This is a genomic window from Bradyrhizobium sp. SZCCHNR1098, from assembly GCF_032489375.1.
In the GTDB taxonomy this organism is placed as follows: domain Bacteria; phylum Pseudomonadota; class Alphaproteobacteria; order Rhizobiales; family Xanthobacteraceae; genus Bradyrhizobium.
Genome location: NZ_JAUEXY010000016.1, coordinates 57,672 through 114,246, shown reverse-complemented (window position 1 = coordinate 114,246; position 56,575 = coordinate 57,672). Strand labels below are relative to the sequence as shown.

55 protein-coding genes (1 of these 55 running past the window's edge) are annotated in these 56,575 nt (G+C 64.6%); 28 read left to right on the top strand and 27 right to left on the bottom strand.

Going from position 1 to position 56,575, the window contains the following annotated elements; genetic code table 11:
* Nucleotides 1–950 precede the first annotated feature (950 nt).
* Nucleotides 951–3,119, top strand: coding sequence for a malate synthase G (locus tag QX135_RS28385; protein ID WP_316234397.1), 2,169 nt, complete (start codon nt 951–953; stop codon nt 3,117–3,119).
* Nucleotides 3,120–3,191: 72 nt separating this feature from the next.
* On the opposite strand, the gene QX135_RS28380 is transcribed toward QX135_RS28385, so the two are convergent.
* A complete protein-coding gene (locus tag QX135_RS28380; RefSeq protein WP_315734551.1) occupies nt 3,192–3,347 on the bottom strand; it encodes a Thivi_2564 family membrane protein in 156 nt (51 codons plus the stop codon).
* A 174-nt stretch (nt 3,348–3,521) separates the two neighbouring features.
* Between QX135_RS28380 and QX135_RS28375 the strand changes: the two genes are divergently transcribed.
* Complete coding sequence (locus tag QX135_RS28375) at nt 3,522–5,615, top strand: HAMP domain-containing methyl-accepting chemotaxis protein (RefSeq protein WP_316234396.1); 2,094 nt, start codon at nt 3,522–3,524, stop codon at nt 5,613–5,615.
* Between the two features lie 13 nt (nt 5,616–5,628).
* On the opposite strand, the gene QX135_RS28370 is transcribed toward QX135_RS28375, so the two are convergent.
* Nucleotides 5,629–6,285, bottom strand: coding sequence for a DUF2865 domain-containing protein (locus tag QX135_RS28370; RefSeq protein WP_316234395.1), 657 nt, complete (start codon nt 6,283–6,285; stop codon nt 5,629–5,631).
* Between the two features lie 15 nt (nt 6,286–6,300).
* Nucleotides 6,301–7,047, bottom strand: coding sequence for a L,D-transpeptidase (locus tag QX135_RS28365; RefSeq protein ID WP_316163337.1), 747 nt, complete (start codon nt 7,045–7,047; stop codon nt 6,301–6,303).
* A gap of 212 nt (nt 7,048–7,259) precedes the next feature.
* Here QX135_RS28365 and QX135_RS28360 point away from each other — a divergent pair, with 212 nt between their 5' ends.
* The 3 genes from QX135_RS28360 (at nt 7,260) to QX135_RS28350 (ending at nt 9,377) form a co-directional block, all read left to right on the top strand.
* Entirely contained in the window at nt 7,260–8,378 is a 1,119-nt protein-coding gene (locus QX135_RS28360; protein ID WP_316234394.1) for an AI-2E family transporter, read from the top strand.
* An 80-nt stretch (nt 8,379–8,458) separates the two neighbouring features.
* Nucleotides 8,459–8,830, top strand: a complete 372-nt coding sequence (locus tag QX135_RS28355) for a DUF883 family protein (RefSeq protein WP_316234393.1) — start codon at nt 8,459–8,461, stop codon at nt 8,828–8,830.
* A 103-nt stretch (nt 8,831–8,933) separates the two neighbouring features.
* Nucleotides 8,934–9,377, top strand: coding sequence for a hypothetical protein (locus tag QX135_RS28350; protein WP_315753398.1), 444 nt, complete (start codon nt 8,934–8,936; stop codon nt 9,375–9,377).
* A 73-nt stretch (nt 9,378–9,450) separates the two neighbouring features.
* Here QX135_RS28350 and QX135_RS28345 read toward each other — a convergent pair whose 3' ends face one another.
* Entirely contained in the window at nt 9,451–9,888 is a 438-nt protein-coding gene (locus QX135_RS28345) for a hypothetical protein (protein WP_316234392.1), read from the bottom strand.
* A 420-nt stretch (nt 9,889–10,308) separates the two neighbouring features.
* Between QX135_RS28345 and QX135_RS28340 the strand changes: the two genes are divergently transcribed.
* Complete coding sequence (locus tag QX135_RS28340) at nt 10,309–10,749, top strand: energy transducer TonB (protein WP_316234391.1); 441 nt, start codon at nt 10,309–10,311, stop codon at nt 10,747–10,749.
* An 86-nt stretch (nt 10,750–10,835) separates the two neighbouring features.
* Here the strand turns inward: QX135_RS28340 and QX135_RS28335 are convergent, their stop codons facing one another.
* Complete coding sequence (locus QX135_RS28335) at nt 10,836–11,639, bottom strand: response regulator (RefSeq protein WP_315713838.1); 804 nt, start codon at nt 11,637–11,639, stop codon at nt 10,836–10,838.
* Nucleotides 11,640–11,835: 196 nt separating this feature from the next.
* On the opposite strand from QX135_RS28335, the gene QX135_RS28330 reads away from it, so the two are divergent.
* A complete protein-coding gene (locus QX135_RS28330; RefSeq protein ID WP_315734569.1) occupies nt 11,836–12,072 on the top strand; it encodes a NepR family anti-sigma factor in 237 nt (78 codons plus the stop codon).
* Nucleotides 12,073–12,621 (top strand): sigma-70 family RNA polymerase sigma factor, encoded by a 549-nt coding sequence (locus tag QX135_RS28325; RefSeq protein WP_006612137.1) that lies wholly within the window; start codon nt 12,073–12,075, stop codon nt 12,619–12,621.
* Between the two features lie 142 nt (nt 12,622–12,763).
* Here QX135_RS28325 and QX135_RS28320 read toward each other — a convergent pair whose 3' ends face one another.
* From QX135_RS28320 to urtA, 15 genes are all read right to left on the bottom strand, one after another.
* Complete coding sequence (locus tag QX135_RS28320; protein ID WP_315734572.1) at nt 12,764–14,419, bottom strand: HWE histidine kinase domain-containing protein; 1,656 nt, start codon at nt 14,417–14,419, stop codon at nt 12,764–12,766.
* Between the two features lie 296 nt (nt 14,420–14,715).
* Nucleotides 14,716–15,339 carry an urease accessory protein UreG gene (gene ureG / locus QX135_RS28315; protein ID WP_316234390.1) on the bottom strand — a complete coding sequence of 208 codons (624 nt, stop codon included), beginning with the start codon at nt 15,337–15,339 and terminating at the stop codon, nt 14,716–14,718.
* Between the two features lie 69 nt (nt 15,340–15,408).
* Nucleotides 15,409–16,137: an urease accessory protein UreF gene (locus QX135_RS28310; protein ID WP_409997685.1), complete on the bottom strand. Its 729-nt coding sequence runs from the start codon at nt 16,135–16,137 to the stop codon at nt 15,409–15,411.
* The gene (locus QX135_RS28305) at nt 16,118–16,735 is read right to left on the bottom strand and encodes an urease accessory protein UreE (RefSeq protein WP_315783670.1); all 618 of its coding nucleotides are present in this window, start codon (nt 16,733–16,735) and stop codon (nt 16,118–16,120) included. Before QX135_RS28305 ends, QX135_RS28310 begins: the two co-directional genes overlap by 20 nt.
* Before the next feature lie 42 nt (nt 16,736–16,777).
* On the bottom strand, nt 16,778–17,077 hold the full coding sequence (locus tag QX135_RS28300; protein WP_315734580.1) for a putative quinol monooxygenase: 300 nt from the start codon (nt 17,075–17,077) through the stop codon (nt 16,778–16,780).
* A gap of 47 nt (nt 17,078–17,124) precedes the next feature.
* Nucleotides 17,125–18,840 (bottom strand): urease subunit alpha, encoded by a 1,716-nt coding sequence (gene ureC, locus QX135_RS28295; RefSeq protein ID WP_315775470.1) that lies wholly within the window; start codon nt 18,838–18,840, stop codon nt 17,125–17,127.
* Nucleotides 18,841–18,894: 54 nt separating this feature from the next.
* Nucleotides 18,895–19,434 carry an HD domain-containing protein gene (locus QX135_RS28290; RefSeq protein WP_316181643.1) on the bottom strand — a complete coding sequence of 180 codons (540 nt, stop codon included), beginning with the start codon at nt 19,432–19,434 and terminating at the stop codon, nt 18,895–18,897.
* Between the two features lie 3 nt (nt 19,435–19,437).
* Nucleotides 19,438–19,743 carry an urease subunit beta gene (locus tag QX135_RS28285; RefSeq protein ID WP_315783675.1) on the bottom strand — a complete coding sequence of 102 codons (306 nt, stop codon included), beginning with the start codon at nt 19,741–19,743 and terminating at the stop codon, nt 19,438–19,440.
* Nucleotides 19,744–19,874: 131 nt separating this feature from the next.
* Complete coding sequence (locus QX135_RS28280; protein ID WP_316181644.1) at nt 19,875–20,177, bottom strand: urease subunit gamma; 303 nt, start codon at nt 20,175–20,177, stop codon at nt 19,875–19,877.
* A 48-nt stretch (nt 20,178–20,225) separates the two neighbouring features.
* Complete coding sequence (locus QX135_RS28275; protein ID WP_316181645.1) at nt 20,226–21,062, bottom strand: urease accessory protein UreD; 837 nt, start codon at nt 21,060–21,062, stop codon at nt 20,226–20,228.
* A 60-nt stretch (nt 21,063–21,122) separates the two neighbouring features.
* The gene (urtE, locus tag QX135_RS28270) at nt 21,123–21,818 is read right to left on the bottom strand and encodes an urea ABC transporter ATP-binding subunit UrtE (protein ID WP_315734594.1); all 696 of its coding nucleotides are present in this window, start codon (nt 21,816–21,818) and stop codon (nt 21,123–21,125) included.
* Between the two features lie 111 nt (nt 21,819–21,929).
* The gene (gene urtD / locus QX135_RS28265) at nt 21,930–22,691 is read right to left on the bottom strand and encodes an urea ABC transporter ATP-binding protein UrtD (RefSeq protein ID WP_315783679.1); all 762 of its coding nucleotides are present in this window, start codon (nt 22,689–22,691) and stop codon (nt 21,930–21,932) included.
* A gap of 4 nt (nt 22,692–22,695) precedes the next feature.
* Complete coding sequence (urtC, locus tag QX135_RS28260; RefSeq protein ID WP_315783681.1) at nt 22,696–23,859, bottom strand: urea ABC transporter permease subunit UrtC; 1,164 nt, start codon at nt 23,857–23,859, stop codon at nt 22,696–22,698.
* Nucleotides 23,856–25,418 carry an urea ABC transporter permease subunit UrtB gene (gene urtB, locus QX135_RS28255; protein ID WP_410052905.1) on the bottom strand — a complete coding sequence of 521 codons (1,563 nt, stop codon included), beginning with the start codon at nt 25,416–25,418 and terminating at the stop codon, nt 23,856–23,858. Before urtB ends, urtC begins: the two co-directional genes overlap by 4 nt.
* A gap of 132 nt (nt 25,419–25,550) precedes the next feature.
* A complete protein-coding gene (gene urtA, locus QX135_RS28250; RefSeq protein ID WP_316163328.1) occupies nt 25,551–26,873 on the bottom strand; it encodes an urea ABC transporter substrate-binding protein in 1,323 nt (440 codons plus the stop codon).
* Nucleotides 26,874–27,382: 509 nt separating this feature from the next.
* On the opposite strand from urtA, the gene QX135_RS28245 reads away from it, so the two are divergent.
* The 3 genes from QX135_RS28245 (at nt 27,383) to QX135_RS28235 (ending at nt 29,621) form a co-directional block, all read left to right on the top strand.
* Nucleotides 27,383–28,792: a DEAD/DEAH box helicase gene (locus QX135_RS28245; RefSeq protein ID WP_315734604.1), complete on the top strand. Its 1,410-nt coding sequence runs from the start codon at nt 27,383–27,385 to the stop codon at nt 28,790–28,792.
* Nucleotides 28,793–28,816: 24 nt separating this feature from the next.
* The gene (infA, locus tag QX135_RS28240; RefSeq protein WP_315734606.1) at nt 28,817–29,107 is read left to right on the top strand and encodes a translation initiation factor IF-1; all 291 of its coding nucleotides are present in this window, start codon (nt 28,817–28,819) and stop codon (nt 29,105–29,107) included.
* Between the two features lie 301 nt (nt 29,108–29,408).
* The gene (locus QX135_RS28235; RefSeq protein ID WP_006612155.1) at nt 29,409–29,621 is read left to right on the top strand and encodes a cold-shock protein; all 213 of its coding nucleotides are present in this window, start codon (nt 29,409–29,411) and stop codon (nt 29,619–29,621) included.
* 204 nt (nt 29,622–29,825) lie between these two features.
* On the opposite strand, the gene QX135_RS28230 is transcribed toward QX135_RS28235, so the two are convergent.
* From QX135_RS28230 to QX135_RS28215, 4 genes are all read right to left on the bottom strand, one after another.
* Nucleotides 29,826–30,386, bottom strand: a complete 561-nt coding sequence (locus QX135_RS28230; protein WP_315734609.1) for a TadE/TadG family type IV pilus assembly protein — start codon at nt 30,384–30,386, stop codon at nt 29,826–29,828.
* 83 nt (nt 30,387–30,469) lie between these two features.
* Entirely contained in the window at nt 30,470–31,015 is a 546-nt protein-coding gene (locus QX135_RS28225) for a TadE/TadG family type IV pilus assembly protein (RefSeq protein WP_315734610.1), read from the bottom strand.
* Nucleotides 31,016–31,339: 324 nt separating this feature from the next.
* Nucleotides 31,340–31,840: a pilus assembly protein N-terminal domain-containing protein gene (locus QX135_RS28220; RefSeq protein ID WP_315734613.1), complete on the bottom strand. Its 501-nt coding sequence runs from the start codon at nt 31,838–31,840 to the stop codon at nt 31,340–31,342.
* 135 nt (nt 31,841–31,975) lie between these two features.
* Nucleotides 31,976–32,803, bottom strand: coding sequence for a sterol desaturase family protein (locus QX135_RS28215; RefSeq protein WP_315783689.1), 828 nt, complete (start codon nt 32,801–32,803; stop codon nt 31,976–31,978).
* A gap of 452 nt (nt 32,804–33,255) precedes the next feature.
* Here QX135_RS28215 and QX135_RS28210 point away from each other — a divergent pair, with 452 nt between their 5' ends.
* From QX135_RS28210 to QX135_RS28165, 10 genes are all read left to right on the top strand, one after another.
* Nucleotides 33,256–33,420 (top strand): Flp family type IVb pilin, encoded by a 165-nt coding sequence (locus QX135_RS28210; protein ID WP_231317342.1) that lies wholly within the window; start codon nt 33,256–33,258, stop codon nt 33,418–33,420.
* Nucleotides 33,421–33,746: 326 nt separating this feature from the next.
* The gene (locus QX135_RS28205) at nt 33,747–34,271 is read left to right on the top strand and encodes a prepilin peptidase (protein WP_315734617.1); all 525 of its coding nucleotides are present in this window, start codon (nt 33,747–33,749) and stop codon (nt 34,269–34,271) included.
* A gap of 126 nt (nt 34,272–34,397) precedes the next feature.
* Nucleotides 34,398–35,198 carry a Flp pilus assembly protein CpaB gene (gene cpaB, locus QX135_RS28200; RefSeq protein WP_315734619.1) on the top strand — a complete coding sequence of 267 codons (801 nt, stop codon included), beginning with the start codon at nt 34,398–34,400 and terminating at the stop codon, nt 35,196–35,198.
* 17 nt (nt 35,199–35,215) lie between these two features.
* Nucleotides 35,216–36,691 (top strand): type II and III secretion system protein family protein, encoded by a 1,476-nt coding sequence (locus QX135_RS28195; protein ID WP_315735683.1) that lies wholly within the window; start codon nt 35,216–35,218, stop codon nt 36,689–36,691.
* 22 nt (nt 36,692–36,713) lie between these two features.
* Nucleotides 36,714–37,454 (top strand): CpaD family pilus assembly protein, encoded by a 741-nt coding sequence (locus tag QX135_RS28190; protein ID WP_315734622.1) that lies wholly within the window; start codon nt 36,714–36,716, stop codon nt 37,452–37,454.
* Entirely contained in the window at nt 37,451–38,719 is a 1,269-nt protein-coding gene (locus QX135_RS28185) for a CpaE family protein (protein WP_315734624.1), read from the top strand. The genes QX135_RS28190 and QX135_RS28185 overlap by 4 nt, the downstream gene beginning before the upstream one ends.
* 21 nt (nt 38,720–38,740) lie before the next feature.
* Complete coding sequence (locus QX135_RS28180; protein WP_315734626.1) at nt 38,741–40,204, top strand: CpaF family protein; 1,464 nt, start codon at nt 38,741–38,743, stop codon at nt 40,202–40,204.
* An 11-nt stretch (nt 40,205–40,215) separates the two neighbouring features.
* The gene (locus QX135_RS28175) at nt 40,216–41,190 is read left to right on the top strand and encodes a type II secretion system F family protein (RefSeq protein WP_315734628.1); all 975 of its coding nucleotides are present in this window, start codon (nt 40,216–40,218) and stop codon (nt 41,188–41,190) included.
* 8 nt (nt 41,191–41,198) lie between these two features.
* A complete protein-coding gene (locus QX135_RS28170; protein ID WP_315775479.1) occupies nt 41,199–42,173 on the top strand; it encodes a type II secretion system F family protein in 975 nt (324 codons plus the stop codon).
* Between the two features lie 84 nt (nt 42,174–42,257).
* Nucleotides 42,258–43,499, top strand: coding sequence for a Zn-dependent hydrolase (locus tag QX135_RS28165; RefSeq protein WP_316234389.1), 1,242 nt, complete (start codon nt 42,258–42,260; stop codon nt 43,497–43,499).
* 9 nt (nt 43,500–43,508) lie between these two features.
* On the opposite strand, the gene QX135_RS28160 is transcribed toward QX135_RS28165, so the two are convergent.
* A complete protein-coding gene (locus QX135_RS28160; RefSeq protein ID WP_315783693.1) occupies nt 43,509–44,318 on the bottom strand; it encodes a tetratricopeptide repeat protein in 810 nt (269 codons plus the stop codon).
* A gap of 193 nt (nt 44,319–44,511) precedes the next feature.
* Between QX135_RS28160 and QX135_RS28155 the strand changes: the two genes are divergently transcribed.
* The 7 genes from QX135_RS28155 to QX135_RS28125 all read left to right on the top strand — a co-directional run bounded on the left by QX135_RS28155 (nt 44,512) and on the right by QX135_RS28125 (nt 54,512).
* Nucleotides 44,512–45,894: a leucyl aminopeptidase family protein gene (locus QX135_RS28155; RefSeq protein ID WP_315775482.1), complete on the top strand. Its 1,383-nt coding sequence runs from the start codon at nt 44,512–44,514 to the stop codon at nt 45,892–45,894.
* Nucleotides 45,887–46,726, top strand: coding sequence for an NlpC/P60 family protein (locus tag QX135_RS28150; protein WP_316234388.1), 840 nt, complete (start codon nt 45,887–45,889; stop codon nt 46,724–46,726). The genes QX135_RS28155 and QX135_RS28150 overlap by 8 nt, the downstream gene beginning before the upstream one ends.
* 1,175 nt (nt 46,727–47,901) lie before the next feature.
* Nucleotides 47,902–49,086 (top strand): hypothetical protein, encoded by a 1,185-nt coding sequence (locus QX135_RS28145; RefSeq protein WP_315734640.1) that lies wholly within the window; start codon nt 47,902–47,904, stop codon nt 49,084–49,086.
* Entirely contained in the window at nt 49,083–51,614 is a 2,532-nt protein-coding gene (locus tag QX135_RS28140) for a hypothetical protein (protein WP_316234387.1), read from the top strand. Before QX135_RS28145 ends, QX135_RS28140 begins: the two co-directional genes overlap by 4 nt.
* 87 nt (nt 51,615–51,701) lie before the next feature.
* Complete coding sequence (locus QX135_RS28135) at nt 51,702–52,508, top strand: DsbA family protein (RefSeq protein WP_316181663.1); 807 nt, start codon at nt 51,702–51,704, stop codon at nt 52,506–52,508.
* Between the two features lie 691 nt (nt 52,509–53,199).
* Nucleotides 53,200–53,700 (top strand): flagellar protein FlaR, encoded by a 501-nt coding sequence (locus tag QX135_RS28130; protein WP_316181666.1) that lies wholly within the window; start codon nt 53,200–53,202, stop codon nt 53,698–53,700.
* A 281-nt stretch (nt 53,701–53,981) separates the two neighbouring features.
* Nucleotides 53,982–54,512 (top strand): shikimate kinase, encoded by a 531-nt coding sequence (locus tag QX135_RS28125; protein WP_316181668.1) that lies wholly within the window; start codon nt 53,982–53,984, stop codon nt 54,510–54,512.
* Nucleotides 54,513–54,719: 207 nt separating this feature from the next.
* Here QX135_RS28125 and QX135_RS28120 read toward each other — a convergent pair whose 3' ends face one another.
* Nucleotides 54,720–56,357, bottom strand: coding sequence for an ABC transporter ATP-binding protein (locus tag QX135_RS28120; protein ID WP_316181670.1), 1,638 nt, complete (start codon nt 56,355–56,357; stop codon nt 54,720–54,722).
* A gap of 5 nt (nt 56,358–56,362) precedes the next feature.
* Nucleotides 56,363–56,575, bottom strand: partial view of an ABC transporter permease gene (locus QX135_RS28115; protein ID WP_316181672.1) — the end only. The gene runs 966 nt beyond the window's last position; only the last 213 of its 1,179 coding nucleotides appear in the window; its start codon lies beyond the right edge, outside the window; it ends in the stop codon at nt 56,363–56,365.

The window sequence follows — 56,575 nt, the reverse complement described above, 5'->3', positions numbered from 1 at the left end:
CTTATCTTTGCGCATCCCGTCCCACACGAGGGACAGTTCGCGACCGTCACGGACGTCGGGTGCGGGATGCGGTGGGCGCTTTGGGCTGCGGCGTGAGCAATCATGTCGACGGACAGTCCCGAGGCGCACGGCCAAGCCGTGGGGTCCTGGCATCCCGATGCTGATGCCACGCGCGTGACAGCGCCAACGCGCTGCGCAGGCAACGGTGACCAGAAAGCCCGGCGCACCGGGGAGACCACGAAGCAACCGTAGAGCCATCGCGCAGGGAAGGCCGGATGTCCGGCTCGTACCTGTGGTGACTGCCGCCTGCATTTTTTTCTGCAGGCGGGCCATGGGTGCAGCCTGCACCCGGCCTTCCCCGCGCCTCTCGTGATCGAGGGGCGGCACGTCAGCAAAGCTCGGACGCGATCACGCGCCGCGAGGACGAAGTCGCATGAGCCATCACCTCCACGAGCGATCACCTTCGTTGAGTTGTCCGCAGCCGTTTGGTGTACGTCGGAACGCCATTTGCGGCACGCTTTGCGTTGTCACCCTCCCCTGGAGGGGGAGGGTCGGCGCGCGTCGCGGCAGCGATGCGCGGCGGGGTGGGGTGATGCCACGCGCACCGGCGCTCGTGGAGAGATCACCCCACCCCGCCTCGCATCTCGCTTCGCTCGTCGCGAGTGGACCCTCCCCCTCCAGGGGAGGGTCGCAGCGTGCCCGATCCGAGAGCTCCGCACGGTTGTGGGCTCGCGGCCGAACTCTGAGGCGGTCCTGCGAAATGACTCGGCATCACTCCGCCCGGAACCAGCCCGCCTGTCCGCTGCCCCCCGACCAACTGCGATACCCCTCCCCCCTTTCGTGGCCCCCGCTTTGGCGCTAAATGCACTGCACACGCCGCCTTCGAGGCGGCCATTTCAGCAAGCCAAGACACGCGCAACGTCGCCCTTATTCGAGAGAAACGTCTCATCATGACCCGTATCGACGCCCATGGACTGAAGATCGCCCCCGTTTTGTTCGACTTCATCGCCAAGGAGGCCACGCCGAAGACCGGGATCGATCCGGACGCGTTCTGGGCCGGCCTCAGCGCGATCCTGCGCGATCTCGCCCCGAAGAACCGCGAGCTGCTCGCTCTCCGCAATGCCCTGCAGGACAAGATCGACGCCTGGCACCTCGCCAACAAGGGCAAGGCCTTCGACCTCGGCGCCTACACCGCGTTCCTGAAGGAGATCGGCTACCTGCTGCCGGAGCCCGCGACCCACAAGGTCGAGACCGCCAATGTGGACGAGGAGATCGGCAAGATCTGCGGCCCGCAGCTGGTGGTGCCGCTGACCAATGCCCGCTACGCGCTCAACGCGGCGAATGCGCGCTGGGGTTCGCTGTATGACGCGTTCTACGGCACCGACGCCATCCCGCACGATCCGAGCGAGTCCGGCAAGGGCTACAACAAGGCCCGCGGCGACAAGGTGATCGCCAAGGCCAAGGCCTTCCTTGACGCCGCCGTACCGCTCGCCACCGGCAGCCACACCGACGTGACCGCCTACAGCGTGATCGCCGGCCAGCTCTCCGCCAAGCTGAAGAGCGGCAACGCCACCGCGCTCAAGAACGCCGACCAGTTCGCCGGCTACCAGGGCTCGGCCGACGCCCCCTCCGTGATCCTGCTCGCCAACAACGGCCTGCACGTCGAGGTCGTGATCGACCGCAGCCATGTCATCGGCAAGGACGATCCGGCAGGCGTCTCCGACATGATCCTGGAGGCCGCGGTCTCGACCATCCTCGACATGGAGGACTCGGTCGCCGCCGTCGACGCCGAGGACAAGGTGCTGGTCTACCGCAACACGCTCGGCCTGATGAACGGCACGCTGTCGGCCGATTTCGAGAAGGGCGGCAAGACGCTCACCCGCGCGCTGAACAGCGACCGCAGCTACACCACGCCGTCCGGCGGGACGCTCACCTTGCACGGCCGCAGCCTGCTGCTGATCCGCAATTGCGGGCACCACATGTTCACCGACGCCGTGCTCGACTCCGAGGGCAAGGAGGTGCCGGAGGGCATTCTCGACGCCGCCGTCACCGGCCTGCTCGCGATGCACGACCTCAAGGGTCTCTCCAAGGTCAGGAACAGCCGCACCGGCTCGATCTACATCGTCAAGCCGAAGATGCACGGCCCGGACGAGGTGGCGCTCACGGTCGACTTGTTCGCGCGCGTCGAGAAGCTGCTCGGCCTGCCCGAGAACAGCATGAAGGTCGGCATCATGGACGAGGAGCGCCGCACCACGGTCAACCTCAAGGCCTGCATCCAGCAGGCGTCCAAGCGCATCGTCTTCATCAACACCGGCTTCCTCGACCGCACCGGCGACGAGATCCACACCTCGATGGAAGCGGGTCCGATGATCCGCAAGAACGAGATGAAGGCGCAGCCCTGGATCAAGGCCTATGAGGACTGGAACGTCGATATGGGCCTGATCGACGGCCTGCCCGGCCATGCCCAGATCGGCAAGGGCATGTGGGCGGCGCCGGACAAGATGGCGAACATGCTGGCGCAGAAGGTCGGCCACCCGCAGGCGGGCGCCACCACCGCCTGGGTGCCGTCGCCGACGGCAGCGACGCTGCACGCCTTGCACTATCACCAGGTCAACGTGCACGCCCGCCAGGACGAGCTCGCCAAGGGCGGACCGCGCGCCAAGCTCGGCGACATCCTCACCATTCCGGTGTCGCAGTCGAACTGGGCACCGGACGACGTGCGCCAGGAGATCGACAACAACTGCCAGGGCATCCTCGGCTATGTCGTACGCTGGATCGACCAGGGCGTCGGCTGCTCCAAGGTGCCTGATATCCACGACGTCGGCCTGATGGAGGACCGCGCCACCTTGCGGATCTCCAGCCAGCATCTCGCCAACTGGCTTCACCATGGGGTCGTCACCAAGGAGCAGGTGATGGATTCGCTGAAGCGCATGGCCGTCGTGGTCGACAAGCAGAACGCCGGCGACGCGCTGTATCAGCCGATGGCGCCGTCGTTCGACGGCGTCGCCTTCAAGGCAGCCTGCGACCTCGTGTTCGAGGGCCGCACGCAGCCGAACGGCTACACCGAGTACATCCTCACCGCCCGGCGCCGCGAGGCCAAGCAGAACGAGAAGGCTTAGGCCCGACGTCACAAAGCCCCGGCGATCCGCCGGGGCTTTTTTTGATCAGCGAGAGGTAACATGATCCTCAGATCATATGACCGCGATGTAGCGAAGCAGCGAGATCACGCCGAGCACGATCACGACGACGCGGCAGATCTGCTTGGCGCGGCCGTCGATCGGCAACAGATTGATCAAATACAGAATGAGGATGACGACGAGGAAGGTGACGAGAGCACTGATGAGCATGGGAGTCCCCTGGGAGATGAAGAATGCGCTGGCGCTGTGGAGCTAACCCGCTCGGCGGCTTGCAGTTCCCGGGTCGGAACTTTGGCCACTCCGTTTTCTCCGTAGTTCCACGGACCCACCTTGCATTCAGTTCTTTACCGGTTTGCGGTCGAATGCCGGGAACCGGAGATCAAAATGCTGAATCGCCTGACCATTTCTTCATTGCTGAAGACGGTCATCGCCACCGCCGCCCTCGCCGTCATCGCCCTCTTCTCGCTGAACGCCTGGAATTCCTGGAGCAGGCTGCAATCTGCCCAGCGGATCGCACGCGTTGCCGAAGTCTCGGGCGTCTTGTTCAAGGCCATGAACAGCATGCGCAGCGATCGTTCGACCACGATCCGCGTGCTGAATGCCGATCAGGCCATGGACGGCGACACCGAGAAATTCCTGCGCTCCGCCCGTGGCATCTACGTCCCTGCGCTGGACCGCAGTCTCGATCTGCTGCAAGGCATCGACTTCCAACAGAACCAGAGCCTGGTTGCCGACCTCGACCGGCTCAACAAGACGCTGACCGCGGAGCACAGCGAGTTCTGGACCGAGATCGTCAAGCCGAAGGCGGCCCGCCGCGCCGGCCTGCCCAAGGAGTATGGCGAGACGTTCGACGCGCTGCTGGTCCTGCTCGACAAGATCACGGTCAATATCGCCGCCAGCGTCAATCATCAGAGTGCGACCGTCGATCAGCTATTGATGATCAAGCAGATGGCCTGGCTGATGCGCAACACGGCTGGTGAAGCATCGCTCGTCGTCAGCAATGCGCTGACGGCCGGCAAGGTGTCGCCCGAAGCGGTGCTGGCCTACACCAAGCAGGTCGGCGGCGTCGATGCCGCGTGGAAGGCGGTCCAGCTCGCCACCTCCGGCATGAGCTTGCCGCCGGCGCTCTCCGCAGCGATGTCGGGCACGGAGCAGGCCTATTTCACGCCGGAGTATGCCGGCCTGCGCGAACGTCTGCTGGCAGCGGTGCAAAAGGGCGAGAAGCCCGAGCTGACGCCATATCAGTGGAGTCCGTTCTCCGTGAACAAGATGACGAGCGCGGTCGCCCTGGCCGAGGCGGCGCTCGACGCGGCCAAGGACCATTCCAGCGCGCAGCAGAGCACGGCGATGGAGTCTCTGATGCTCCAGCTGACGCTGCTGCTCCTGGCCGTCGCACTGGGCGGCGCAGCGATCGCCGCCGTGAGCGGCCGGGTGATCCGGCCGCTGCACCGGATGCGCGATGCCATGCTCGCGGTCGCGGGCGGCGATCTCGGCGTCGACACCGGCTACACCCAGCGGCAGGACGAGATCGGCGCGCTTGCCAACGCGCTCGAGACGTTCAAGCAGCAGGCCAAGGACAAGCTCGCGATCGAGGCCCAGGAGCGCGAGCGCAACGCCGCGACAGTTGCGCGCCAGCGCGCGATCGAGTCCTACGTCGCGGAGTTCGAAAGTCTGGTGCGCGGGTCGCTGGAGCAGCTCGGCCAGGCCTCCACCGACATGCAGGCCACGTCGGCCGGCCTCACCAACGTGTCGCGGCAAACCAACACCCGCGCCGAGGTCGCCGCGAGGGCTTCGAACGACGCCTCGATGAGCGTGCAGACGGTCGCCTCCGCGGCGGAGGAGCTGAATGCGTCGATCGCGGACATCTCCAAGCAGGCTTCCCATGCCGCCGGCATCGCCAGCCGCGCGGTCGAACAGGCCCGCATGACCGACGACACGGTGCAGGGGCTGGCGCAATCGGCGAACCGGATCGGCGAGGTTGTCGGGCTGATCAACAGCATCGCCTCGCAGACCAATCTGCTGGCGCTGAATGCCACCATCGAGGCGGCGCGCGCCGGCGAGGCCGGCAAGGGCTTCGCCGTCGTCGCCTCCGAGGTGAAGACGCTCGCGAGCCAGACCGCGAAGGCGACCGACGAGATTTCCGAGCAGATCGCCGACATTCAACGTGTCGCCAATGACGCGATCGACGCCATCAAGCGGATCGGCGGCATCATCGGCGAGGTCAACGAGGTGGCGACCGCGATCGCCGCTGCCGTGCAGGAGCAAGGCGCGGCGACACAGGAGATCTCGCGCAGCACCCAGTTCGCTGCAGATGGCACCAAGAACGTCTCCGACAACATCACCGGCGTGAAGTCGGACGCAGACGCGGCTGCGGCCGCCGCCGACAACGTGCGCAATGCCTCGGAGACGCTGGAGAGCCAGAGCAGAAATCTTGGTCATCAGGTCACGGACTTCCTCGGCAAGATCCGCGCGGCCTGACGGTCTCGCAGGATCAGTCGGACGCCATCACCGGCGCGCGCTCATACTTCGCGCGCAGCGCCGCGGGCGCCGGCGAGAAGTTCAGCTCGGCGCGCTTGCCGCTGCTGGTCCGGTTGGTGACCTTGAGGCCGTCGTCGCTGGCAACGACATCGCCCTTGCGCAAGGTCGGATCGTTGTCGATCGACACCTTGGCGAGGCCGAAATGGTCCTTGCCGTTGCAGGTGCAGCCGTCGACGATTTCGGTGCGATACTTGAATGCGTTGGGCAGCGCCGAATACGGCTTGCCGCCATCCGTCTCGGCGCCGTCGATCGAGCTGCCATAGACGATCTCGGTCTTGGCCGCCGGGCAAAAGCTGTTGCAGGCGGCCTCCTTGCTCTGGTCACCGGTGGCGCCGAGCGGGAAATAGCGGCCATCACAGGTGCGCACGCACCACGCGGTGCTGCCGCCACCGGAATAGACCGGCTGGCTGCGCGGCGCTGGACGCTGCACCGGCGGCGCCTCGTCGGCGAACGGCATCCGGATATAGGGCGCTTGGCGCTGCGGCGCATTGAAGCCGCCGAACAGCGCGGAGATAAAATCCTGCGCTCCCGCCGTGGTCGGCGCTGCCAACGCGCCCGCGGTTGCCATGGTTGCCACTGCGATGGCAGCGAGGGCACGTCGGCCGTTCATGACACAACTCCCCGCTTAATTGACGGCCGCAACCGGCAGCGACATCGCCTGCCGCCCCGACGGCAGCGACGTCACGCGCGGCGCACGGCCGGCATTGGTGCGCGCCTGCAGCGAGGCGGCTTTCGGCAGCACGACGACCTTCGTCCCAACCTGCACCCGGCTGAACAGGTCGGAGACGTCCTCATTGGTCAGGCGGATGCAGCCCGACGACACGAATTTGCCGATTGTCGTGGGATCGTTGGTGCCGTGGATGCGATACTCGCTGGAGCCGAGATACATGGCCCGCGCGCCGAGCGGATTGCCCGGGCCACCGGCCATGAAGCGCGGCAGATAGGGCTGGCGCGCGATCATCTGCGCCGGCGGATGCCAGTCCGGCCACTCCGCCTTGCGTGTCACGGTCTGCACGCCGGCCCAGGTGAAGCCTTCGCGCCCGACGCCGACGCCGTAGCGCAATGCACGGCCGCCGCCGAGCACGTAGTACAGATAGGTGTTGCTCGTATCGATGATGATCGTCCCCGGCGCTTCCCGCGTATCGAGGTTGACGATCGTGCGGCGCAGACGGTCCGGCAGCCGGCTGTCCTCATCCTGCACCGCAGATGCCGTCGCCTCGTCCGGCGGAAATGCCTGCTGCTCGACCGACGCATATCCGAGAATCTGGGCGTGAGATGCAGTTGCACCTGCGAGCAAGAGGACCGCGACGCCGGCGATCAGCGAAGCCGTCCGCCGCGAATTGCGGCGATGGCCGGAAGCGAGCTGTGTCATGGAATGCCCCTGTCATGCGAGCATCGCGGTGCGATGCGTGATTACCTTCCAAACGCCGAACGTCGCGTCGTAGTTCCGGCTTCGGTGTGGTCGCCCTGCGTCAGTCAAGCATGTAGGCTCTCACGTTTGCGCGACGGAACCGGATGCCCCCCCGGCTGTTAGATGACAAGTCACGCGAGCTGTGCGCGAACGACTCGATCGGGAGATTCATGGTGCGTGTACTTCCCACCGAGCGGCTGCTCGCCAGCGGGAACGACGATTCAGCCCCGAATGAAAGTCGCCAAGAATTACCTCCCGTGATCAGACGGGTTGACGTCGTCGCCATCGCTCTCATCATCCTCACGGCCGTCTGCGTCACGGGTGTCCTCTATGTCGCCCGGGGATTTTTTCTCCCGATCGTGATGGCGTTCGTGGTCGGCACCATGCTGTCGCCGGCCGCCAACTTTCTCGAACGCTTCCACGTGCCGCGCGGTGTGGGCGCCGTGCTGATCGTGCTCGCGGTTGCGGCAGGGCTCGCCTTCATCATCGGCCTGATCTCGGCGCCGGTGCTGGACTGGACCAATCGCCTTCCCGAGCTTGCCGCCACGCTCAAGTCGAAGCTGCACGTCTTCGATCGGCCGCTGGCGCTGTGGCACGAAATGCAGGCGGCCATCGGCGGCGGAAGCGCACCGGCCTCGGCCAGCCTGGAGCTGCCCAAATTCGATTGGGTTCAGCCGACGATCGAATTCCTGTCGCCGACCTTCACCGAATTCCTACTGTTCTTCGCCACGCTCGTGCTGTTCATCGCAAGCTGGCGCGATCTACGGCGGGCGCTGATCATGACCTTTGGTGATCACGAGGTCCGGCTGCGGACGCTCCGCATCCTCAACGAGCTCGAGCTGCACCTCGGCAACTACCTCCTGACGGTGACGCTCATCAACACCGGTGTCGGCATTGCAGCCGGCCTCGCCTGCGCCATCGCCGGCATGCCCAATCCCGCCGGCCTTGGGGCGCTTGCGGCGACGCTGAACTTCATCCCCATCATCGGGCCCATCGCGATGTTCGCGGTGCTCGTCCTGGTCGGCGCAATCGCATTCCCGACCTTGAGCGCCGGCATGGTCGCGCCCGCCATCTTCGCCGCGATCACCTTCCTGGAAGGCCACTTCGTCACGCCGACCATCATCGGCAGGCGCCTTGCGCTCAACGCACTCGCGGTGTTCATCGCGCTGGCATTCTGGACCTGGCTGTGGGGCCCGATGGGAGCCTTCCTCGCCTCGCCGCTCCTGATCGTCGCCCTCATCGTGAAGGAGCACCTGCTGCCGGACGATTCGCCGCAACTGCCGGCAGACTAATTCGGTTTCCACCGTCGGAACTTCGGCCGAGACCCCGCGTTTGTCGAGCAGACGCAATCACCTTGCTCCGGGAGCTTGCCATGCCACCGACTGACGGTGAGACCGCCCTGAAGGATCTCGTCGACAAAGCGAACTACGAACGCCTGCAGAAGGATGTCCACGCCGTGAAAAACGATATCGCAGCTCTCACCGAACAGATCACCGATGCGCTCAATGCCTTCGCGGGGCAGGCCAGCAAGCAGGCCCGCAGCGGCTATCGCCAGGCACGCGACAACGTGGAGCAGACGTTCGACGACATGTCCGGGCGGGGCACCGCAATGTTTGGTGCAGCCCAGGATGCCGCAAACTCACTCGAGGAGCGCCTCGAGGACGTGATCTCCCATCGCCCACTTGCCACCGTGGGTCTTGCGCTCGGACTTGGATTCCTCATCGGCGCCGCTTGGAGGCGCTAAGCGGCGACCCCTGAAATCCAGAGGCTTGTCTTGTTTCGGCGCCGCGTCTTCGGCGCCGATTTGAGTTTGTTGCGCAGATGAATGAGACGCCGAGGGTAATGACATGCTGCAGCGCCTGATTGCGGACTTCCAGGAATCGACCGGGCATGCCGTTCGGCTCACGTCGCTCGCGATCGCTGCAGCGGTCGGACTGTTCGTCACCACGAGCTTTCTGTGCGCCGCAGCTTTCGTCGCCGTGCTGAATCGATACGGGCTCGTGGCCGCGTGCCTCACCGGAGCCGCCATCTTCTTCGTAGTGACGTTGATCGCCGCAGTCAGCTACATGGCGCGCAAGCGCGCGATCGCGAGCCGTGCTGCGCGGACCGCGGAAACGGCGCGGTCGGCAGTACAATCTGCTTTTGCAGATCCGATTTTGCTGGCCAGCGGCCTGCAGATCGTCCGCATGATCGGCATCAAACGGCTGATTCCCATTCTGGCTGTCGGCGGTCTGGCGCTCGGATTCATGGTCAGCCGCCAAGCGGCGGAGGAGCAAACGCCTGCGGAGTGAGGGCTGCCCTGACCGTCATTGCCCGGCGTTGATCGACTGCTTACGCCTCGGACCGGGTGCGGCGCTGCTGTAGCTAAGTCACACACCGTCCCGGTTGCAGGCGCTTGGCGATCTCCGTCAGTACCGACACCGACGGCTCGCACGCCACCTGGTGCTTGGCAGCCTTTTCGTTGCCGGTGGTGATGAGCTGCGATTTCTGCGGCGACGGCGAGGAGCCCGCGCTTACACCCGTGGGGTTGACGGGGAGCCGCACCAGGAAGGAGGTATCCGCGAAGGCAGCCAGCTTGATCGACACAGTCTGTGACGGCGCCGCAGTACCGCTTTGGTTGGCGCGGTCAGACTTGGCGGCCCGGTTCACGTCATTCGCTGTTGCGACGATCGTCTCGCGAGTGGGGTTCTGAACCGCCAGGCCGGCGCCAAGATCATGGCCGGAAGCCAATTGCATTGCGCCTACGAGCATGGCGGAAGCCGCAAGCGAACCCAAAACGACAACTTTCTTGGTCTGCGACATGTCTCTGCTCCCCTCGCCGCAAGGCGATCGACATACCAACGTAAGTCGCAGGAACCGGGTTCTCGGTTGGGCAAATCACTTAACCGTGTGTAAACTGCGGCGACATTCTTCAGCTTTATGGCGTCAAAAAATTCGGTCTCACACGGAACGACTTTTCGGGTCACGCGTCATCTCGGCAGCCGGTTATTCCCCCTGCCCCATTGACCGGCGACGCGGGGCACTGCCGTGGTGATGCCGGCGGTGCCCCGCATTCTTTTCTGATCCAGCACTACCGGTCAGATCTCCGCCCACCCGTCGCGGCGCTTTATCCCCATTTCGTCTGAGGTATATGTTGGAGCAGCGCGGCTGACTTCATGGTCCGCGCGTGGGGACGAAATGCTGAGCACGTTGGATAGCGTCGGCGTATGGCGGGGGATTGGATTGGCTCTGGCTCTCGTAGGCCTCCTTCCTGCGATTGGAGCTGCCGAAAGCGCCAGGGACAATTGGATCAAGAGCCTGGTCGCGCAATTGAAGATTCAGCGCCGCTACCCGTTGCAGGCCTCGGGCGAGGGCGGAACAGCCAAGGTCCTGTTTCACATCGACCGCGAGGGTCATCTCATCTCGGCCGTGCTGGCGGAAACGACTGGCGATCCGGCGCTCGACCGGGAAGCGGTCGCCATGGTCGAGCGAGCCCAGCCATTTGCTCCACCGCCGCCGGAGCTGGCGGATGGTGATCTGACCTTTCTCGTGCCAATCGTCTTCGCGCCGCGGCGGACGTCTGAAATCTTCCAGCTCGACGAGAACAGGTTGAAGTTCCGAGAGATCAAGCCGAACGACGCGGTGCTAAAGGCACGGCTCGACGGCGTCTGCCGCGGCTGCTGATCTCGCCCTTTGTTGTTGGGGCTACAAACGAAGCCGGCGCGCTCCATGACGAACGCGCCGGGACGACATCGTACACCGTGACCTGATCAGGCCGCCGGCTTCGGCATCCGGTTGCGCGAGTTGCGCTGGAAGAAAAGAGCCTGGCTGGCGACTGCCGACACCATGGCCGGCTGGAACGGCTTGGAGATCAGGAACGCCGGCTCGGGCCGCTCACCGGTGAGGAAGCGCTCCGGATAGGCGGTGATGAAGACCACCGGAACCTCGAAGGTGCGCAGCAGCTCGTTCACGGCATCCAGGCCGGACGAACCATCGGCGAGCTGAATATCAGCCAGGATCAGACCGGGCTTCTTGTTCTTGGCGAGAGCCACCGCGTCGGCATGGGTTCGCGCCACGCCGATGACGTTGTGGCCGAGATTCTTGACCAGGCTCTCGAGGTCCATCGCGATGAAAGTCTCGTCCTCGATGATCAGCACATCGGTAGCGATTTCGGCGGCGAGCTCCCGTCCGGCGGCATCCGCCAGCCGGCGGGTTTCGGCAACGTCGATATCGAGGATGAAGGCCACTTCCTCCTCGGGAAAACCCTCGAGCGAGAGCAGCAGGAAGGCTTGGCGTGGCAAGGGCGTGATGTTGGAGAGCCGCCGCTCCGGCGGCATCGGCAGGGTCGCCACTTCGGCGTCGTCGTTGAGGGCCACCGAGTTCCAGATCTGCGTGAACAGCCGGAACAGCGCAGCCCGCGGTCCATAGCGCTCGTCCAGCAGAGCCGGATCCTGAATCAGGGCCTCGAGCATCGCTCCGACATAGGCGTCTCCGGAACCCTGGCTGCCGGTGAGGGCCCTCGCATACCGGCGCAACAGCGGCAAATGTTCAGCAACAAGCTGTGATCGGCTCATCCCCACTCCATTCGGTCATCTGGGCTTCCCGCCCGGGTTCCATCATGGGCTGATTACGCCCGAACCGACGAAAAGTTCCCCAAACGCGTGGAACTTTTGTCGCCCCGTCGCATTAGTTCCCGGCAGACCCTCTCGGTGGCGAGAATAATTCTTGAAGCTTCAGGGACTTAACTCTCGGGGAAACGTGGAAAAGGTCATGAAAGATGTAAAGTCTCAAGCCAGCAAGAATGCGGCACCGCGCAAGCCCGGCGGACTGAACGCGGAAATTCAATCCAGGATCGGTCATCAACTCCGCGCGATGTACGACGACGTCGTCCGTCAGGGAGTGCCGGACCGCTTCGCGGAGTTGGTGCGGAAGCTTGATGCGCCGGCAGCACAGTCCCACGTGGAAAACGGCGGGGGATCCAACGACCAAACCGACGGGAGGGAGTGAATGCCTCTCACTGATTCCTTGCGGGACGATATCCTCGCGGCCGTCCCCAGCCTTCGCGCATTTGCGATTTCCTTAAGTGGTAACAGCGATCGCGCCGACGACCTGGTGCAGGAAACCCTGCTCCGGGCGCTGGCCAACATCGACTCGTTCCAACCGGGATCGAATCTGCCTGCCTGGCTGTTCACGATCCTGCGCAACCTGTTCCGCTCCGACTACCGCAAACGCCGGCGCGAAGTGGAAGATGCCGAAGGCAACTACGCCAAGACGCTCAAGACGCATCCCTCGCAGGGCGCGCATCTTGAGTTCGAGGAGTTCCGTGCGGCACTCGAGAAGCTGCCTCAGGACCAGCGCGAGGCACTGATCCTAGTCGGTGCATCGGGCTTCTCCTACGAGGATGCGGCAGCGATCTGCGGCTGCGCGGTGGGCACCATCAAGAGCCGCGTGAACCGCGCGCGCTCGAAGCTGGCAGCGCTGCTCTATGTCGAAGGCGCCGAGGATTTCGGCCCCGACGAGACCGTGCGGGCGGTGATCGGCGGCAGCGGCGGCTGATCAGCCAAGCCGTCGCAAACAAGCCAGCAAAGAGGCGGCTCCCGAAAGAGCCGCCTCTTCTTGTTGTTGAACTTGTTGTTGTTGAACAGTTTCGCCGGGCATCGTGCGCCTTGATATCCTGTTCACTGACGAGCCCGGCGAGCTATCGCGGCGGATGCACCGGCGCGGAGAACTGCTCGGTGCGGTCGCGCTCGGTCATGTCGATGACGGTCTCCATCGGAGCGGTCAGCTCATAGACATAGCTCGCCTCGGTGAAGAAGCGTTTTGACGTGCCACCGAGTGCTTCCGGCGCAACGCGATCGAGTAGGATCAGTCCGAAATCGCTGTCGGGCCGCCGTGTCGCTTCACTGGTATTCAATTCCTCCCAACGGAAGTGGAAGACGGCATTCGGCTCTTCGCCCGTCACCTCCCATCTGGCGGTGATGTGCGGGTGCTTTCCCACCAGCGAGAGGCCCTCGTCCGAGTGCGAGGCGAGTTCGAAGAACAGCAGCGAAAGGCTCTGCGCGGCACGCGCGCTCACGGTGATGTCGGGTCCGTTGACCGCAATCCTCTCGGCATGCGGGATGGCGCGAGCTTCGAACAGCCCGCGCAGCTGCACGCCTTGCCACTGGCTCTCGCTGAGCAGCGTGACGACGTTCGACATCGCATGGATCCGCCCGATCAGCAGCTCGCGCGCGACGTCCATGTCGCTGCCATGACGCAGCGTTCGCGTCACGATGGACTGGATCACCGCCAGGATGTTCTTGACCCGGTGGTTCAGCTCGTCGATGACCGCCGTCAGTCGGCGCTCGAAGCCGATCCGCACCTGGATTTCGCGGCTCAGGCGCAGATTGTTGTAGGCGACGTAGCCGAACAGGCCGCAGATGATGCCGGTGAGCGCCATCCCGATGACGCCGACGATCGCCGCGGTCTGTTGCGCACGCCGGACCGCATTGCTCTTGGCGTAATAGACCAACGACCAGTCGTGATTGCCGAAGGCCACGGTGCGGGTCGACGACGGAGCAGGATCGTCCGGCCCGCGGGTCCGGCTCGTCACCGCCCCCTGATCATTGGCAACCAGCTCGTCCGACGCGTTGCGCGGGTCCTTCAACGCCACCGAGAACAACGACAGATCGTCATTGGTAAGCAGCAGCGGCCCGATCTCGTACGAAAATGTCACGAAGCCCGCCGGTGCAGTGGCGCCTTGCGGGACGACCGGGGCTGCCAGCACGATCCCGATCGGACCATCGCTCCGCACCAGCGGGGTGGGATCGGACGCAACCGGCTTGCCCTCAGCCATGGCCCGCGCGAGCATCGGTCCGACAATCGGCTGCCGGTCGAGGGCAATACCGGGAAGCTTGGAGGTCTCGGCATTGCGTGGCTCGAGATCCATCAGAACGTCCAACGGACGATCGACGTTCGGCCCCAGCGGCGTGTCATCGAAATTGCGAATGGTCGGATTCGGGAAGCCGGCCTGGCGCAGCTCGGCTTGCGCAATGGAAAACTCATCCGGCCGCAGCCGTGCGATCCACGACGCCACCACGAAGTCGGTCTTGAACGCGTAGATCGACGATCGCAGCGGCTCCAGCATGTTGGCCTTGATCACGGAGGGAGCGCGGAACAGCCCGGAGGCCACCCGGGCCAGCAGCTCACGTTCGGTCAGCCGGTCCTGCACCAGGCTGGCATGGACGTCGATGGCGCGGGCCAGCGCAATGCGATCGAGCGCCAGCTCCTGGTCGTGTACGCGGTAGGCAGCCAAGCCGGATAGCGCCGTCCCGAGCAGCGCGATCAAGCCGATGATGACACCCAGCCGGAGCACTCGTTTACTCTGAGGTAAAGGGTTGGTGGCGAACGAGACGAGTCATCCAATAACCGGGCCTGCAACTCAAGGACGCACCTCGGGGCGACGGGAGCGATCGGAGCGATCAGCGGAAAGCGATCCCAGGATACCGGCCGTCCATCGGCCGCCGAGACGCCTTGAGCAAGGCGCACCCCGGGCCGAGGCAACACCCAGGGGCTCAAGTTGTTCCGGCCGGTTGAGGCTTTTTTGCGTCTGCCATTGCAGCAGATACCTCGCGCAACGAAGAACGGTGCGACGCAGATCAGTCCCCGCGCTCACGCCGACGGCTTGAGACCACCCTTGTCTTCGATGAAGCCGATGATCCGATCAAGCCCTTGGCTCTTCTTCAGGTTGGTCATGACGAAGGGCCGTGCGCCGCGCATGCGCTTGGCATCCGTCTCCATCTTCTCCAGAGAAGCGCCCACATGGGGCGCCAAGTCAATCTTGTTGATCACCAAAAGGTCGGAGCGGGTGATACCCGGCCCGCCCTTCGACGGGATCTTGTCGCCCGCCGCGACGTCAATGACATAGATCGTGATGTCGGCCAGTTCCGGCGAGAACGTTGCCGCGAGGTTGTCGCCGCCGGACTCGATCAACACCAAGTCGAGCCCAGGAAACTTCGCGCGCATGTCGGCCACGGCTGCGAGGTTCATGGACGCGTCCTCGCGGATCGCGGTGTGCGGACAGCCGCCGGTCTCCACGCCGGCAATACGATCCGGGGTCAGCGATCCCGAGCGAACGAGAAACTCCGCGTCCCACTTGGTGTAGATGTCGTTGGTGATCGCGGCGATGTCGTAGTTCTCCCGCATCGATTTGCACAGGAGATCCATCAGCGCAGTCTTGCCGGACCCGACTGGGCCACCGACGCCGACGCGGAGCGGACCGTGAGACGATGCCATGTCATCTACCCTTCTATCGTTCGCGCGACCGCGCGGGGCCGTGATCGGAGCAACCCTTGCCCCGCTTCATCACGACCGAAACAGCCTTGTATATTGCGTCTCGTGATGAAGGCTGGCGAGATCGGCGCGGAATGTTGCGCCGCCGATGTCGTCGAGCGAGGCGAACAGAGCGCGGTCCGCCGTCGCGGCGACGACAGGTTCCAATGCGGCGAGCACGCGCTGGCTGTCGGTCTGCCCCAACGGTACGAGACGGCTGCCGGCGGAAATCCAGTTCGACGTGACCGCGTGCAGAAAGCCGTGCAGCAGGGCCGCCAGAGGAACGCCATGAAGCGCGCCGACCAGCCCCACGGCGACCGGGTAGACGATCGTCTCGCATTGCGCCACCGCCTCGTCGAGACCTGCGCTGTTCCAGGCTGACCGTGCGATCTCGACGAAGGCACGGCCCTGCGCGGTGGTTTCGAGCTGACGTTCGCGCGACGGTACGAAAGCCGCCGCGAGCTCGGCCACCTCGCGGAGGCTGGTCCTGTCGTCCAGCTCGACCGCGCGATACGCGTGCGCGAGGAAAGCCGCATCGCAGAAGCCGGAGCCATTGGTCAGCATCGTCGCAAGCCAGCCGCGCAGCCCCGCCGCATCGCCGATGTCGCCCGCCTCGACGGCCCATTCGATGCCGCTCGAATAGGAGAAGCCGCCGATCGGAAACGCCGGCGACAGCCACGTCAGCAGCCGATACAGCGCGGCCGAATCCGCGGCGCTGATCGAGGCCGGCCGAAGCTCCGGCTCATTTGTGCTCGTGAGCATGGGAATGACCGTGATCGTGATGGTCATGGCCGCAGTGCTCGTCATGCACGTGATGATCATGTGCATGGCCGTGGTCGTGGCCGTGATGCGCGTGATCGTGCCCGGCATGATCGTGATGATGATCGTGACCGTGGTGATCATGATCATCGTGGCCGTGCGCATGGCTGGGCTCGGCGTAGGCACCGCCTTCCGGATCGAACGGCGCCTCGATCTCGATGACACGCGCGCCGAGACCCTTGACCATGGCCTCGATCACGTGGTCGCGGCGGATGCGCAGGCTCTTGGCCAGGATCTGCGTCGGCAGGTGCCGGTTGCCGAGGTGCCAGGCCAGCCGCACCAGGTGGTGCGGATCGGCAGCGCGGATCTCGAGCAGCGGCTCGGCGGCCGCGACGACCTCGATCAGCCGGCCGTCCTCCAGCACCAGCGCATCGCCACCGCGCAGTGCGGTGGCGTGCTCGAGGTCCAGCAGGAACTCCAGCCCGCGCGTTCCGGTCATGGCCAGCCGCCGCCGATGCCGGTCGTCGAAATCGAGCAGGACGGAATCGGCGGCAGCCTCTTTCCAACGATGCTGCCCAAGCACGCGTGTCGCGCGGATCATGCTGAAACTCTCATCCTCTTATTCCGCTCACTCTTATTCCGCTCAACGGACATCGACCTTCTCAGGCGTAATGATCTCGATCTTCGGCGGGGCCGACATGCATTTGACCGCGACGCGCCCGAACGTCTTCATGTGCTCGGTCGCGCGGTGCGGCACCAAGGCCTCAGCGTTCTCCCACTGCTCGACGAACACCATCTTGCTCGGATCGGTGACGCTCTCATGCAAATCATAGGCGATATTGCCGGGTTCTTTGCGGGTCCCCGCAATGCAGGCGGTCGCAGCGGCAATGAATTCCGCACGGGTTTCGGGCTTGATGGTCAAGGTGGCAACGACATAGATCACGAACTCGTCCTCCCGGTACTTTTCTGGTTCTGGTACCGGGCGGAAGCTTAGTACATGAAGTAGCGCTGCGCCATGGGCAGCACCTCGGCCGGCTCGCAGGTCAGGAGCTCGCCGTCGGCGCGCACCTCATAGGTCTCCGGATCGACCTCGATGTTCGGCGTCGCATCGTTGTGGATCATGCTCTTCTTCGAGATCCTGCCGCGGGTGTTCTGCACTGCGTAGAGCTTCTTCGAAAGGCCAAGCTTGCGGGCGAGTCCGCCGGTGACGGCCGCCTTCGAGGTGAAGATCACGGACGATGCCGTCAGCGACTTGCCGAAGGCGCCGAACATCGGCTGGTAATGCACCGGCTGCGGGGTCGGGATCGAGGCGTTGGGATCGCCCATCGGCGCGGCGACGATGGTGCCGCCCTTGATGACACAGTCCGGCTTGACGCCGAAGAAGGCGGGCGACCACAGCACGAGGTCGGCGAGCTTGCCCTTTTCGACCGACCCGATCAGCTTCGACACGCCATGCGCGATCGCCGGGTTGATCGTGTATTTAGCGATGTAGCGCTTGACGCGGAAATTGTCGTTGTCCTTGCCCTTGTCTTGCGGCAGCGCGCCGCGCTGCTTCTTCATCTTGTCGGCGGTCTGCCACGTCCGGATGATGACCTCGCCGAGCCGGCCCATCGCCTGCGAATCCGACGACATCATCGAGAGCGCGCCAAGATCGTGCAGAATGTCCTCGGCTGCGATCGTCTCCTTGCGGATGCGGCTTTCGGCAAAGGCGAGGTCCTCGGCAATGGACGGATCGAGATGGTGGCAGACCATCAGCATGTCCAGATGCTCGTCGATCGTATTGCGCGTGAACGGCCGGGTCGGATTGGTCGAGGACGGCAGCACGTTCTTCAGGCCGGCGACCTTGATGATATCAGGCGCGTGCCCGCCGCCGGCGCCTTCGGTGTGGAAGGCGTGGATGGTGCGGCCCTTGAAGGCCTTGATCGTATCCTCGACGAAGCCCGACTCGTTCAGCGTGTCGGAGTGCAGCATCACCTGGACGTCGTAATCGTCGGCGACCGAGAGACAATTGTCGATCGCCGCCGGCGTCGTGCCCCAGTCCTCGTGCAGCTTCAGCGCACAGGCGCCGGCCTTGACCATCTCGACCAGCGCCGCGGGGCGCGAGGCGTTGCCCTTGCCGGAGATGCCGAGGTTCACAGGAAACGCATCGAACGACTGCATCATCCGGCCGATGTGCCACGGGCCGGGCGTGCAGGTGGTCGCGAAGGTCCCGTGCGAGGGGCCGGTGCCGCCGCCGAGCAGCGAGGTGACGCCACTCATCAGCGCGTGCTCGATCTGCTGCGGGCAGATGAAGTGGATGTGGCTGTCGAAGCCGCCGGCGGTGAGGATCTTGCCCTCGCCTGCGATCACGTCGGTGCCCGGGCCGATCACGATGGTGACGCCGGGCTGGATGTCCGGATTGCCGGCCTTGCCGATCGCAGAGATCATGCCTTCCTTGATCGCGACGTCGGCCTTCACGACACCCCAGTGATCCACGATCAGCGCATTGGTGATGACCGTGTCGGCGGCGCCCTGCTTGTTGGTCGCCTGCGACTGGCCCATGCCGTCGCGGATCACCTTGCCGCCGCCGAACTTCACCTCCTCGCCGTAGGTGGTGAAGTCCTTCTCGACCTCGATGATCAGGTCCGTGTCGGCGAGCCGGACCTTGTCGCCGGTGGTCGGGCCGAACATGTCGGCATAGACGGAACGCTTGATCTTGACGGACATCGATGGCCCCCACTCAGCTCTGCTTGTCTTGATTTCGAGACGCTGGCGAACCGCTCACAGCGTCCCCCGCGCGTTGGCAACCGTCTCGTCGAACAGCGCATCGAGCCGCGCGTTCACGCCGCGGCAGCCGGCGACGACCTGCTCGGCCCAGCCGAGATACTCCATCAGCTCCAACTGCTGCTCGAGGTCCGGCTCGAAGAAGATGCGCGCGCGGATATTGCTGATCTTGTCGGCGATCTTGATCTGCTTGGCACCGGCCGATTTGCCGGGAGCCGCGATGGCCTGGACCGCGCGCCGCTTGCTCTTCGGCAGGGTCATGTCGTCGGTGACCTCCTCCACCAGCCCGGCGACGCGCGGGCCGAAGCGCTCCGCCAGCTCGTCAGCAGTCGTGTCGGTATCCTCGATGGTGTCGTGCAGCCAGCCGGCCGCGACGAGCTCGGCGTCCTCGCCGTCGCAGGTTGCCGACAGGATGTTCGCGACCTCGGCGAGATGATTGATGTAAGGCTCCTCGTCGCGGCCCTTGCGCTGCTGGCCGGCATGACGGCGCGCCGCCAGTTCGGCGGCTTCGGAGACGAGGCGTAATCCGGTCAGCATCGTCTACAGCTTGCCCATGACGTCGCCGCGGAAGCCGTAGACGGTGCGCTTGCCGGCGAGCGCGACCAGTTGCACGTCGCGGGTCTGGCCTGGCTCGAAGCGCACGGCCGTGCCGGCCGCGATATCGAGGCGCATGCCGCGCGCTTTTTTCCGGTCGAACTTCAGCGCCGGATTGGTCTCGAAGAAGTGGTAGTGCGAGCCGACCTGGATCGGGCGGTCGCCGGTGTTGGCGACCGAGAGCGTCACGGTCTTGCGGCCGGCATTGAGCTCGATGTCGCCGTCCTGAATGAAGAGTTCGCCGGGGATCATGAGTTACCTCGCAGGTTTCCACTGCGTCATGGCCGGGCTTGACCCGGCCATCCACGTTTTTCCATTCAGATCGAACAGCGTGGATGCCCGGGTCAAGCCGGGGCATGACGACCGAAAGAGTTGGGCTCGCTTCACCGGATCGGCTCGTGCACCGTGACGAGCTTGGTGCCGTCCGGAAACGTCGCCTCGACCTGGATGTCATGGATCATCTCGGGGATGCCGGGCATCACCTGGTCGCGGGTCAGGACCTGGGCGCCGGCCTGCATCAAATCGGCCACGGTGCGGCCGTCACGCGCGCCTTCCAGAATGAAATCGGAGATGATCGCGACCGCCTCGGGATGGTTCAGCTTGACGCCGCGCTCGAGTCTGCGGCGCGCCACGATGGCCGCCATCGAGATCAAGAGCTTGTCCTTTTCGCGGGGAGACAGGTTCATGCGGACTCTCTGGTGATCGTCTTCTAATGATCGTCGGTTGGTAAACGTCTAGTTGAGCCACAACCGCGGCAGCGGTTTATTCGAAGCACAGCCGAGCACCGCCATCATGTCGGCGCGCAGACTCGCGGCATCTTGGGCACAGAAGCGCGCCATTGCAAATCCATTCCAGGCCGACAGCCCGGCCTCGCCCCGGATGGCCGGCAGGCTCTCCCTGATACGCTCGACCAGTGCGGCGTCCCCGGGCACGATAAGCGCGGTCCCGATCGCCGCGCCGCCCTTGGCGATGGCGGGCTGCGCAAGCTTTGCGCCGATGTCGCCGTCGAGGCGGATCGTTTCGGCGAACACGAGCTTACCGCCGCGCCGAACCCGCCAGCGATCGACGAACTCGCCCTCCCGCATCGTCTCCCCCATGGCTGTGCGCCCGAACACGACGATCTCGCAGAGCAGGAGGGAGGCGGTATCGGCAAGGTCGATGTCGATGCGGCGATGGATACGGGCGCGGTCGAACAGGATGGTCTCCTGCGGCAGCCAGGAGATGTGCGCGTTCGCCGCGGCCGTCAGCGCAATGTCGAGCTCCGCCGGCTTTCCGGCCGCGCGGTAGACCTTTTCCGCTGCGGCGCTCGAGAGCGTCACGCGGCTGCCTTCGCCGGCCGCGACCTCGATTGCGAAACGATCGCCGCCGGCGATGCCACCGGCGGTGTTGACGAACATCGCCGAGAGGCCGTCGTCCTCGGGCGAGGGAAAGCGCACCCGCAGCGAGCCGGATTCATGCAGATGATGACGCCGCGTCATGCCGTCCTGCAGCCGCACGTCGAAGCGCACCGCGCCGCGGGCGCGGTTGGCCTCGAAGATGTCGGCGGCGGCGTTGGCGGGATCGGCCCGCATCGATCCCCTCCCCCTGGGACCAGACGCGGGGCGAGTCCGCGTCGAGAAGCTACGTGATGATCAGAGCGCCATCTGGCGGCTGATCTCGGCCGGATCGAGGTTGGCGCGGGTGCAGGTAAATTTTACCGCGCCGCGATCCATGACCGCGAAGTTGTCGCCGAGTTCGCAGGCAAAGTCGAGATACTGCTCGACCAGCACGATCGCGATGTTGCCGAGATTGCGCAGATACGAAATCGCCCGACCGATGTCCTTGATGATCGAGGGCTGGATACCCTCGGTCGGCTCGTCCAGCAGCAGGACCTTTGGCCGCATCACCATGGCGCGGCCGATCGCGAGCTGCTGCTGCTGGCCGCCGGAGAGATCGCCGCCGCGCCGACCGAGCATCGATTCGAGCACCGGAAACAGCGAGAACACGTCATCGGGGATGCTGCGGTCGGCGCGCTTCAGGGGGCCGAAGCCGGTCTTGAGGTTCTCCTCGACCGTCAGCAGCGGGAAGATCTCGCGGCCCTGCGGCACGAAGCCGATGCCCTTGCGCGCCCGCTCATAGGGCTTGAGATGGGTGATGTCGGCGCCGTCGAAGGTGATGGTGCCGGAGGCCAGCGGATACTGCCCGACCAGCGCCCGAAGCAGCGAGGTCTTGCCGACGCCGTTGCGGCCGAGCACGCAGGTGACCTTGCCGGGCTCCGCCGCGATCGAGACGCCGCGCAGCGCCTGGGCGGCGCCGTAATAGAGGTTGATGTTGTCGACGGTGAGCATCAGCGACCTCCGGCCGCTGATGGGCGAATGGCGAATGGCGAATAGCGAATAGATTGAATTCTCTGCGTCATCGTCCCTTGCCCTATTCGCTACTCGCCATTCGCCGGCCGACTAACGGCCCAGATAGACCTCGATCACCCGCTCGTTCGACGACACCTGATCGATGGTGCCCTCGGCCAGCACCGTGCCTTCATGCAGGCAGGTGACCTTGACGCCGAGCTCGCGAACGAAGGTCATGTCGTGCTCGACGACCATGACGGTATGATCCTTGTTGATTTCCTTGAGCAGCTCGGCGGTCTGATGCGTCTCGACATCGGTCATGCCGGCGACCGGCTCGTCGACCAGCAGGAGCTTCGGGTCCTGCGCCAAGAGCATGCCGATCTCCAGCCACTGCTTCTGGCCATGCGACAGGCTGCCGGCGAGCTTGCGCCTGAGGTCCTTGAGCCGCACGGTTTCGAGCACCTTGTCTATCTGCTCGGCTTCGCTTCTCGATCCGCGCCAGAACAGCGTGCCCTTGACGCTGTGGTCGACATTGAGGGCGAGCAGCAAATTGTCCTCGACCGACTGGCTCTCGAACACCGTCGGCTTCTGGAACTTGCGGCCGATCCCGAGCTCGGCGATGCGGGTCTCGTCGAGGCGAGTGAGATCCGTCTTGCCGTCGAACAGCACCGTGCCCTCGTCGGGCTTGGTCTTGCCGGTGATGATGTCCATCATCGTGGTCTTGCCGGCGCCGTTCGGGCCGATGACGGCGCGCATCTCGCCGGGCTCGAGCGTCAGCGAGAGATTGTTGATGGCGTGGAAGCCGTCGAAGGAGACGTGCACGCCGTCGAGATAGAGCAGCGACGACGTCGCGCGGGTATCCATCACGTTCATGCGCTCACTCCGCCATCTTGGGTTCGGTGACGCCGTCCTCGCGGGCGGCGCTCTCGGCGTTGGGCGTCTTGGTGCTGAGTTGATCCCACCACGTATTGAACGTGCCGATGATGCCCTTGGGCAGCAGCAGGGTGACGAGCACGAACAATGCGCCGAGCATGAACAGCCAGTACGGTGCCAGCACGCCCGAGGTGAAGAACGTCTTGGCGTAGTTCACGACGACGGCGCCGAGCGCAGCGCCGACCAGCGTGCCGCGGCCGCCGACCGCGACCCAGATCACGGCCTCGATCGAGTTGCCCGGAGCGAACTCGCTCGGATTAATGATGCCCACCTGCGGGACATACAGCGCACCGGCGACGCCAGCCATGCACGCCGACAGCGTGAACACGAACAGCTTGTAGGACTCGACGCGATAGCCGAGGAAACGCGTCCGCGACTCGGCGTCGCGGATCGCGATCAGCACCTTGCCGAGTTTCGACGACACCACGGCCCGGCAGATCAGGAAGGCGAGAATGAGCGCGACGCAGCTCAGCGCGAACAAGGCGGCACGGGTGCCCTCCGCCTGGACGTTGAAGCCGAGGATGTCCTTGAAGTCGGTCAGGCCGTTGTTGCCGCCGAAGCCGAAATCATTGCGGAAGAAGGCGAGCAGCAGCGCGTAGGTCATCGCCTGGGTGATGATCGACAGATACACGCCGGTGACGCGCGAGCGGAAGGCGAGCCAGCCGAAGCAGAAGGCGAGCAGGCCGGGCACCACGAGCACCATCAAAGCTGCGAACCAGAACATGTCGAAGCCGTGCCAGTACCAGGGCAGCTTGGAATAGTTCAGGAACACCATGAAGTCCGGCAGGATCGGATTGCCGTAGACGCCGCGGGTGCCGATCTGGCGCATCAGATACATGCCCATCGCATAGCCCCCGAGCGCGAAGAACGCGCCGTGACCGAGCGAGAGGATGCCGCAATAACCCCAGATCAGGTCGATGGAGAGCGCCAGGATGGCGTAGCAGACATATTTGCCCCACAGCGCGACCAGATAGGTCGGCACCTGCAGCGCCGAGCCGGCCGGCAGCAGCAGGTTGGACAGCGGGATCAGGATGCCGCAGGCCGCAACGATCAGCACGAAGATGGTCGCGGCGCGGTCCAGCGACCTCGTCAGCATATGCGGCATCATGCTTCCACCGCCCGGCCCTTGAGCGCGAACAGGCCGCGAGGGCGCTTCTGAATGAACAGGATGATCAGCACCAGGATCGCGATCTTGCCGAGCACGGCGCCGGCGACCGGCTCCAGGAACTTGTTGGCGATGCCGAGCGTGAAGGCGCCGACCAGGGTGCCCCAGAGATTGCCGACCCCGCCGAACACCACGACCATGAAGGAATCGATGATGTAGCTCTGGCCAAGGTTGGGGCTGACATTGTCGATCTGCGACAGCGCCACGCCGGCGATGCCGGCGATGCCCGACCCCAGCCCGAAGGTGAGCGCATCGACGCGCGAGGTGGCGATGCCCATCGACGCCGCCATGCGCCGGTTCTGCGTCACGGCGCGCATTTCCAGACCGAGCGCGGTGTAGCGCAGCATCGCGAGCAGGATCGCGAACACGGCCATCGTGAAGCAGAGGATCCAGAGCCGGTTATAGGTGATGGTGATCTGGCCGAGCTCGAACGCGCCGCTCATCCAGGAGGGATTGCCGACTTCGCGGTTGGTCGGGCCAAACGCGGAGCGCACCGCCTGCTGCAGGATGAGCGAGAGGCCCCAGGTCGCGAGCAGCGTCTCGAGCGGCCGCCCGTAGAGGAAGCGGATGATGGTGCGCTCGATCAGCACGCCGATGGCTCCGGCCACCAGGAAGGCGAGCGGCGCGGCAATCAAGAGCGAGTAGTCGAACAGCGCCGGATAGCTGGTGCGGATGACCTCCTGGACCACGAAGGTGGTGTAGGCGCCGAGCATCACCATCTCGCCATGGGCCATGTTGATGACGCCCATGACGCCGAAGGTGATGGCAAGCCCGATGGCGGCCAGCAGCAGCACCGAGCCGAGCGACAGGCCGTACCAGGCATTCTGCACGCCGGACCAGATCGCGAGCGAGCTCTGGATCGAAGCGACGGCACCTGCCGCGGCCTTGGCGACGCTTGCGGGCTGATCGCCACTGCTGATCTCGGTGAGCAGCGCCAGCGCCTCCTGGTCGCCGCGCGCCTTCACGGTGGCTACCGCTTCGAGCTTGTCCACCTCGCTGGCATCGGACTTGAACAGGAGAATTGCGGCGCGGGCCTCGGCGAGCGCCTGCTTGACCGAACGATTGGTTTCCTTGGCGAGCGCCGTTTCCACGGTCGGCAGCGTCGCCTCGTCATGCGATTTGAACACCGACTTGGCGGCCGACAGGCGCGTGTTCACGTCCGGCGACAGCAGGGTCAGGCCGCCCAACGCGGCGTCGACGCTGCGGCGCAGGCGGTTGTTGAGGCTGACCGCCGCGGCGTTGTCGGGCAGCTTGTCGACGGCGGCGCCGGTGGCGGCATCGATGATCTTGCCGTCGGTCTGCTTGACATAGACCTTCTTGGTGTCGGCATCGAACATCAGCCGCTCATCCTGCAGCGCGCTGATGATCGGATAGGCCAGCGGATTGCCCGACACGGCGATCTCGCCCACCGCATCATCGGTGTCGGAGAAATCGTCATTGGCGAACTTGGCGACGGACTCTTCGAAGCTGGCCGCGAATGCAGGCGCGGCCACGGCAATCAGGACAATAGAAAGAAGAATGCGACGAAGAATCGCGCGAACAATTGCAGGCACTGGACAACCCCGGCAGGAGGAAGTGAGAAGGCGGCGCTATCCACCGCCTTCTCCAGTCGTGACTTGGACGTCAGATCGATCTCAGGTGCCCGAGCCCAGGCACTTGTTGGTCTTGACGTTGAAGTTGCCGCACTTCTTGCCGACCCAGTCGCCGATCAGGTCCTTGGAACCCTCGAGCTCCTTCGACCAGGCGTCGCCCGGGACGAGGTCCTTGGTCTTGTAGACGACGCTGAACTGGCCATCGCCCTTGATCTCGCCGATGAACACCGGCTTGGTGATGTGGTGGTTCGGTAGCATCTTCGACACGCCGCCGGTCAGGTTCGGGGCCTCGGTGCCAGGGAGGGCGTCGATGACCTTGTCCGGATCGGTCGACTTCACCTTCTCGACCGCCTTCACCCACATGTTGAAGCCGATCACGTGCGCTTCCATCGGGTCGTTGGTCACGCGCTTCGGGTTCTTGGTATAGGCCTGCCAATCCTTGATGAACTTCTCGTTGGCCGGGGTTTTGATCGACTCGAAGTAGTTCCAGGCGGCGAGATGGCCGACCAGCGGCTTGGTGTCGATGCCGGCGAGCTCTTCCTCACCCACCGAGAACGCGACGACCGGGATGTCCTTGGCCTTGATGCCCTGGTTGCCGAGCTCCTTGTAGAACGGAACGTTGGCGTCGCCGTTGATGGTCGAGACCACCGCGGTCTTCTTGCCGGCCGAACCGAACTTCTTGATGTCGGCGACGATCGTCTGCCAGTCCGAGTGACCGAACGGCGTGTAGTTGATCATGATGTCGTCCTGAGCCACGCCCTTCGACTTCAGGTAGGCTTCCAGGATCTTGTTGGTGGTGCGCGGATAGACGTAGTCGGTGCCGGCCAGCACCCAACGCTTCACCTTCTCTTCCTTCATCAGGTAGTCGACCGCCGGGATCGCCTGCTGGTTCGGCGCCGCACCGGTGTAGAACACGTTGCGCTCGCTCTCCTCGCCCTCGTACTGGACCGGGTAGAACAGGATGCTGTTGAGTTCCTTGAATACCGGCAGCACCGACTTGCGCGACACCGAGGTCCAGCAGCCGAACACGACCGCGACCTTGTTCTTGGTGATCAGCTCGCGCGCCTTCTCGGCGAACAGCGGCCAGTTCGACGCGGGATCGACGACGACGGCCTCGAGCTTCTTGCCGAGCACGCCGCCCTTCTTGTTCTGTTCGTCGATCAGAAACAGGATCGTATCCTTCAGCGTGGTTTCGCTGATGGCCATGGTGCCGGACAGAGAATGCAGAACACCAATCTTGATGGTGTCGTCGGCAGCCATGGCCGGGCCGAAGCCGGCGACGCCGAGCGCCAGGCCGGCAGCAGCAGCCAGCCAGCGACGGCGGCTGAATGGCGCCGTTAATTCCTGAGTGAGTCGAGTAAGCATGAGGTAATATCTCCCTGACGCAGACGTGCTTCACAGCCAAGGCGGCCGGCGGTCTGCGGCGGAAGAATCGCAAGAAGCATGCCATGCCGTTCACATCTCGTAAGCCATTGATCCCAATCTGGAACTTTGGCCAATCGCAACGGAAGGTCGCAATCTCGTGCCGCCGGTTTAGGCAGGCACGGTGATCATTCGGCTGGCATCGAGCACACGATTTATGCACTTTGTTTTGAATGGCTAAAATTAAAGCAGCAGAGTACCGGCTCAATCGCCGATCCGTTGCGCACCGGCCTTGAAAGTGCCGCCAGTCTGTTCCATATATCTGATAGATCGAGGCGAATCGGCCGGATCTTTGCAAGCCGCGTGTTCTTTAGCTCGTTCAGAGCTTCTGGCTTCGCATTCTCACCCATCCAATCTCGACGCTCCAAACACGCGGGTGTCTCTTCAACCACCCACCCGCGTCCGGCTGGCTGCCGACACGGGCCTCATCCTCTTATGGAAAGCCCAATCTTTTGACATCCTTTCAGGATTTTAACCTCGCCGACGCGCTGACGCGCGCGCTGAAGGAAGAGAACTACACCACCCCCACCCCGATCCAGGCACAGACCATCCCGCTCGCCCTCGAAGGCCGCGACGTGATCGGCATCGCCCAGACGGGAACCGGCAAGACCGCCTCGTTCGCCCTGCCGATCCTGCACCGCCTGCTGCAGAACCGGATCAAGCCGCAGCCGAAGACGGCGCGCGTGCTCGTTCTGAGCCCGACCCGCGAACTGTCCGGCCAGATCCTCGACAGCTTCAACACCTATGGCCGCCACATCCGCCTGACCTCGGCGCTCGCGATCGGCGGCGTGCCGATGGGACGCCAGGTCCGCGCGCTCATGCCGGGCCTCGAGGTGCTGGTCGCCACGCCTGGCCGGCTGCTCGACCTCGTCCAGGGCAACGCCGTGAAGCTGAACCAGGTCGAGTTCCTGGTGCTCGACGAAGCCGACCGCATGCTCGACATGGGCTTCATCAACGACATCCGGAAGATCGTCGCCAAGCTGCCGATCAAGCGGCAGACGCTGTTCTTCTCGGCCACCATGCCGAAGGACATCGCCGAGCTCGCGGACGCCATGCTGCGCGACCCCGCGCGGGTCGCGGTGACCCCCGTTTCCTCGACGGTCGAGCGCATTGCCCAGCGCGTGATCCACGTCGACCACTCGGCCAAGCCGAACCTTCTGGCTCAGTTGCTCAAGCAGGAGCCGGTCAACCGCGCGCTGGTGTTCACCCGTACCAAGCACGGTGCCGACAAGGTCGTGAAGAGCCTGGAAAAGGCCGGCATCCCCGCCCAGGCGATTCACGGCAACAAGTCACAGAACCACCGCGAGCGCACCCTCGCAGCGTTCCGCACCGGCGAGATCCGAACCCTGGTCGCAACCGACATCGCGGCCCGCGGCATCGACGTCGACGGCGTCAGCCATGTCGTGAATTTCGACCTGCCCAACGTGCCGGAGACCTACGTCCACCGCATCGGCCGCACGGCACGCGCCGGCGCTGAAGGCATCGCGATTTCGCTCGTCGCCGGAGCGGATGAGCTGTCCTACCTTCGCGACATCGAGCGGCTGATCAAGATCTCGCTGCCGCGCGACGATCGCCGCACGCCGGGCCTCCGCGAGGCCGCGGCACCGGCCAAACCGCCTCAGCGTGGCGGCCGTCCTGGCATGCAGAATGCGCGGACCAACGAGGGTGGCACCGCCGCAAAAGGCCCTCGCCGTCGCCGTCGTTCCAATGCTAAGATGGCGCCTCTGCCAGGCAATCGTCAGGAGCCCCAGCGGCCGTCGCAAGGCGGCGGCAAGGCCGGGTCGATTCAAGGCGTTGCTTTCCTGCATCGCGAGGGCAGACCCAAAAACCACGCTCACAACCGCAACCAACGGCCAAACTAGACGTCTATCGATCTGGAGAGAGACATGGCTAAGGAAGAGCTGATCCAGTTCGAAGGGCTGGTCACCGAAATCCTTCCCGACGCGCGCTACCGGGTACAACTCGATGCGGGGCACGAAATCGTCGCCTACACCGCCGGCAAGATGAAAAAGAATCGCATCAAGACGCTCGCGGGAGACCGCGTGACCGTCGAGATGTCGCCCTATGATCTGGAAAAGGGCCGGCTGATCTTCCGCCACAAGGACGAGCGCCCCAGCTCGACCGGCGGACCTCCGCGTGGCGCAGCGCAGCGCGGCGGCCAGTTCCGGCGGCGCTAGAGCCTTGGGCGGAGCAATGGTTCCGCCCAACCCAGCGAATTGATCAACTCTTGCGCAATCAGCGACAATTCAGCGCGTCGGCCTCGAGCCGGCGCGTCAAAAAATCATGCGCCCTCGCGCAGCTCAGGATTGTTTTGCGCGGGCATTTCCAATAGTATATCCCGCAATCGATTTTCGGCCGGACGAGATTAGCTATTACCGGTACAGCCGGTTCAGACGCTGACGACCCTTCCAAAAATTCGATCTAACCAGCCCAGGAATCTGGGTTACGCATTTGATATCTGAGAAGGGAACTACCCCCGTGAGCATGGGAACCGTGAAGTGGTTTAACGCAACCAAGGGCTATGGCTTCATTCAGCCGGATGACGGCGGCAACGACGTGTTCGTGCACATCAGCGCCGTCGAGCGCGCTGGTCTCGGCACGCTGCGCGAAGGCCAGAAGATCTCCTACGAGATCGTGGCGGACCGCCGTTCGGGCAAGTCGTCGGCCGATAATCTCCGCGCCGCCAATTGAGCGACGCCAGGGTAATCGCCTGCGCGATTGCCCGCCTGGACAACGAAAGGCCGCCTTGCGCGGCCTTTTTTATTGCCTGCTTTTCGCTGCCTGAATGCCCATCGCCGCGCTCCGCTCGCCCGAAAGACCGCATGTCGCGCCGGTTCGCAGGCGCGTGCGACCGCAGCCCCGGCGCGGGCGGGCTCCGTTGCGGCAGCCCTCACCTCAGCAGTAGGTCGCCGGGCTATACATCACACAGGTCGACTGCCGCGGGCGGGTATAGGCGACGTCGCTGAGATTGACGCCCGTCTTGCCCATGACGTAGCCGATCGTCGGAACGTACTGGTAGTTCACCTCGCTGAAGATCAGATAGGTGCCGGACACCAGCAATTCAGCCGGCACGCCGACCGTCATGCCGACGGTTCGCGGTGTCGACCCCTTGCTCCACTTCACCGTCGCCTGCTTGGTGGTGGGATCGACATAGAGCTCGGTGATCGTCGCATTCACCGGCGTGGTGGAATAGGGGTACATGATGCCGGTCGAGGCGGCGAAGAAGTTCGACATGTCGCTATCGCCGACCGTGGTCGATTGCGATGTCAGATCCGACAGGGTTCGCGCCATCAAGGTGACCTTGCGGTCGACGGCGATCGCCGAGCAGAATTCGACCGTGCCGAAGAACATCACCAGCATCAGCGGCACGATGAATGCGAATTCGGTGGCCGCGACACCGCGTCGATCGGCGACAAAGGCGTCGATGCGACGCCACAGGTGCAGGCTCGAAGACATACCCGGCATTCTTCCCAACGGCATGATGAATTCCTGGTGTCCCTCTGAAGGAGCTCGCGAGAGCCTTGTCGTGAGAGCCGTGTTTATGAATACGGCTCGTTCTTGAATGCGGCCGTGCCCACCAGCAGCCGCTTGCTGCCGCTCAGGTTGGCGATGTTGTAGCCGAGCCCCGTCACGAAGATCGGCCATTGATAGAACAGCCTGACGACGACGATGTCTCCGGCGGCACCCGGGCTGTAGGTCATGTTGTTGACGAAGTTGCCGCTGTTGTCGATCTGGTTGCTGATCGAGACGCTCCCGAACGAGGAGTAGCTCTTCACGTCGATATAGATCTTGTTGCAGTCGAACAGCGCGGGAACCTGGGTGCAGACGTAGCTCGCGAACTGCGCCTGCGTATAGGCGCCCTGTTGCGCCTGTCCGGTCAGGATCATGCGCGCCGAGTCCTGCGTGATCGTCTCGAGCACCTGCCCGGCAAAGAACATCAGCGCCGTTTCGATGATCGCGAACAGCAGCGCGAAGAAGACCGGCGCGACCAGCGCGAATTCGAGCGCGGCCGACGCCCGCCGGTTGCGTCGGAAGCGGCGCAGCATCCGGCGCATCGAAGCGGTCGAGGAGACGGGGGCTTGCATGGGTTCATCCGGACTGGAAAGGCACATCAATCTGAGCGAAAGGAATAGCGGAAACTCCTTGGGAAAGGGTTTCCCACGATGCGGACAGTATGGCCTGCCGCATCAACGTCCCGCTAACCGTGCTTGGGGGTTCGCACGCAGCCAGCCCTTCGAGACAGCGCGTCACCGCCCGATCCGATCATCGAAACCAAACGAGAAACCAAACGAATCGGGCGACCCAGCCGCAGCACCAGCGGCAAGGCTCGCCGCATCGTCGGCGCGGACACGCGTGGAGAGGCGGTCAGGCGCTGCCATCGACCCGGGCAGGCGTGGCAAGGCCAGCGCTCAGTTGGTCTTCGAGGCCGCCGCCGCGTTACCGCTCGCCGTGCTGGACATCGTTCCAGCCTGGTCGAGCACCGATTTGAAGTAGTTGTCGCCGTCGCCCAAGGTCACCCGGCGCTGGCAGATCGGCATGCAGCTATAGGTCTCACGGTCGACGCCGCGATACACCGTCACGAGTTGGTCGGTGGGCCCGGCGACCTGGATCTGGCGATCGATCAGCACCTGTCCGCCACGATCCATCGCAATGAAGTTGGTGGCGCCATAGCTCTTGCCGGTGACGACGATGATGCCGCCGCTCTGCAAGGTCACATCGGCGATCATCGGATTGCCGACGACGAGGGTCGCGACCCGGTCGGGCAGCTTGACCAGCTTGGCCTGGTCGACATTCACGGCGATGGCGGGATCAGGCTCCGCCAAGGCGGCAGCCGGCCACAGCAGCACCGCGGCGACAGCTGCCCGCAATGCGAAGGAAACACTAGGACGACGCGATACACAGAACGACATACTCAAACCCCGGGACATTGACGAGCCGTCTCAAGCGATACGCAGCGGTGACGGCGCCCGACGCGGCAAATCTGCGCTCAATTGGTGAATGATCTGCAAACGTCGCCATTTGGTCTGGGGCGGTTGCAAAACCCCTCATCGCCGGAACGGAAACGCGAGCTGGCCGCCGAACTCACCGGGCATCGTCGCCTCGTCCTTGCCGTAGGCCATGGGCAACTGCCCCGCCGGCATCCGGAACGTGCCGAACAGGATGTCCCAGATCGGGAACGTGCCGGCGAAGTTGGTATTGCCGCCCTGCTCCATCGACGTGTGGTGCCAGCGGTGGAAGATGGGCGTGGCGAGGACATATTTCAGCGGGCCCAGCGTCCAGTTGAGATTGGCGTGCACGAAGGCCGAATGGAACGTGGTGAATGGTCCGACCCAGATCATGACATTGGGCGAGATGCCGGCCATCAAGAGGATGACGTCGACCGCGATCGTGCCGAGGATCAAGTTGATCGGATGGAAGCGGGCAGCCGAAATCCACTCCAGATCCTCCGACGAGTGGTGAACCGCGTGGTATTTCCAGAACTCGCCGCCATGGAACAGACGATGCGTCCAGTACAGCATGAAGTCGGAGACCACGAGGAAGAGCACCCCCTGCAGCCATTCGGGAAGCTGCGCCAGCGGGCCGTGCCCGTTCTCATAGAAGGCGATCAACTCGTCGGCCTCGCGGATCTTGAAGAGAACGCTGGCGCCGAGCACGAGAAAGCCGATGCGGAGCACCCGGGCGAACACCGGCACGAAGAACCAGTAGACCACGTCGGTGACGAGCTCGCGCTTCTGCCACCACGGCTTGCCGGGATTGCAGGCCCAGAAGTGACTGAGCACCGAGAACACCACCGCCAGCACCAAGGTGATCGGCAACACCTTCTCGATGGTCTGGCCGAGCATCAGCGCGACTTCCCATGGCAGACCGGACATCACATTCCTCATCTCATGAACTGTTCCGAGGGGTACTCCTTGGCGCTTAAGGAGCCGTGAACCTCGGCGCCGGCAAGACCGCTCTGCCTATCGGCCCAGCGCGATCGACATCGAGCCACATGCTCCGCCAGCCAGGTCGACACGGCCATATGCATATAGTGCGGAATGCGGAGCAGGCCCCGCGATGGACCGGTCGGGCATGTTCGCCGAAACCCTGCGCTCATCTTTTCAACGAGACCGACCGCGGCGCGACCATGCATCATTTCGAATGATCGCGCCGCGCTTCATCCTATGTTTACTCTGCACAATAACAGCCATTTGTCGCCGTGTTTCGGCGACCGAATTAACTACGCCGAAATTCCTGCCCCCTAGGGTGGCCGCATGGTCACGGTGCTGAGAACGCCGCAACGACCAGAGTTTGTTCGACCAGCCACGTGTACATGGAGTTACCTATGAAGAATCTTCTTGCTCGCTTCGTGAAGGATGAATCCGGCGCGACCGCGATCGAATACGGTCTGATCGCCGCCGGCATCTCGCTCGCGATCATTGCCGCGGTGAACGGTCTCGGCTCCAGCCTGAGCTCCAAGTTCGGCGCGATCAACACCTCGCTGAAGTAAGCGGTCGTCACGGCCGAGCAAAGAAGGCCCCGGACATCCGGGGCCTTTATCATTTCCACATTCAGCTTCGCGGCGTTCAGTGATGCGTAACCACGTTTTGTCCGCAGCCGCGTCCCGGCCCCCGCCCAGGGCGACCGACGTCGCCTTGCGTTGGATCTGCGGCGGCCTCGGCCTGTCCATCCTCGCTCTCGCGGCCCGCATCGTCAGCGTCTGGTGAGATCGACAGCCAACCGGCCATTCCGGCTGTTTCCCGATCGTTTATTTCTTGCAGCTAGACTCTGGCGCAGCGGCGCACCCACGCGCCGCGTCGATGCCATTGAGAGCCCATGACCCTCGATCTCGCGCGCCTTCTGCTGTTTCCGGCCCTGATGGCCTTTGCCGCGGCGAGCGATTTGTTCACGATGACCATTTCGAACCGGGTCTCCCTTGCGCTCGTCGCCGGCTTTCTGGTTCTGGCGCCGCTGAGCGGCATGAGCATGGCTGACATGCTCATGCACCTCGGCGCCGGCGCGACCCTGCTGGTGATTGCTTTCACCTGCTTTGCATTCGGCTGGATCGGCGGCGGTGACGCCAAGGTCGCATCCGCCGCCGCGCTGTGGTTCGGCTTCGCCCACCTGATGAACTACCTGTTGTACGCCTCGATCTTCGGCGGCGTGCTCACTCTCGCCCTCATGCAGTTCCGGCAATGGCCGTTGCCCTACATGCTGGCGGGGCAACCCTGGCTTGCACGCCTGCACGCCAAGGAGAGCGGCGTGCCCTATGGCATCGCGCTCGCCCTGGGCGCTCTGATGGTTTATCCGGAGACCGATTGGGTGAAGGCGATCGACGCTGCGCGTCTTGCATTGCTCTGAAAGCACCGTGTCAACGCGGTGTTAAGGCGATTTAGATACGCCTCATTAACCATGCTTTGACGAATAACTGCTCAACTCCCATCACGGCGGCGGAAACGTCGCGGCGTCATGTGGAAAGTGAAGCGTATGAATACCGCACGCATTGTGGTTCTGACCATCGCTGTAGGCGCTGGCGGCGTGGCCGCATATCTCGCGAGCGGGTCCGACGACCGGCCGGCTCAAGTTGCCGCGCCCGCGCCGCAGATGCCCACCGTCGACGTTCTCGTCGCCAAGGGCGACATCGCCCTCGGCCAATCGCTCAAGCCCGAAGATCTGCAGTGGCAGAGCTGGCCGGCGGCCACAGCCAGCTCCAGCTTCATCCGGCGCAGCGAGCGGCCCGAAGGACAGACGCAGATAACAGGCACGATCGCGCGGGCGCCGTTCATTGCCGGCGAACCCATCCGCGAACAGAAGCTCGTCAAGGCCGACGGCTCGGGCTTCATGGCCGCGATCCTGCCGGCCGGCATGCGCGCCGTTTCCACCGAGATTTCTCCGGAGACCGGCGCCGGCGGCTTCATCCTGCCGAACGACCGCGTCGACGTGATCCTGTCCAAGCGCGAGCGCAATCCGGATCAGCCCAACGCGGGCGACGTCGTCAGCTCCGATATCATCCTGTCGAACATCCGCGTGCTGGCGATCGATCAGGCTCCGAAGGAAAAGGACGGCCAGACCACGGTGGTCGGCAAGACCGTCACGCTGGAGCTGAAGCCGGAACAGGCCGAGACGCTCGCGCGTGCCCGTCAAACCGGAACGCTGTCTCTCGCGCTCCGCAGCATCGCCGACGTCAACGTGGCCGAGCACCGCACGGACGAGACCAGCCGCAAGCGCAGCGACAGCGTTGCCGTCGTCCGCTTCGGCATTCCCAGCACGATGACGACGCAGAAGTGAGCAAGAGGACCACCAAGATGACCTGCAGCGAAAATCAGCGGAAGATGCGGACCCTGTTGGTCCGCGCGCTGTCGTTTTCGGCCGCCGCTGCGCTGACCCTCAATCCGGCGATCGCACCGGTGATCGCGGCAGACTACCGCCCGGCGACCGCAGCCGCCGCGGACGGCCAGATCAATGCACGCTTCCTTGCGCTCGGCATCGGCAAGTCCGTCGTCATCGATCTGCCGCGCGACATCAAGGACGTTCTCGTCGCCGATCCGAAGATCGCGAATGCCGTCGTGCGCTCCGCCCAGCGCGCCTACATCATTGGTGCGGCGATCGGCCAGACCAATATCGTCTTCTTCGACGCGCAGGGCCAGCAGATCGCGGCCTACGACATCGCGGTCAAGCGCGACCTGAACGGCGCGCGGGCAGCGCTGAAGCAGTTGCTGCCGAATGCCGATATCCAGATCGAAGGCCTCGCCGACAGCATCGTGCTGACCGGCTCGGCGTCGAGCCAGATCGAAGCCCAGCAGGCCGGCGAACTCGCCGCCCGGCTCGCCGGCGGCGCCGACAAGGTCGTCAACTCGATCACCGTGCGCGGCCGCGACCAGGTCATGCTGAAGGTGACGGTCGCCGAGGTGCAGCGCTCGATCGTCAAGCAGCTCGGCATCGATCTCTCCGGCCAGCTCAACTATGGAACGGCCGTCGTCAAATTCGCCAACTCCAATCCGTTCACGGCCTATGGCAGCAATCTGGTCTCGAACAATGCCGTGAGCGCAGCGTTCGGAGCGGCCCCGACGGTGCAGGCGACGCTGCGCGCGATGGAGAACGCGGGCGTGATCCGTACCCTCGCGGAACCCAATCTGACCGCCATCTCGGGCGAGTCCGCGACCTTCATCGCCGGCGGCGAGTTTCCGGTTCCTGCCGGCTACTCCTGCGATCCGACGACCCATGTCTGTACGACGCAGATCAGCTTCAAGAAGTTCGGCATCTCGCTCAACTTCACGCCCGTCGTGCTCAGCGAGGGCCGGATCTCGATGCGGGTGATGACCGAGGTCTCGGAGCTCTCAAACGAGAACTCGATCACGCTGTCGCAAGCCGTCAGCTCGACGACGGTCAACTCGTTGACGGTTCCTTCGATCAAGACCCGGCGCGCCGAGACCACGCTGGAAATTCCCTCCGGCGGCGCCATGGCGATGGCCGGCCTGATCCAGCAGCAGACCAAGCAGGCGATCAGCGGCATGCCGGGCCTGATGCAGCTGCCGGTCCTCGGCGCGCTGTTCCGCAGCCGCGACTACGTCAACAACCAGACCGAATTGATGGTTCTGGTGACGCCGTTCGTCGTCCGCGCCGTGGCACAGAAGGATCTCTCCCGCCCAGACGACGGCTTTGCGGCCGCGTCCGACCCCCAGGCCGATCTCCTGGGCAGCATCAACCGCATCTACGGCGTACCCGGCCGGGCCGAACCCGGACGCAACTATCGCGGCACCTATGGCTTCATCACGGACTGAGCCGGGACAAGGACCTGCAACGATGACCATCACATCCAGCCCCGCTCGATACCGCCGCCTGCCCCTTGCCGCAGCGCTCGCCGGAGCCGCAGCCCTGCTCGGCGCCTGCAACTACACCAGAGACGCTGCCACCACGGCGAGCATCCCGGACGACTACCGGCTGCGCCACCCGATTGCGATCCAGGAGGCCCCGGACTCCCTGGTGGTCTTCGTCGGCCAGGGCCGTGGCGGCCTGACCGCCGAGCAGCGCGCCGACGTGATGGGACTGGCCCAGGGCTGGATTCGCCAAGGCACGGGCGCGATCAGCGCCGACGTGCCGAGCGGCACCCCCAATGCACGGGCGGCCGCCGACTCGATGCGGGAGATCCACTCCCTGCTTGCCGCCGCCGGCGTTCCGCCGCACGGCATCACCGTACGCAATTATCAGCCGAAGGACCCGCGCCAGATGGCCGCGATCCGGCTGAGCTATCCTAAAATGTCGGCCACGGTCGGGCCCTGCGGCGTCTGGCCGGACGACCTCGGGCCGTCGATCAAGAACAAGAACTGGTTCGACAACAAACCTGACTGGAACTACGGCTGCGCCTACCAGCGCAACATGGCGGCAATGGTCGCAAACCCGTCTGATCTCGTGCAGCCGCGATCCGAAACGCCGTCCTATACCACCCGGCGCACGGCGTTGTTCGACAAATATCGCAAGGGACAATCAACCGCGATCACGTATCCAGAGGCCGACAAGGCCAAACTCAGCGACACAGGCAAATGATCAGCTACGCCCGACAGACCCAAGAGGAGCAGCCTGACGTCGTGCCGCCGCCGGCCGACGATCACATCGCGCCCGCGCCGCGCGTGTCCGTGCAGGCGTTCTGTGAGACGGTGGAAACCGCCGCGACGGTTCAGGCCGCCGGTGAGGACCGGCGCCTCGGCAAGGCGCATCTGAAGGTTCAGATGGGCGGCATGGCGGCGGCGATCGAGGCCTACCGGTCGGCACCGACCCCGAACGTCATCATCCTGGAGACGGATGCGCGCACCGACATCCTGGCAGGCCTGGATCAGCTCGCCACGGTTTGCGACCCGGGCACGCGCGTCGTCGTGATCGGCCGCGTCAACGACGTCACGCTGTATCGCGAGCTGGTGCGGCGCGGCGTCAGCGACTATGTGCTGTCGCCAGTGACGCCGATCGACGTCGTCCGCTCGATCTGCAACCTGTTCTCGGCGCCGGAGGCCAAGGCCGTCGGGCGCATCATTGCCGTCGTCGGCGCCAAGGGTGGCGTCGGAGCTTCGACCCTCGCCCATAACATCGCCTGGGCGATCGCGCGCAACCTGTCGATGGATTCCGTCGTGGCCGACCTTGATTTGGCGTTCGGCACCGCCGGCCTCGACTACAACCAGGATCCCGCGCAGGGCATCGCGGACGCGGTGTTCTCGCCGGACCGGATCGACATCGCCTTCATGGACCGGCTGTTGTCGAAATGCACCGATCATCTGAGCCTGCTGGCCGCGCCCGCGACGCTCGACCGGGTCTACGATTTCGGCGCCGAGGCATTCGATGCGGTCTTCGACACGCTGCGGGCCTCGATGCCCTGCATCGTGCTCGACGTTCCGCATCAATGGGCAGGCTGGACCAAGCGGGCGCTGATCTCCGCGGACGACATCCTGATCGTGGCGGCGCCGGATCTCGCCTCGCTGCGCAACACCAAGAACATGTTCGATCTCCTCAAGGCCGCCCGGCCGAACGATCGCATGCCGCTCTACTGCCTGAACCAGGTCGGCGTTCCCAAGCGGCCCGAGATCAATGCGAGCGAGTTCGCCAAGGCGATCGAAAGCCCGCCGATCGCGACGATCCCGTTCGAGCCGCAGATCTTCGGCGCCGCCGCCAACAACGGCCAGATGATTGCGGAAATGTCTCCCAGTCATCGGACGACGGAGATGTTTCTCCAGATTGCGCAGCGGCTCACCGGCCGCAGCGAGACCAAGAAGCCGAAAGGCTCCTTCCTGTCGCCTCTGCTGGACAAGCTGAGGGCGAAGTAGGCACGCGTGGAGTTCTAAGTCGTGTTTGGTAAGCGTAGCGGATTGGACAACGATACCAGGACCCTCAGGCCGGCCGCGCCAGCGCCCGAGCCGGCGCCGGCTGCACCACGCGCGGCGTCTCCGGCCGTGCCGTCGCCACCTCTGGCTCCGACCCGGCAGGCTCCGCCGCCGCCGCCACCGGTTGTCGAGGCCCGGCGTTCGGACAGTTACTATCAGGTCAAGGCGACGATCTTCGGAGCGCTGATCGAAGCGATCGATCTCGCTCAGCTGGCCAAGCTCGACGGCGAATCCGCGCGCGAGGAAATCCGCGACATCGTCAATGAGATCATCGCGATCAAGAATATCGTGATGTCGATCGCCGAGCAGGAGGAACTGCTCGACGATATCTGCAACGACGTGCTCGGCTATGGCCCGCTGGAGCCGCTGCTGTCGCGCGACGACATCGCCGACATCATGGTCAACGGCGCCGGTACGGTCTTTATCGAAGTCAACGGCAAGATCCAGCGCACGGGCATCCGGTTCCGCGACAACCAGCAGCTCCTGAACATCTGCCAGCGCATCGTCAGCCAGGTCGGCCGCCGCGTCGACGAATCCTCGCCGATCTGCGACGCGCGTCTCGCCGACGGCTCGCGCGTCAACGCCATCGTTCCGCCGCTTGCGATCGACGGCCCCGCGCTCACCATTCGTAAGTTCAAGAAGGACAAGCTGACGCTCGATCAGCTGGTCAAGTTCGGCGCAATCTCGCCGGAGGGCGCAGAAATCCTGCAGATCATCGGCCGCGTCCGCTGCAACGTGCTGATCTCCGGCGGTACCGGTTCGGGCAAGACCACGCTGTTGAACTGCCTGACCAACTATATCGATCACGACGAGCGCGTCATCACCTGCGAGGACGCCGCCGAGCTCCAGCTGCAGCAGCCGCACGTGGTGCGCCTCGAAACCCGGCCGCCCAACATCGAAGGCGAAGGCCAGGTCACGATGCGCGAGCTGGTGAGAAACTGCCTGCGTATGCGACCCGAACGCATCATCGTCGGCGAGGTCCGCGGCCCCGAGGCCTTCGACCTGCTGCAGGCCATGAACACCGGTCACGACGGATCGATGGGCACGCTGCACGCCAACAACCCGCGCGAAGCCTTGTCCCGCTGCGAATCCATGATCACGATGGGCGGCTTCTCGCTGCCGTCACGGACCATCCGTGAGATGATCTGCGCCTCGATCGACGTCATCGTCCAGGCGGCGCGCCTGCGCGACGGCTCCCGCCGCATCACGCACATCACCGAGGTGATGGGCATGGAAGGCGACACCATCATCACCCAGGACATCTTCCTCTACGACATGATCGGCGAGGACGCGAACGGCAAGATCATCGGGCGCCACCGCTCGACCGGAATCGGCCGGCCGCGGTTCTGGGAGCGTGCGCGCTACTACGGCGAAGAGAAGCGGCTTGCGGCTGCACTCGACGCCGCCGAAGTCGCGAGCAAGGACTGAGGAGAGACCCCATGAAGCTTCAGGCTCTCGCCCTTGCCTTCCTCGCCGCCACCGCGATCGGCGGCATCGCCTGGGTGTTCCTTTATCCCCTGCTGTCGGGTGAGCGGAAGGCCGAGCAGCGGCGCAGCACCGTCGCCAAGTCCGAGCCGGTGGTCCGCCAGGCCGAACGCAGTCAGCGCTCGCGCCGGGAGCAGGTCGAGTCGTCGCTGAAGGATCTCGAGGCGAAGGCCCAGAAGCAGAGCAAAGTCCCGCTGAATATGCGGATTTCGCAGGCTGGGCTCGACTGGACCGTGCAGAAGTTCTGGATCGTTTCCGGCGTCCTAGGCTTCGTCGTCTGCGCGGTCGCCTTCTTCGCCGGTGGCGGCCCGCTCGGCGCGCTCGGGCTCGGCTTCGCTGCAGGTCTCGGTTTGCCGCGCTGGATCCTCGGCTACCTCAAGAAGCGGCGCGAGAAGAAATTCCTGGCGGCGTTGCCGGACGCCGTCGACGTGATCGTGCGCGGCATCAAGGCGGGCCTGCCGCTGTTCGAATCGATCAAGGTCGTCGCCGCCGATGCGCCGGAGCCCTTGCGCAGCGAGTTCCTCGCGATCATCGAGACCCAGGCGATCGGCATGCCGCTCGGCGAGGCCTGTGCGCGGCTGTATGAGCGTATGCCGCTGCCGGAAGCCAACTTCTTCGGCATCGTCATCGCGATCCAGCAGAAGTCGGGCGGCAACCTCTCCGAGGCTCTCGGCAACCTCTCGAAGGTGCTGCGCGACCGCAAGAAGATGAGCGAGAAGATCCAGGCGATGTCGATGGAAGCCAAGGCCTCCGCGGGCATCATCGGATCGCTGCCGCCGATCGTGATGCTGCTGGTCTATCTGAGCACGCCCGACTACATCTCGCTGCTCTGGACCCATCCGACCGGCCAGCTGATGCTGGTCGGCTGCGTGATCTGGATGTCGATGGGCATCCTGGTCATGAAGAAGATGATCAATTTCGATTTCTGAGGTGGACCATGGTCGACTTTCTGGTCACCAAGCTGCACGACCCGCACTTCATGACGATGTTCTTCGCCGCCATCGCGGCGACGGCCACCGTCTATACGCTGATCATGCCGCTGTTCGCGGGCGAAAACCTGAACAAGCGCATGAAGGCGGTCGCCAGCGAACGCGAGCGGATCAAGCAGCGTGAGCGCGAGCGGTTGAACGCCGGCGAGAAGGTCTCGCTGCGGCAGACGCCGAAGCAGCTCATCTCTCGTGTCGTGGAGGATTTCAACCTCACCAAATGGCTCGCCCAGGAAGCGGCCCGCGAGAAGCTCATCATGGCGGGCTACCGCGGCCAGGCGCCCTACATCACTTTCCTGTTCGCGCGCATGGTGACGCCGCTGGTGCTGTTCGTCGGCTCCGTGCTGTACGTCTTCGTGATCGCGCATCTGCAGAAGTCGATGCCGGTCAAGATCGGCATCTGCGTCGGCATGGCCTATCTCGGCCTGCAGGCGCCGATGCTGTTCCTCAGCAATGCGATCTCCAAGCGCCAGTTGTCGATCAAGCGCGCCTTTCCCGACGCGCTCGACCTGCTGCTGATCTGCATCGAGTCCGGCATGTCGATCGAGGCCGCCTTCCGCCGGGTGGCGATCGAGATCTCGAGCCAGTCGATCGCGTTGTCTGAGGAGTTCACGCTGACCACCGCCGAGCTCTCCTACCTGCAGGACCGCAAGGTCGCCTATGAGAACCTCGCCCGCCGCACCGGCCTGGAGGGCGTGAAGTCGGTCTGCCTCGCGCTCCAGCAATCGGAGCGATACGGCACCCCGCTCGGTCAATCGCTGCGCGTGATGGCGCAGGAGAACCGCGACATGCGCATGAACGAGGCCGAGAAGAAGGCCGCGGCGCTGCCGCCGAAGCTGACGGTGCCGATGATCCTGTTCTTCCTGCCGGTGCTGTTCGTGGTCATTTTGGGACCGACCGGCATCAAGGTCGCGGCCATGCAGTAGACGTAGACCGCTCGCGAGAAATTTCGCTTGCGGTCGCGGCTCTACCCTGGAAGCTAGGCGGAGCATGATCGAGGTCTCCGCCTGATGTCCGACAAGCTCCGCCGCGCCGATGGCGCCCGCGTTCTGGCCGATCTGAACGCGCTGCGTGCCTTCGGCACCTACAAGACCGGCGTGCACCGGCCGACCTTCTCCGACGCCCACCGGCAGTCGCTGGCCTGGCTCGCCAAGCGCCTGCCCGACGCGCAGCTGACGCCTGATATCGACGGCATCGGCAATGTGCTCGGCACCAGCGCCAAGCCGGGACGCAAGCTGCTGGCCGGATCGCATCTGGAGAGCCAGAACCAGGCCGGCTGGCTCGACGGCCCGCTCGGCGTCATCTACGCGCTGGAGGCGGCGCGCGTGCTCAATCCAGACCCGTCCATCAACGGTGCGGTGGAGGTCGCCTCCTGGTGCGACGAGGAGGGCCACTTCGGCAGCATGCTCGGCAGCCGGTCCTATGTCGGCGACGTCAGCGAGGCCGAAATCGATGCTGCCCGCGACCGCAGCAGCCCGCGCACGATGCGCGAGGCGCTTGCCGAGATGGGCCTCGCCGGACGGCCGCGCCTGCAGGCCGAGCGCGGCCGGCATATCGGCTATCTCGAAGCCCATATCGAGCAGGGCGACACGCTCGAGGCGAGCGGGCTCAAGATCGGTGTCGTCACCTCGATCGTCGGCATCTGGCAATACCGCATCACCTTCACCGGCGAGCAGAACCATGCCGGCACGACGCGGATGGCGGTGCGCAAGGATGCCGGGCTCGCGCTCGCCAAGTTCTGTGTGGCGATCGATGCGCGCTTTCCGGCCGCCTGCGGCCCGCGCACGGTGTGGACCACGGGACGCATCACGCTCGATCCGGGCGCACCGAGCATCATCCCCGGCCAGGCCGAGATGCTGTTCCAGATCCGCGACGACAATGCCGCCGTGGTCGACCGGCTCGAGGAGCTGCTGCGTGAGATGGCTGCGCAGGCGTCAGACGCAGGTCCCTGCCATGTCGCCGTCGAGCGCATCCGCACCGGCGCGCCGGCCATGATGGACGGCACGTCCCAGGATGCGATCGAGGCCGCCAGCCGCGATCTCGCCGGCGGCAAGTCGCTGCGGATGCCGAGCGGCGCCGGGCACGACGCGCAGGTGCTGGCCACCATCATGCCGGCCGGCATGCTGTTCGTGCCGTCGATCGGCGGCATCAGCCATCACTGGACCGAGAACACGGCCAACGCCGACATCGTCACCGGCGCCGACGTGTTCGTCGACACATGCCGCCGCCTGCTCACAGGCGCGACACGATAGGGCACGCCGTCAGTCCGGCGGGTTGAGCGCGGCCATCGGCGCCGCGTTGCGCGCCTTGCCCTTGCCCTGGCTCTGCCCCTGAATCATCTGCTTGAGATAGGCGACGTTGGCGGCGGCCTCGTCCGGCGGCAGGTCGGCTCGTGCGATCTGCTCGGCCTCCGCGAAGCGTCCCTGCAGGCCGACGACGAGCGCGAGGTTCTGGCGCACCCGCGCGTCCGCCCGCTGCGAGCCGTAGGCCTGGCGCAGCACCTCCTCGGCCTTCGGGAGCTCTCGCGTCAGCATGTAGGACAGGCCGAGATTGGAGAGCACCGAGGGCTCGCCCGGCACGATCTTCAGCGCGCTGTCGTAATAGCGCCGCGCCTCGTCGTGGCGGCCCATCTGGTCCAAGACGGTGCCCTGCACCGACAGCAGCTTCCAATCGGGATTGTCGGGCGAGTGCGCGCGCGACAGCACGTCGAACGCCAGCTTGAAATTGCCGTTGTCGGCGAGCGCCCGTCCGTAGGCCGCGAGCACGGTCTTGTTGCCGGCGTTGGCGAGCGTGGCCTGCTCGAGCACGGCGACCGCCTGCTCGCGCTGGCCGTTGTTGCGCAGCGCCTGGCCATAGGCGAGCGCGATGGCGGCATCCTTCGGGTTGGCGCGGTAGCGCTCGCCATAGACCTCGACCGCGCGCTGCGGGGTCGCGGGCGGCGGCGGCTCGGCCCGGCTGCGCAGCGAGCCCGTGACGTCGGACATGGTCTGGCAGCCGCCGAGGCCCGCAGCGACAAGCGCGGCGATGGCAACGGACGCGAGGAGCCGGGGAATGGGAGGCGCTTGACGCATGTCACTTGGACTCGAACGGGCGAATTGAACGCACCAGCAATAAACTGTTAACGCTAACAGCCGGTTAATGGCGTGTTCCAGGCGCAGCCGTCACATTTGCGTCGGCTTGCAGGCGATGCGGCCGGCGCGATTGCAGCGGCCTTCAAACTCTGCGAAGTCTGGCTGCCGCGCGCCAGTTAGGGAACCATTAGGCATGCCGTCGATGTTCGAGACCGCCTCCACAACGTCCGCCATCCCGATCACCTTCGTAACGAAGGCGAGCTGGCCGGGGATCAAGGAGAGCCTGTCGGCTGAAGCGCGCAACTTCGCCGAGGCCAACGTCTACACCGCCAAGCCCGGCAGCTATCTGGCGCTGCCCGCCGCCGACGGCCGCATCGCGCAGGTCCTGTTCGGCATCGAGGACGACGACGCCGGGCACCGCGATCTGTTCAGGCCGGGCGCCCTGCCCGGCCTGCTGCCCGCCGGCACCTACCGCTTCGCCAATGCGCCGCATGATGCACGGCTCGCCGCGCTCGCCTTCGCGCTCGGCAGCTACCGCTTCGGCCGCTACCGCAAGACCGAGACGCCGGAGGTTCGCCTCGTTCCGCCGGATGGCGTCGACGCCGCCGAGCTGAACCGACTTGCCGACGCGGCGACATTGGCGCGCGACCTGGTCAACACGCCGTCCAACGACATGGGGCCCGAGGAGCTCGAGGCCGCTGCAAAGCAGCTCGCCGACCGCTTCGGCGCCCGCTTCAGCAGCGTCGTCGGCGACGATCTGCTGCGCCAGAACCATCCGCTGATCCATGCCGTCGGCCGCGCCTCGACCCGCGCGCCGCGCCTGATCGAGCTCGTCTGGGGCGATCCATCGCATCCCAAGGTGACCCTGGTCGGCAAGGGCGTCTGCTTCGACACCGGCGGGCTCGACCTGAAGCCGTCGAGCAGCATGCTCCTGATGAAGAAGGACATGGGCGGCGCCGCCAACGTGCTGGCGCTGGCGCAGATGGTGATGGATGCCAAGCTCAAGCTGCATCTGCGCGTGCTGATTCCAGCGGTCGAGAACGCGGTCGCCGGCAACGCCTTCCGTCCGCTCGACGTGTTTCCCTCGCGCAAGGGCATCACGGTCGAGATCGGCAACACCGATGCCGAGGGCCGGCTGGTCCTGGCTGACGCGCTGGCGCTGGCCGACGAGGACAAGCCCGACCTGCTGATCGACATGGGCACGCTGACCGGCGCGGCGCGCGTCGCGCTCGGTCCCGATTTGCCGCCATTCTACACCCAGGACGAGGCGCTCGCAGCCGATGTCGCGCGCTGCGCTGCCGCCGAGAACGATCCGCTGTGGCGCATGCCGCTGTGGGCGCCCTACGACTCGTGGCTCGACTCCAAGGTCGCGACCATCAACAACGCGCCCTCGGGCGGCTTCGCCGGCTCGATCACCTGCGCGCTGTTCCTGCAGCGTTTCGTCGAGCACGCGAGGAGCTGGCTGCATCTCGACATCTTCGCCTGGACGCCGTCGGCCAAGCCGGGCCGGCCCGAAGGCGGCGAGTGCCAGGCCGCACGCGCGCTCTACAAGCTTCTGAGCGAACGCTATGGCTGATCCGCGCCTCACGCCCGCGCGCGGCGACATCGCGGCCAAGCATCTCGAAGGCCAAGTGACGGCCGCGCGCTTCGTCGAGGGCGAGATGCTGGTGGTCGCCGATTCCATCGCCCCGCTGCGCCAGCAGCCGTTCTCCGGCGCCGAGCTGGCGACGCAGGCGCTGAGGGGCGAGCGCGTCACGATCTATGATCGCAACGGCGAGGGCTGGGCCTGGGGCCAGCTCGCGGCCGACGGCTATGTCGGCTGGCTGCCGGAGGCCGCGCTGGCGGCGCCCGCTGCGGCGCCGACGCACAAGATCAGCGCCGTGCGCAGCTTCGCGTTCCCCGGACCGTCGATCAAACTGCCGCCGGTCGCGACGCTGGTGATGGGCTCGACCATCGCGGTCGCGCGCGAGGACGCGAGCTTCGCCGTGACGGCCGATGGCTGGTTCGTGCCGAAGCCGCACGTGGCGCTGCTCGGTGCCATCGAGCCCGATTATGTCGCGGTCGCCGAACGCTTCGTCGGCACGCCCTATCTGTGGGGCGGCAAGAGCAGCCTCGGCATCGACTGCTCCGGCCTGGTGCAGGTGTCGTTGAATGCTGCGGGTGTGCCGTGCCCGCGCGACAGCGACATGCAGCTCGCCGCGCTGGGGCGCTTGCTCGACGGGGGAGAGCCGCTTCGCCGCGGCGATCTGATGTTCTGGAGGGGCCACGTCGCCATCGTGCGCGATGCTGACACGATCGTCCACGCCAACGCGTTTCATATGGCCACGCAGATCGAGCCGATCGGCGAAGCGATTGCCCGTATCAAGGCGAGCGGGAGCGATGTGCTCGCGATCAAGCGGCTGGATTGACTCGCCTCATCGCGCTGGCGCGTCCTCCCGATGAGGTTTTGAGACGCAGGCTCCCTCCTCCGTCATTGCGAGCGTAAGCGAAGCAATCCAGAGTCCCGCCCACGACTCTGGATTGCTTCGCTGCGCTCGCAATGACGCGGAGAGAGCGGCGCAAGAGTCCGATATACCTATCAAACAGCAACAGGCCGCGCCAAACAGCAGGGCAAGCATCCGCATTCTCGCGGCCGCATCGGCCCGAGCTTTGCGCAATCACCCGCCCTCGAAAACATGAGAGGGCGCAGGGAAGGCCGGGTGCCGACCGCACCCGTGGTTGCGTGCAACAAGCACGCGGTAGTCACCACAGGTACGGGCCGAACATCCGGCCTTCCCTGCGCGATGTTTTGCGACTTACTTCGTGATCTCCCCAGGGACCGGCTTTCTTGCCCCTGTCGGCCGCAGGCCTCATCGGCTCCCGCGACCTTGACGCCAGCATCGGGGCGCCAGGACCACACGACTTCGCCGTCCGCATGACACCGTTCGTCGGTGCGCGAATGCACACTGCAACATCATCGCGGCCATCGCATCCCGCACCCGACGTCCGTGACGACGCGTACGTCCCTCTCGTGGGGCAGGACGGGGCAGAGTATGCACGATTTCCGGAAAAAAGAAATATGAATATTTTTCGCGAGAGGACTGGACAGGCGTTCGCGGACCGCGCCCGTCGGCCAAATCACCCGCAATCGCGTGGATTCTCGCCGCAGCCCAAGAGATCTGAGATTCTGACTGCCGGCGCTTTTGGTAATTCGCCCGATCTCGAGAGTATAGCGACAGATTCGTGCCCGGCAGACGATTGCCGCTTTTGTGAAGGGTTCGGATGCCGGCCGCATGATTGACGGCGCGGCATATTCGGGCGGCCGGCGTCCGAAAGCCTCCAAGGGAGGAAACCGCGCATGGGTGGGCAGGACTGGTGCGGAGGCGCATTCAACCTTGGCCGGTCGATGAGCGGCGGGCACGACGAACAGCTTTGCAGAATGGCGGTTGTGCGGTCATGAGGTGTCGATCCTGATGGCGCTGGTTGGCGCAGTCGGTTGATGGCGCGGCTGCCGTGGCCTCTGTTGATCTAGCGCAAGGCTGGAATTGAGAAGAACGGCCACATTGAGAAGAACGGCCACGTTGATGCGACAGAGGGGCGGATCATGGGGCGCGCAGGACGCTGGCGGGTTCAAGGAGCGGCCATCGTCGCCGCGATGATTCTGCTGGCGTCGCCGGCGCGGGCGGGCTGCAGTCCAGAAGACATCGCGGATGCCTTTATCGGGACGCTGTCCGCCGCATATGTGTGCAAGTCGGTCTATGAGAATGACGCAAGCCGCTACGCAGCGATTGCACTGACCGCAGCACTCAGCGGCGTCGCCTTGTCAGGGTCGGACACGGGGAAAGGGCAAGCCCTGGTCAATCAATTCTGCGCAGAGGCGCAGGGCAACGCCGACCAAGTCGTCAGCAAGCTGAACACGATCTTTGGCAACGCGATCGCAGAAAATGTTCTCGGCGATCTTTCCAAGGAGCTCGCAGCCGTTGGCGCGGCCGCAGACGTCGTGAAATGCGCCTGCAAGAGCGAGCAGAGCACCGTTGGATTGGGTTCCGAAGTCGGCTCATGTCTTCAGGAGGCGCTGTGCTGGGGGCAGGAAAAGCTTGGCATGCAGTCCTGCGGCGATTGCGAGGTCCTTCCGCCTGTTCAAGCCACATGCGCCGCGATCAACGCGACGTGCGAAAAAGTACATTACATGGAGTGGTGGAGGTACCCGGAATGTCAAGGCATCGGCGGTCCCGGCTCGATCTTCAGCCCTTCCAGCAAAGGCGTCTATCAGGATCAATACGATCGATATGGCGTGGGCATGGTGGAAACCGGCGACGGGACGCTGGTGGTCACGGATCCCGGCGCCTATGCCTGCCACACAGGGAGCAGTTACTGCACCTGTCCGAAACCGATGGTGCCGCACTGGCAACAGGTCCCCAACCCCGGATCCGGCGATAGCAAGTACGTGTTCTCGTGCGATTGCCCGAAGGACACCCATCCCGGCGCGTTGAAGTCGGACGGGCTCTCCGAGTGCCTGTGCGACGACACCAACCAGGTGGCGGTTTTCGGCTTTGCGCCCTACGGCATGTGTCCGCCCGCGGCCTGCCCGGCCGGACAGACAAGACTCGGCGGCGACAAGAACAGTCCCTGTGTCACGCCCTGCTCCGACAAGAGCCAGGGAATGGCCTTTGACGGGAGCTGCTGCAATCCCGCGCAGATGACCAATTGTGGAGAATGTTGCCCGCCGGACACCGTGCCCAACGTCAAGACCGGCTCCTGCGAGCCGCGGCCCAAGCAGCCGAAATGAGGCGGACCGACATGATCGAGCTTGGCCGACAGACGTCCTTGACAGCCGCCGTCCGTGCGATGCGGCGCCTCGCCTGGCTGCTGATCCTGCCTCTCGCACTCGGGGGGCCCGCGTCGGCGCAAACGCCGCCCGGCGTTTACACCCCCGGCGATGCTGCAGTCACCGGATTCTCCGGGGCTATTCGCCCGTTCGAGATCGAGCCCGGTCAGGATCCCGACGTTCGGACCATCATCGATCCTGGAGGGCCGTCGCTGCGCATCGTCGATCTAAGACGCATGGGCGGTCCGCCCCAGGCGCAATTGGTCGGTGCGCCGAAGCCGTTCACCGTCAGCGCGAAGTCGATCGGGCAGGTGTTTGGCGTCGCTCTGGACGACAGTTCCCCCGCCAACATTTACGTCGCGGCGACATCCGCCTATGGTCTCTCGATCGTCGCGCCGGGACCTGAAGGTCGACCGCAACATGTCAGGCTCGGGACTAGCGGCGCGACCTTCATGCCGGCACAATGGGGTCCGGGCGGCGGCCCGGGATCGATCTGGAAGATCAATGGCGCCACCGGCGCGGTGACGCTGTTCGCGAATGTCACCACGGGCGACAAGGCCAATTCGGGCGCGGCGCTCGGGGGATTGGCCTATGATCCGGCGACCAAGTCTCTGTTCGTCGCCGACCGTGAGACCGGGCTGATCCATCGCTTCGGCCAGAACGGCGTCGACCTCGGTGTCTATGATCACGGCGTCGCCGGCAACGCAGCCGCGGGACTTCCGACGACGCCGGCGCCGGCCGGGCCAGGCGTCGATATTACGAATCCTCAATTCGACAGCGCGCAGCCCGAGACCTGGGGCTACGCGGCACCGGATCGGCGAGTGTTCGGCCTCGCCATTCGCGACCGCCGGCTCTACTACGCGGTCGCCGAGGGCTTGCGGGTGTGGTCGGTCGGGCTCAACGCGAACGGCTCGTTCGGTGCGGACGCCAGAATCGAAGTCGTCGCGCCGTCCGCCGCCGGTCCCACCGAGATCTCCAGGATTACGTTCGACGATGAGGGACGGATGTTTTTGGCCGAGCGGCCGGCGCCGACCGGGGCGCAGGATTTCGAGGCCTTGTCCGCGCCGTCGATCGGCCGCGTGCTGCGCTATACGCTGATCGGTGTCACTGAGATCAAGCAGCCGATCTGGCAGCCCTTGCCGGACGAATATGCGGTGGGATTCCCCGAACGTTTCCGCAATGGCAATGGCGGCGTCGCGATCGGCTACAGCTACGACATGGGCGGTACCATGAATCCGGCCTCCTGCGGCGGCTTCGTCTGGACCACCGGCGAACAATTGCGCCACGCCACCGATCCCAAGCTCGTGGCTCAACTCGGCCAGAACGACGCGCTTGCGATCGACGGACTGCAGGGGAATCCGATCTGGCGCATCCGCCGCGGCGATGAGCCACCGCTGCTCAGTTACTTCATCGACTATGCCGACGCGCCGCCCGATCTATCAGCTCGCGGGCACATGGGAGATATCGCCATCTTGCGCGCGTGTACAAGGGAAGCCGCACAGATACGGCTTGCGCCGCGTCCAGCCGGCGCGCCGCCTCCCGCCGGCATGCCGAAGCCGCCGGGTCTGCAGACCTGCAAGACCCATGTCTGCGGTTCGGACGGATCGGTTTGTCCGCCCAATCAGATCTGGATCATCAAGACCAAGAGCTGCGCGTCGAGCTGCGCCCCGCCCAATGTTCTGGTCAATGGCCAATGCTGCTCGCCCAAAGACCTGCAGCCGAGGGGCATCTGTTCGAACAACAATCCGTCGACTGATATCGCCAAGCCGATGTGCGGCGTCAACCAGACGGCGATCGGCCCGAACAATGAATGCTGCGAGAACAGCCAGATCTATTCCGGCCCGATTGGCCAACAACTTTGCTGCGGGACGACCGTGGTGAACGGCGTGTGCGATCCGTTGAAGCCGAAAATTCCGGACTGGAAATGCCCCAGCTGCTGTGCGCCCGGCTATGTGAAGATCGCCGGCAAGTGCTGTCTCAAGAGCCAGGCGACGTCGAAGGGACAGTGCTGCCCGGCCGGCCAGATTGCGAGCCCCGACGGCACGCTATGCATACCGCTGCACTGGCTGCCGAGACTTTCACAGTGTTGCGCCTCGGGCTTCTTGCCGACTGCGAATGGCAAATGCTGCGCGCCCGCGAATCTGACGACGAGCGGCGAGTGCTGCGCGGCCCCGGTCGACCCAAAGGATCGAAGCCAGTGCTCCAAGAAGATTGAGAAGAAGTCCACCACGGTCGTCCCCGTGATTCCGAAGCTGCCGACGACGTGCCAACCTGGTGAGCGGCGCAATGCCAACGGCGTGTGCGTGGCACGCAAGCCGGGGGTGACGCGGGACCGGCGGGCGCCGGATGTCGGTCGCCCGATCGTCTGCCCCCCCGGTTGGGTTCCAGGGCCGCTTGGCGCGCGCTGCCGGCCGGCCGGCCGATTTGCGCCGCGCATGCCGGGGTTCAGACCGGTCCCCCCGCCCGGCATGATGATGCCGCGACGATGAAGGAAGCAGCGATGCACGAGGACACGAATTCGCAAATCATTACTGCACGCCAACTGCGGAAGTCGGCAGCCATATGGAGGATGACCGATGACCAATTTGATCCGTAGCGTTGCCACGGCGGCTGCCGTCTTCACGCTGTCTTTGCTTTGCGTGCAGCCCGGCCGAGCGGAGAGTTCGCGCAGCGACATCGAGGCGATCGTCAAGGACTATATAGCGACCCATCCCGAAGAAATCGAGCAGGTCGTGAAGGACTACCTCGCCAAGCACCCCGAGGCCGTGCAACAGGCCATCTCCGACCTGATCAAGAAGCGGCAAGCCGCGACGCCGGCGGCAGCGCCCGGTTCCGACAAGACTGCACTGGTGAAGCAAAATGCGCCGGCCTTGTTCGCGTCAGCGCACCAGGTCACGCTCGGCAACCCGCTGGGTGATGTCACCCTGGTCGAGTTCTTCGATTACAGCTGCGGCTACTGCAAGCGTGCGCTCGGCGAGATACTCGAATTGTTGAAGAGCGACCCCAAGCTCAAGATCGTGCTCAAGGAATTTCCGATCCTCGGCCCCGGTTCGCTGGAGGCGGCGCGCGTCGCGGTAGCGGTACGCATGCAAGACCCGACGGGCGCGAAATACCTCGACTTTCATCAGCGGCTTCTCCAAAGCAGCGGACCCGCCGACAAGGCGCGCGCGTTGGCCATCGCGCAGACGATCGGTCTCGACGTTGCTCAGCTTGAAAAGGACATGGACAGCGTGGAGGTGCGCCAAAGCCTCGATGAGAGCGGCAATCTTGCGCAGAAATTGGGATTGAACGGGACGCCGAGCTATGTCATCGGCGGGAATGTCATCGTCGGCGCGGTCGGACTTGCCACGCTGAAGGCCAGAATTCAGCAGGCTCGCCAGTAGTACGCTCCGATAGCGAAGATATGCATCGACGCCCGAGGTCTCGATTTGTGCAGCGCGCAATTCCGCTGCTGTGAAGGGTTTCGGATGCCGGCAGCATGATTGACGGCGCGGCATATTCGGGCGGCCGGCGTCCGAAAGCCTCCAAAGGAGGAAACCGCGCATGGTGGGCAGGACTGGTGCGGCAGGCTCTATGGGGATTTGAGCGCTGCAGGCGAACTGGCTGATTGAGCTCGAAATGGTGCAGCGAGCTTCGCGACGATGGCGCGGCGGGTGAATGAGCGGTGGATGGCATGGCAAGCGATCAATTGTCGGCGGATTGACGACGACAGATGGACGTTTGGGCATTCCACCGGGCCGGTCGATGAGCGGCGGGCACGACGAGCAGCTTTGCAGAATGGCGGCTGTGCGGTCATGAGGATGCTCCCGTCTTGGGTGAAGGTTGCGAACCCCTCATCTCAAGACAGGACGCCTCGTTGCGCTATCCTCTCAGCCCTGCTGCCGGCTGTTGTGCCTTATCGCGCGAGCGGTTTAGTCCTTTGACCCGAAACGTAAGTCCCGGAACGGAGGGGTTATTTCCGAAGCTGGGGGTACACCGGCTGTGCCATCCGTCTTCCGGCCACGGCGGCCCTTGACGCAAAGGCGCTTCCCATGCGGCCAATCGCTATGTTAACAACACTCGATGACGCGCGTAATGGTGATCGGCAACGCCGGTGGCGGCAAATCCACGATGTGCAAGGCATTATGTCGTGCGTACTCGTTGCCTTACTTCGCCATCGATAACATTTTGTGGCGTCCGAACTGGGTGCGGGTTCCTGACGAGGAACTACGCGAGAGCCACGATGCCCTGCTGTCGCAGGAGCGCTGGTTGCTTGATGGATACGGGCCTTGGTTCTCTGTCCTCGACCGGATTGCCGCGTGCGATACTGTTGTTTTGGTTGACCATCCGTTTTGGATTCATCTCTGGTGGGCGACCAAGCGCCAGGTGAAGTCGGTGTTCTTTGGGCGACCTGATGGCCCTCCGGGTTGTCCGATGCTGCCGGTCACGTTCCGCCTCTACAAGATGATGTGGGGGCTTCACCGTGAGATGAGGCCCCGGCTCATAGAGGCGATCTACGCACAATCTGATCGGCTGCGGATCATCCACATCAGATCACCAAAAGAGCTGGTAGCATTCGCAGCCAATCCGACGTAACCGCCGAGTCCCGCGAGGCGGCGATCTCGTTTGCTCGCGTGAGACTTTCGCGATTGGCCCGAAACGTAAGTGCCGGGCCGTAGGGGGGATTTCCGGAGCTGGGGTCAGATCGGCTGTGCCATCGGCCTGCCGGCTACGGCCGCCCTCGACCCGGAGCGGTCATTTGGGTCGCACTAATGTCACTTAGGGATGACTTTGATTGGGATCGGATCAACGTTGTTCCGAGGCATGATTGATTGGGAAGAACGATTTTGGGGAGAGAGGTTATTCTGATTGGCCCAATGGGAGCCGGCAAAAGTACGCAGGGGAAACTGCTTGCTGCAGCGCTCGGTCTGCCACGATGCTCGATGGACGAGGTCCGATGGGACTACTATCGCGAGATTGGATTCGATGATGAAAGACAGCGGGAGATCGGAGAAAAGGAAGGCTTTGGGGGGATCTATCGCTACTGGAAGCCTTTCGAGGCTTACGCCGTGGAACGATTGCTGGCTGATCATCATGACTGCATCATTGATTTCGGCGCGGGGCATTCTGTATTTGAAGATGCCGAGCTGTTTGAGCGCGTCCAGAAGGCACTAGCCCCATATCCGAACGTTGTTCTATTGCTGCCATCGCCCGATCTGGAGGAATCCGTCAGGGTACTGCACATCCGGAATGGCGGCGGCCCTCCACCCGGAGAGTTCGACCTCAATTCCCATTTCATCCGGCAGCACTCAAATTACGATCTTGCAAAAATCGTGGTCTACACAGAGGGCAAGACGCCGGAAGAGACGCGCGACAACATTCTCGCCGCAATAGCGCAGAGGACGTAGGAGAGTCTCGGGAACAAAGCAACATCGAGGGCCCGCTGTACGCTGCACTTCCGCAAATGGCCCTATTCGGACCTGCCCATCGGGTCGCCGTAAGTCCGGTTACGCGGCCCGACCGGACGTGACCGCCGGGGAGCCCAATGGATTACGCTTCATCGGCGATTTCCGCGGCCATTCCGCAACGAACGTCGGACGAGGAGCGCCCGGTCCCTAGCTCGCCGCCGTCCCATTCTCCGCCGTCTCGTTCCTGAACGCCGCCGCGAACAGCGCGCGGGTGTAGTCGGTCTTCGGCGCCTTGAACAGCTCGACCGCCGGCCCCTCCTCCACGACCTTGCCGTTGCGCATCACGATCAGATGGGAGGCGAGGGCGGCGACCACGCGCAGATCGTGCGAGATGAACATGTAGGTCAGCTCGCGCTTGCGCTGCAGATCGCGCAGGAGATCGACCATCTGCGACTGGAACAGCATGTCGAGCGCCGAGGTCGGCTCGTCCAGCACGACGAAGCTCGGCTCGAGCACGACCGCGCGGGCCACCGAGATGCGCTGGCGCTGGCCGCCGGAGAATTCGTGCGGATAGCGGAAGCGCGTCTCCGGATCGAGCCCGACCTCCTTGAGCGCCTTGACGACCTTGGCCTCGCGCTCCTCATCCGTCAGTTTCGGCTGATGCACGCTCAGTCCCTCGGCGATGACGTCGCCGACCGACATGCGCGGGCTCAAGGCGCCGAACGGATCCTGAAACACGATCTGCATGTCGCGGCGAAACGGGCGGACCTCCTTGAAGGACAGCCCCTGCAGCTCCTTGCCGAGGAAGACGATGAGGCCGTCGGAGGAAATCAGCCGCAGCAGCGCCAACCCGAGCGTGGTCTTGCCCGAGCCGGATTCCCCGACGACGCCGAGCGTCTCGCCCTTGCGCACGGCAAGGCTGACGCCGTCCACGGCCTTGATGTGACCGACGGTCGAGCGAAAGAAGCCGCGCTTGATCGGAAACCAGACCTTGAGATCCTTGGCCTGCATGACCACCGGCGAATCGGGTCGCGGCGGCGCCGGGTCCGGCTTCGGCTCGGCGGCGAGCAGCGCCTTGGTGTAGGGATGAGCCGGCGCGGTGAACACCTGCTCGACCGGGCCCTGCTCGACGATCTTGCCGCCGTTCATGACGCAGACCCGATCGGCGATGCGGCGGACGATGCCGAGATCGTGGGTGATGAACAGAAGGCTCATGCCGAGGCGTGCCCGGATATCGGCGAGCAGCGCCAGGATCTGCGCCTGCACGGTGACGTCGAGCGCGGTGGTCGGCTCGTCGGCGATCAGCAGAGCCGGCTCGTTGGCGAGCGCCATCGCGATCATCACGCGCTGGCGCTGGCCGCCGGAGAGCTGATGCGGATAGCTGCCGAGCCGCGTCTCCGGCTCGGGAATGCCGACCTGGGTCAAGAGCTCGAGCGTGCGCGTCCGCGCCGCACTGTTCGAGATCGGCCGATGCAGTTGCAGGATCTCGCCGATCTGCCGCTCGATCGTGTGCAGCGGATTGAGCGAGGTCATCGGCTCCTGGAAGATGATGGAGATGTCGCTGCCGCGGATCTCGCGCATCTCGCGTTCGGACAACGGCAGGAGATCGCGGCCCTTGAAATGGATGCTGCCCGACGGATGTGAGGCGACCGGATAGGGCAGCAGCTTCAGCACCGACAGCGCGCTGACCGACTTGCCCGAGCCGGACTCGCCGACCAGGGCGACGCACTCGCCGCGCTTGATCTCGAACGAGACATGGTCGACGGCGGTCGACAGGCGGCCCTGCTGATGAAAGGCCACCGAGAGATCGCTGACCGAGAGCAGCGGCTGGCTGATCGCATCCATGTCGGTCACCTGAACGTCTTGCGCGGGTCGAACGCGTCGCGCACGGCCTCGCCGATGAAGATCAGCAGCGACAGCATGATCGCGACGGAGAAGAAGCCGGTGAGACCGAGCCACGGCGCCTGCACGTTGGACTTGGCCTGCGACAGCATCTCGCCCAGCGACGGCGATCCCGGCGGCAGGCCGAAGCCGAGGAAGTCGAGCGCGGTCAAGGTCATCAC

Excerpts from the sequence above, each read along its gene's own strand:
- QX135_RS28385 (WP_316234397.1), top strand. The coding sequence starts at position 951 with ATGACCCGTATCGACGCCCATGGACTGAAGATCGCCCCCGTTTTGTTC.
- QX135_RS28380 (WP_315734551.1), bottom strand. The coding sequence starts at position 3,347 with ATGCTCATCAGTGCTCTCGTCACCTTCCTCGTCGTCATCCTCATTCTG.
- QX135_RS28375 (WP_316234396.1), top strand. The coding sequence starts at position 3,522 with ATGCTGAATCGCCTGACCATTTCTTCATTGCTGAAGACGGTCATCGCC.
- QX135_RS28370 (WP_316234395.1), bottom strand. The coding sequence starts at position 6,285 with ATGAACGGCCGACGTGCCCTCGCTGCCATCGCAGTGGCAACCATGGCA.
- QX135_RS28365 (WP_316163337.1), bottom strand. The coding sequence starts at position 7,047 with ATGACACAGCTCGCTTCCGGCCATCGCCGCAATTCGCGGCGGACGGCT.
- QX135_RS28355 (WP_316234393.1), top strand. The coding sequence starts at position 8,459 with ATGCCACCGACTGACGGTGAGACCGCCCTGAAGGATCTCGTCGACAAA.
- QX135_RS28350 (WP_315753398.1), top strand. The coding sequence starts at position 8,934 with ATGCTGCAGCGCCTGATTGCGGACTTCCAGGAATCGACCGGGCATGCC.
- QX135_RS28345 (WP_316234392.1), bottom strand. The coding sequence starts at position 9,888 with ATGTCGCAGACCAAGAAAGTTGTCGTTTTGGGTTCGCTTGCGGCTTCC.
- QX135_RS28335 (WP_315713838.1), bottom strand. The coding sequence starts at position 11,639 with ATGAGCCGATCACAGCTTGTTGCTGAACATTTGCCGCTGTTGCGCCGG.
- QX135_RS28330 (WP_315734569.1), top strand. The coding sequence starts at position 11,836 with ATGAAAGATGTAAAGTCTCAAGCCAGCAAGAATGCGGCACCGCGCAAG.
- QX135_RS28325 (WP_006612137.1), top strand. The coding sequence starts at position 12,073 with ATGCCTCTCACTGATTCCTTGCGGGACGATATCCTCGCGGCCGTCCCC.
- ureG (WP_316234390.1), bottom strand. The coding sequence starts at position 15,339 with ATGGCATCGTCTCACGGTCCGCTCCGCGTCGGCGTCGGTGGCCCAGTC.
- QX135_RS28310 (WP_409997685.1), bottom strand. The coding sequence starts at position 16,137 with ATGCTCACGAGCACAAATGAGCCGGAGCTTCGGCCGGCCTCGATCAGC.
- QX135_RS28305 (WP_315783670.1), bottom strand. The coding sequence starts at position 16,735 with ATGATCCGCGCGACACGCGTGCTTGGGCAGCATCGTTGGAAAGAGGCT.
- ureC (WP_315775470.1), bottom strand. The coding sequence starts at position 18,840 with ATGTCCGTCAAGATCAAGCGTTCCGTCTATGCCGACATGTTCGGCCCG.
- QX135_RS28290 (WP_316181643.1), bottom strand. The coding sequence starts at position 19,434 with ATGCTGACCGGATTACGCCTCGTCTCCGAAGCCGCCGAACTGGCGGCG.
- QX135_RS28285 (WP_315783675.1), bottom strand. The coding sequence starts at position 19,743 with ATGATCCCCGGCGAACTCTTCATTCAGGACGGCGACATCGAGCTCAAT.
- QX135_RS28280 (WP_316181644.1), bottom strand. The coding sequence starts at position 20,177 with ATGAACCTGTCTCCCCGCGAAAAGGACAAGCTCTTGATCTCGATGGCG.
- QX135_RS28275 (WP_316181645.1), bottom strand. The coding sequence starts at position 21,062 with ATGCGGGCCGATCCCGCCAACGCCGCCGCCGACATCTTCGAGGCCAAC.
- urtE (WP_315734594.1), bottom strand. The coding sequence starts at position 21,818 with ATGCTCACCGTCGACAACATCAACCTCTATTACGGCGCCGCCCAGGCG.
- urtD (WP_315783679.1), bottom strand. The coding sequence starts at position 22,691 with ATGAACGTGATGGATACCCGCGCGACGTCGTCGCTGCTCTATCTCGAC.
- urtC (WP_315783681.1), bottom strand. The coding sequence starts at position 23,859 with ATGATGCCGCATATGCTGACGAGGTCGCTGGACCGCGCCGCGACCATC.
- urtA (WP_316163328.1), bottom strand. The coding sequence starts at position 26,873 with ATGCTTACTCGACTCACTCAGGAATTAACGGCGCCATTCAGCCGCCGT.
- infA (WP_315734606.1), top strand. The coding sequence starts at position 28,817 with ATGGCTAAGGAAGAGCTGATCCAGTTCGAAGGGCTGGTCACCGAAATC.
- QX135_RS28230 (WP_315734609.1), bottom strand. The coding sequence starts at position 30,386 with ATGTCTTCGAGCCTGCACCTGTGGCGTCGCATCGACGCCTTTGTCGCC.
- QX135_RS28225 (WP_315734610.1), bottom strand. The coding sequence starts at position 31,015 with ATGCAAGCCCCCGTCTCCTCGACCGCTTCGATGCGCCGGATGCTGCGC.
- QX135_RS28220 (WP_315734613.1), bottom strand. The coding sequence starts at position 31,840 with ATGTCGTTCTGTGTATCGCGTCGTCCTAGTGTTTCCTTCGCATTGCGG.
- QX135_RS28215 (WP_315783689.1), bottom strand. The coding sequence starts at position 32,803 with ATGTCCGGTCTGCCATGGGAAGTCGCGCTGATGCTCGGCCAGACCATC.
- QX135_RS28210 (WP_231317342.1), top strand. The coding sequence starts at position 33,256 with ATGAAGAATCTTCTTGCTCGCTTCGTGAAGGATGAATCCGGCGCGACC.
- QX135_RS28205 (WP_315734617.1), top strand. The coding sequence starts at position 33,747 with ATGACCCTCGATCTCGCGCGCCTTCTGCTGTTTCCGGCCCTGATGGCC.
- cpaB (WP_315734619.1), top strand. The coding sequence starts at position 34,398 with ATGAATACCGCACGCATTGTGGTTCTGACCATCGCTGTAGGCGCTGGC.
- QX135_RS28195 (WP_315735683.1), top strand. The coding sequence starts at position 35,216 with ATGACCTGCAGCGAAAATCAGCGGAAGATGCGGACCCTGTTGGTCCGC.
- QX135_RS28190 (WP_315734622.1), top strand. The coding sequence starts at position 36,714 with ATGACCATCACATCCAGCCCCGCTCGATACCGCCGCCTGCCCCTTGCC.
- QX135_RS28185 (WP_315734624.1), top strand. The coding sequence starts at position 37,451 with ATGATCAGCTACGCCCGACAGACCCAAGAGGAGCAGCCTGACGTCGTG.
- QX135_RS28175 (WP_315734628.1), top strand. The coding sequence starts at position 40,216 with ATGAAGCTTCAGGCTCTCGCCCTTGCCTTCCTCGCCGCCACCGCGATC.
- QX135_RS28170 (WP_315775479.1), top strand. The coding sequence starts at position 41,199 with ATGGTCGACTTTCTGGTCACCAAGCTGCACGACCCGCACTTCATGACG.
- QX135_RS28165 (WP_316234389.1), top strand. The coding sequence starts at position 42,258 with ATGTCCGACAAGCTCCGCCGCGCCGATGGCGCCCGCGTTCTGGCCGAT.
- QX135_RS28160 (WP_315783693.1), bottom strand. The coding sequence starts at position 44,318 with ATGCGTCAAGCGCCTCCCATTCCCCGGCTCCTCGCGTCCGTTGCCATC.
- QX135_RS28155 (WP_315775482.1), top strand. The coding sequence starts at position 44,512 with ATGCCGTCGATGTTCGAGACCGCCTCCACAACGTCCGCCATCCCGATC.
- QX135_RS28150 (WP_316234388.1), top strand. The coding sequence starts at position 45,887 with ATGGCTGATCCGCGCCTCACGCCCGCGCGCGGCGACATCGCGGCCAAG.
- QX135_RS28145 (WP_315734640.1), top strand. The coding sequence starts at position 47,902 with ATGGGGCGCGCAGGACGCTGGCGGGTTCAAGGAGCGGCCATCGTCGCC.
- QX135_RS28140 (WP_316234387.1), top strand. The coding sequence starts at position 49,083 with ATGAGGCGGACCGACATGATCGAGCTTGGCCGACAGACGTCCTTGACA.
- QX135_RS28135 (WP_316181663.1), top strand. The coding sequence starts at position 51,702 with ATGACCAATTTGATCCGTAGCGTTGCCACGGCGGCTGCCGTCTTCACG.
- QX135_RS28130 (WP_316181666.1), top strand. The coding sequence starts at position 53,200 with ATGGTGATCGGCAACGCCGGTGGCGGCAAATCCACGATGTGCAAGGCA.
- QX135_RS28125 (WP_316181668.1), top strand. The coding sequence starts at position 53,982 with ATGGGAGCCGGCAAAAGTACGCAGGGGAAACTGCTTGCTGCAGCGCTC.
- QX135_RS28120 (WP_316181670.1), bottom strand. The coding sequence starts at position 56,357 with ATGGATGCGATCAGCCAGCCGCTGCTCTCGGTCAGCGATCTCTCGGTG.